Source organism: Vibrio sp. 03_296 (assembly GCF_002265885.1).
On record NZ_NPKW01000070.1, the window covers coordinates 57,672 to 115,342 of the forward strand.

The window sequence follows — 57,671 nt, forward strand, 5'->3', positions numbered from 1 at the left end:
CTTCATTGTCGATGGTATCGATGATTTATTATTGGCCAATCTATTGGAGCGTCTTTCTCGTGCGTCGGTGATTCGTCAAGCGTGGTTGAAGCTGGATAAGCCCATCCTAACGACGCTCAAAAGTCTTGAATATGGGCTGAAGCCGACGGGGTTTCTCTATCGAGCTGACTATAGCCGAACGCGTGCTGAGTGGTTTGGCGACGCGCTTTGCATTCCCATCATTTTAGAAAGTGAATCTGTTGGCAGCATGGTCTTCACCATTGATCACTTCGATATCGATCTCGATTTTATTTCCAACCAGCTCTGCCTGATCGCTGATTTGGTCAGCAATGCTCTCAATCGTCAACTTTGGATGGAGCGAGAAACGGAGCTACGTAAGCGAGCAGAAGAGTCAGAGAAAGCGACCAAAGAGTTTGTCGCGATGATCAATCATGAGCTACGTACCCCGTTAAATGGGGTATTAGGCAGCGCTGAACTGCTGGGTAACACCTACCTCAATGATGAGCAGCAACTCTATCTAAGAAACCTACGTCAGGGGGGAGAGCTGCTGCGAGTCATCATCAATGATCTGCTCGATTTCAGCAAAATGAATGCCGGCATGATGGAAATTGTGCCGAAAGTGTTTCGTTGGCCAGAGGTGGAAGAGTCCATCGTCGGGATATTTGCCGCCAAAGCGAGCGAAAAACAGATTGGCTTTCACATTGAGAAACAGTTTGGCATGCCTCGCTGTGTATGCGGAGATGTTGAGCGAATCAAACAAATTTTGGTGAACTTGATTGGCAACGCGATCAAGTTTACCCAACATGGAGCCGTTACGTTTCGCACTCATTGGCAAGACGATGTGCTGTCAGTGGAAATAGAAGATACCGGTATTGGCATCGCCGAGCAGGCCAAAAGCACCTTATTTGACCCGTTTGTCCAGGCAGACCGCAGTAGCAAGCGCAACTATGAAGGATCGGGGTTGGGGTTGGCCATTTGTCGAAACCTTTGTCGCCTTATGGGAGGAGAGATCGGCTTTCGCAGTGAGTTAGGTAAAGGGTCTTGCTTCCATTTTGCCATCCCACTGCCAGCGAGTGATGAACCGTTACTCGAGCCACACTCTGAACAGGTTGAGCGTCATCAACTGGATTGGGCAGCACTAAAAGTGCTGGTGGTCGATGACATACGCATGAATCAGGTCATCATCAATCAAATGTTGAAAAAGCTACAAGTCACACCGGAGGTGAGAAACAATGGTGTGGAGGCGCTTCAGGCGGTTAGCCAGCAAGACTATGATCTGATATTCATGGATTGTCGCATGCCAGAAATGGATGGCTATGAGGCGACTCACTATTTACGAGAGCAAGGGCTGGCGACGCCCATTGTGGCGCTTACTGCCGGTACGACATTGGAAGAGCGAGAGAAGTGCTTAGTGAGTGGGATGAATGATATTCTCACCAAGCCTTACACCGCTGATGATGTTGAACGAATGATGTTAAAGTGGCTGACAGTGAAAACCTAACCGGTAACAAGAAAAGAGCAATGCGTGAAGTCGGCGTCAAAGGGGGCCCAAAGTGCGTGTTCACTGCGCACTAACAATAGCTTATTCAAAAAGAGAGGAGATCATTGATCTCCTCTCTTTTATCTTTCATTTGACTTACTGCAGGATTGGCAGAATCTTAGACAGTTTATCTAACGTCTCTTGATACTCCGCATCGCATTGACTGTCTGCTACCACGCCGCCCCCAGCCCAAGCGAACAACTTACCTTGTTCCGCTACTAAGGTACGAATTGTAATGCTGGTATCCATGCGACCATGGCGACTGATGTAACCGATACTGCCGCAATAGGCGGAACGTCGATGAGGCTCAAGCTCTTCAATGATTTCCATTGCGCGCACTTTCGGCGCACCGGTAATCGAGCCTCCCGGGAAACACGCTCGCAGTAAGTCAGCGGCAGTATACTGCGCTGCCAACTCAGCGCGAATCGTGCTGACTAAATGATGCACGGCGGGAAAGCTTTCGATGTCAAACAGTTTAGGAACATGCACACTGCCCGGTTTGGCGACACGGCCAATATCGTTGCGCAGTAGATCGACGATCATCAGATTTTCCGCTTGATCTTTGTCGGCATTGGCAAGTTCCAGTGCCGCCTGTTTGTCCTGTTGTTCATCATTATGACGAGGGCGAGTTCCTTTGATCGGCTTGGTTTCAATGACGCGTTTTTTGAGCTCGAGGAAACGCTCGGGCGACACACTCAAAATCGCCGCATCCTCCAAACGAATAAAGGCAGAAAATGGCGCTTGGTTGCTCTGCTCTAGCCGTTGGTAAGCTTGCCATTCGCAGCCTTGGTAGGTGGCATGAAAGCGCTGCGCTAAGTTAATTTGGTAGCAGTCACCACTGAGCAAGTACTCCTGTACGCGATCAAACTTACTTTGGTAATCGTGACGGCTCATGTTGGATTGCCAATCGCTGGTAAGGGTAAACGTTGCTTCAGTTGCTTGTGTTTGCATGCTCAGCCATTGATAAGCTTGTTCTACGTCTTGGCCAACCAGTTGCGCTTTCTGCGTCTGGTGATCGACAATCAACGCCCATGTGTAGATGCCCACCGCCATATCGGGCGCAGCAATATCTTGCGTTGCGATCTCTGGCAGTTTTTCAACGCGACGACCTAAATCGTAGCTAAAGTAGCCCAGAGCACCACCAATAAAAGGAATCTCTTCATCACTGGATAGAGCAGGGGTAAAACGCTGTTGATAATGCGCAAGAAGCGTGAAAGGATCATCTTTACTTTCAATAACTTCGTCATTAGTTTTGATCTCAGTCACCGCACCACGTGTTTCTAACGTCGCAACGGGCTTTGCGACGAGAATGTCAAAACGGCTGTCAACATGTGTTGGTGATGCCGAACGCAACAGCATTGCCCAAGGTTGATGTTGGATGGCGTCAAACCACTGTTGGGCAAGGTCCGTTTGATAAGGCAGTGTTTTTGAAGAAATGGCTGTATTTGTGCTGTTATTCATTTGTTTAATTTGTGACAAAGAGTTCGATTGCTGCATAGCGCGTGATGGAAAGCAAGAGTATCATAAAACGAAACAATTTCGCTTACTTAGTTCAGTCGGGAACTCATAAAAAATCGGATGGATTCTTTCGATCACTAGCTCAACAATCGATACAACTAAGTAAGTTTATGGAAGCATAACTATAACGAGGCATGCAATGACTGTAATTCGCACGCAAGATGTCATCAGCAGCGTAGCTGATGCACTTCAGTACATCTCTTACTACCACCCACTCGATTTTGTTCAAGCCCTAGAGAAAGCCTACCATCGTGAGCAGAGCCAAGCGGCCAAAGATGCCATTGCGCAGATTTTGATTAACTCGCGTATGTCGGCAGAAGGGCATCGCCCAATTTGCCAAGATACCGGTATCGTGACGTGTTTTGTCAATATTGGTATGGGCGTTCAGTGGGACTCAACGGATCTGACCGTACAACAGATGATTGACGAAGGCGTGCGTCAGGCTTACACCAATCCTGATAACCCATTGCGTGCATCGGTACTGATGGACCCTGCAGGTAAACGTATTAACACCAAAGACAATACACCTGCGGTTGTTCACATCAATATGGTGCCGGGCAATAGCGTCGAAATTCAGATCGCGGCAAAAGGCGGCGGCTCTGAAAACAAAACCAAGATGGTGATGCTTAACCCTTCAGACGATATTGCTGAGTGGGTAGAAAAAACGTTGCCTTTGATGGGGGCGGGCTGGTGCCCACCGGGCATGCTTGGTATTGGCATTGGCGGTACAGCAGAAAAAGCGGCGGTGTTGGCGAAAGAGTCGTTGATGGAGCACATCGACATTCATGAACTGATTGAGCGTGGCCCGCAAAATGCAGAAGAAGAGTTGCGTTTGGACATCTTCAATCGTGTCAACCGCTTAGGTATTGGTGCTCAAGGGCTCGGTGGGGTGACAACGGTGGTGGATGTGAAAATCAAAACTGCCCCTACGCACGCAGCGTCCAAGCCAGTGTGTATGATCCCGAACTGTGCGGCGACTCGTCACGTTCACTTTACTCTCGATGGTACTGGCCCAGCGGAGCTGACGCCACCGAAACTAGAAGATTGGCCAAACATCACTTGGGATGCTGGTGCGAGCGCGCGCCGTGTTAACCTCGATACCGTCACCAAAGAAGACGTTCAGCAATGGAAAACCGGTGAGACACTCTTGCTCTCAGGTAAGATTTTGACCGGTCGCGATGCAGCGCATAAACGCATTCAAACCATGTTGCAAAATGGCGAAGGTCTACCTGAAGGTGTTGACCTTAAAGGGAAGTTTATCTACTACGTTGGCCCTGTTGATGCAGTGGGTGACGAAGTGGTTGGCCCAGCAGGCCCAACCACCTCAACACGTATGGATAAGTTCACTGATATGATGCTGGATGAAACGGGCATTATGGGCATGATCGGCAAAGCGGAGCGTGGCCCAGCCACCGTTGAGTCAATCAAGAATCATAAAGCGGTGTATCTGATGGCGGTCGGTGGTGCGGCGTACCTGGTTGCGAAAGCCATCAAGAAAGCACGTGTTGTTGCTTTTGAAGATCTCGGTATGGAAGCGATTTACGAATTTGAAGTCGAAGATATGCCAGTGACGGTCGCGGTGGATTCGACTGGTGCCAACGCGCACCAAATTGGTCCTGATACTTGGAAAGTTAAAATCCAAGAAATGGAATCACAAAAATAAGAATGTGACAAAGTGCTGATTTAGTTAGCAAACATTTGACATAAGTGCAGCGAAAGCTGCACTTTGTTTTTGTATAATACCAACCAGTTCCATATCATCTGGTCGTTTGCTCAACACTCACTACTTAAAGCAAAAAGGAGTGCTCAATGCCTCGCTTTATTCAAATATTACAAATTATTCTCGCTGTGGTTGTCGGTAGTTTTGTCGGTTATGACTTGATTCTGCACGGCATCAGCATTTTTGATGAGAAATACGTCACCATCACTTGCGTATTGTGGCTCATTCTGGAAATCGCTCTGTTTGTTATCTACAAACTGATTGAGGACGATTAATCTCGGCATTCCTCGCGTTCTTATACTAAGCCTCTGATTTATATCAGGGGCTTTTTGTTCATCTGCGATTAATATTAGTCGAGTTATGGTTCGCCCCACGCTAGAGAAGAAAATGAGATACGCCAATAAATCCCTTTGATTGTTGGTACACTTTGGCGCACAGTGAATGGTGTTGTTTGATAGTAAGAGAAGGGCTATGAAGAAGATTACCCGAGAAGTGAATGATTTTATCCACCGCAGTATGGATTCCCACGTTCGTGTGGCGGTAACGGGGCTCTCCCGAGCCGGGAAGACCGCGTTCATCACTTCACTTGTCAATCAACTCCTCCATACCTCAACGCACGACAATATGCCCTTGCTGAGCAGCGCGCGAGATAAACGTCTCGTTGGAGCCAAGCGAGAGCCACAAAGTAACATGATGGTGCCTAGATTCGCTTACGATGAAGCGATGGAGCAGCTTTGCAGTGTGCCGCCAATGTGGCCTGAACCGACGCGAGATGTCAGTGAAATCCGCCTTGCCATTAAGTATCGACCGAAGAAAAGAACCAAGAAATTACTGGGTCAAACCGCGATTTTGCATCTGGATATCATCGACTATCCAGGGGAGTGGCTGCTGGACTTACCATTGTTGGAGCTCGATTTTGCCACTTGGAGCCAGACGCAGTTTGATGCACTGAAAGGCGAACGTTTGAATTTGGCGAGTGAATGGCTCAGTCAACTCGACAGTTTAGATCTCAATGCGGAACTGAATGAAAAACAGCTGCAAAGCATCTCTCAGGCGTACACTGACTATTTGCACCGTTGTAAAGAACATGGTTTACATTGGGTGCAGCCGGGACGATTTGTTCTACCGGGTGAGCTTGCTGGTGCGCCAGTGCTGCAATTTTTCCCTTGCCGCTTTGATGATGCGGACAAAACCGCCAAATACAGCAATTTGGCGATGTTGAAAAAGCGCTATCAGGAATATCAACAAAAAGTGGTGAAAGCGTTTTACAAGCATCACTTTTCAACCTTCGATCGCCAAATTGTGTTGGTCGATTGTTTGCAGCCGCTCAATGCTGGCCGTGAGTCATTTTATGATATGCGTGATGCCTTAGAGCAAATCATGCACAGCTTTCGTTATGGCCGCTCAGGACTGCTTAAGCGTCTGTTTGCACCCAAAATAGACAAAGTACTGTTTGCCGCTACCAAAGCGGATCACGTGACGCCTGAGCAGCATCCTAATTTGGTTGCCTTGCTGCAACAGATGATCCACCCCGCATGGCAAACCGCCGCATACGAAAATATCGAAATGGGTTGTTTATCGATGGCGTCGGTACAAGCGACTCAGGCCGGTTTTATTGCCAATGGTGATAAGAGCACACCGGCCATTCAGGGGATGACGTTAGAAGGGCAAGCGTTAACCCTCTTTCCTGGCGAAGTGCCACGCAAAGTACCCGATGAGCACTATTGGCAAGCGCGAGGGTTTGAATTTACCTCTTTTAGGCCAGTGCAAGGCAAACGTGAAGAGCCTTTACCACACATTCGAGTTGATAAAGCCCTAGAGTTTTTATTGGGAGATAAGTTGCTATGAGCGATCTAAAACCAAAACAAGTGTTTGAAGAGACGATTTTCTCTCAGCAAGACAAACCAGAGCTCACTGCGCAGCAGCAATTTGATCAGCAGCAGACGTTCATTCCAACCACGATTGAAGAGAGTGAACCTGTACTTGAAGATGCTTTGGAGCAGGTGATACGCCCATCAGGCCGTCGCAAGTGGTTAGCGGGAGGGCTGTTTACCGCTTTTGCCGGATTGGTTGGCTGGCAAGCCGTCGATAGCGTGCTGAGTGCATTGCAAAATGGCGATTGGCTGACGCTCGGTTGGTCTGGTTTGATTTCCGTGCTTGCCGGCTTGGGGCTTGGGGCTATTGGAAAAGAACTGTGGAAGCTGCGTCAATTGAGACACCTATTTTCCGTGCAGGAGCAAGGGGAAAAATTGTTGCAAAGTGACAGTGTTGGGCAAGGTAAAGACTTTTGCCAGAAAGTGGCGAAACAAAGTGGTGTTGCAGAAGAGAATCCGGCTTATGACCGCTGGAAAAACAGCGTTAATACGGCACACAGTGACGCAGAAATCCTGCAGATGTACGATGCGATGGTCGTGACTCAGCAAGACAAACAAGCAACCCAAGTGATCTCGCGCTTTGCGACAGAGTCTGCGGCTTTGGTCGCCATTAGCCCACTCGCCATCGCAGACATGCTGCTGGTGGCTTGGCGTAACTTCAAGATGATTGATACGCTCTCAACCATCTATGGTATTGAGCTTGGCTACGCATCGCGCATTCGTTTGCTGCGTTTGGTGTTGGCAAACATGGCGGTGGCGGGCGCCAGTGAGTTGGTGATTGATGCGGGTATGGATTTGATGTCGATGGATCTCGCTGGCAAGCTGTCTGCCAGAGCAGGGCAAGGCGTTGGTGTGGGGATTTTGACTGCGAGACTGGGTTTGAAAGCGATGGCATTGCTAAGGCCGATCCCTTGGCAAACCGAAACACAGGTTAAGTTATCAGCAATTCGCAAAGAAATTGTGTCGAAAGTCGCTTCTATCACGCTAAAACCATAGAGTTTCAGCGGGCGCATCTTGACGCTAACGCGGGCATAGTAGAAACTACTGTCAACTTTTCGTGACAGTGTGAATTAGGATTTTCCGTGCGCCTAGAAGTCTTTTGCGAAGACAGACTCGGCTTAACCCGAGAGCTGCTCGATATATTAGCCTCCAAAAATATCGATTTACGAGGTATCGAAATTGATATCAGTGGCATCATTTATCTCAATTGCCCTGATATAGACTTTGATACCTTCAGTCTACTGATGGCAGAAATTCGTCGAATCTCTGGCGTGAAAGACGTGCGTAAAATCCAATTTATGCCGATGGAACGCCATAACACCGAGCTGATTTCACTCGTCAACAACTTGCCCGATCCCGTCTTGGCGATAGACCTAAAGGGCGCGGTGGACATGGCGAACCGAGCAGCCTTGGCGCTGATTGGTAAAACTGAAAAAGAGGTGATTGGCGCGCCGATAGCCGCGCTCCTGCCCAGTTTGAAGTTTAGCCGTTGGTCAGAAGGTGAACAACACCGCCAGCGAGAAAGCATGGTGATCGATGGCCTCGATTATCTGCTTGAGTTCATGCCCGTCTATATTCAAGATGAATCCAAACAATCCACGTTTGCCAGTACGGTTGTAATGGTGCGCGGCGCCAAAGCGAATTCGGTCGATAGCCATCAACTCTCCCCGCACAGTGAACTGGGTTTTGAGCATTTTGTTGGCGTTTCAAATCGTCATAAAGCCCTTATTGGTCAAGCCAAAAAACTGGCCTTACTCGATCAGCCTTTGCTTATTGAAGGGGAAACAGGAACGGGTAAGGAGATGCTGGCGAAAGCATGTCACAACCGCTCTCATCGTGCGGGTAAGCCCTTTTTGGTGTTGAGTTGTGCATCCATGCCTGATGACGTGGCAGAAACCGAGTTGTTTGGTCATGCCCCAGGTTCTTTCAATCATCAGCAAGGCCATAAAGGTATTTTCGAGCAAGCTAATGGTGGCACCGTTTTCCTCGATGAAATCGGTGAAATGAGCCCCCATTTGCAGATTAAGCTGCTGCGCTTCTTGCAGGATGGCAATTTCCGTCGCGTTGGCGCAGAAGAAGAGATGCACGTCGATGTGAGAATCATCGCATCCACCAAACACAATTTGGCTGCGTTAGCTGAAGCGGGATCGTTTCGTGAAGATCTTTTCTACCGACTCAATGTGTTGACCTTGTCGATCCCATCTTTGCGTTCTCGCTCCAGTGATATTGGCCCTTTGCTCGATCTTTTTGTTGCCAAGCATTGCCAAAAATTGGCAATTAGAAAGCCAGAATATGAAGCGAAACTGATGGACGAGCTCACCGCCTATCAATGGCCGGGTAACATGCGCCAACTGGACAACATGGTGTTGCGTGCGCTTACCGAGATGGATGACGATGTATTGAAAGCAGAGCATTTCCATTTGCCACAACCGGCTGCGGTAGCCACTTCTAATGCCCAAGTGAAGCTGGACGGTTCACTCGATGAGATCATGCGAGATTACGAATCGCAAGTATTGGAACGTTTGTACCAATCTTTCCCATCCAGTCGTAAGTTGGCGAAGCGCTTAAACGTCTCACACACCTCGATTGCCAATAAGCTAAGAGACTACGGAATTAAGAAACACTGATATGGGCGCTGAGCAATATTTCATTTATCAAGTTGACGAAGGCTTGGTGCTAAGAACCGTTACTGTGAGCGATGCCGAGATGGTTGCTCAGTACTTTCAATGCAATCAAACCTTTTTAAAACCGTGGGAGCCGACACGTGAAGCGTCGTTTTTCACTGAAGATGGGTGGGCGCAAAAGCTGATCAAGCTCCATGAGCTACATCGAATGAAATTGGGCTTTTACTGCGTTTTGATTGAAGAGCAAACAAATGAAATGGTCGGGACCATCTCATTTAGCAATTTGTCGAAGTTTCCTTTTTACGCCTGCAATGTGGGGTATTCGTTAGCTGAAGAGGCTCAAGGAAAAGGGTACATGCGCCGCGGATTAAAAATGGCGTGTGGCTACATGTTTGAGCAGCTAAACTTGCACCGTATTCAAGCCGCGTATATGCCGCATAATCACCGCAGTGCTGGCGTGCTAGAGCATCTCGGTTTTTGCAAAGAGGGCTTTGCGCATTCCTATCTTTTGATTGATGGGCAGTGGCAAGACCACGTCTTGACCTCCTTAATCAACCCTAACTGGCGAGTTGAAAAGTAATGGAACGATTGAACAAGCAACTGGCATTGCTGATGGAGCTGGATAAGCTGAAATCGGTACTGCGTCGCACGCGAGTGAAAAGTGCAGATAAACGTTTGGAAAACAGTGCAGAGCACAGTTGGCATGTCGCTTTGATGGCGCTATTGATGGAAGAGCATGCCAATGAGCCTGTCAATATCTGCCGCGTAGTGAAAATGTTGCTGCTGCATGATGTCGTAGAAATTGATGCCGGCGATACCTTTGTGTACGATGCGGTCGCGTCAAAACAGCAAGCGGAGAAAGAGCTTGCTGCCGCTCAGCGTTTATTTGGCATGTTGCCGGCTGACCAAGGAGAAGAATTACTTCAACTCTGGTTAGAGTTTGAAGCCGCCCAAACGGCAGATGCCAAGTTTGGCAAGGCGTTAGATCGAATCATTCCTATGCTGCTTAACTACCATAACCAAGGACAAAGTTGGCAAGAGCATGGCGTGACTCGCCAGCAAGCGTTGACGGTGAATCAGAAAATCGACCTTGGTTCCCATGTGTTATGGGATAAGGCGCAAGAAATTATTGAACAGGCAACCCAAAATGGGTGGCTGAAAGCTTAAGGAATCTGAATGTCTTATTTAACTTTGGACCAATACCAAAGAAAATGGATTTTTACGCATCCGTCGATGCCAGTGCCACAAGAAGATCTCGCGCACATTCGCCCGATGGATCAGGCACGCTCTGCGCAGTTTTGGAAAGAGAACATCAGCGCCCATAGCCCAGATGCAGAACGTCTTGGTAGTGATGATTGGCCAACGAAACAAAGTAATTGGCTAGCTGAAGTTGACTGGATGGCGGCTTGGGAAGCCGATGAACCCGACATGCCAGAGGAAATGCTTCAGCATATTGATTGGCAAGATGATGTGACGGTCTATTTCTGTTACGAAAAATACAACGTGATTGAAACCAAGTGGGTCATTTTCCGCAAACATTGGAAAAACTTCTTGTTCTACGATGACGGCCCGATTTTGCTGGGTAGACGTCGCCAGCAGGCGCTGTGGTTTGCTACCGATGGAACAGTGAAACTGGGGCAAAGAAGCTGATCAACTCAAAGGTCGGTCAATAATTAGCTTAATCATTAGCTTAGTCATGAGAAGCAGCGTGTTTACGCTGCTTTTTTTATCAGCGTTTAGTGAGGTAAGGCACAGTTCAGTAAGTTTTTTCGTGTGACTTCAGTTTCATTGATCTAACGCCAAATTTTGTTTTGAAACACGCGCGCATAATTTCTTGTCTAGCCCCATAGAGCTAAAACTCTAAGGTGTCCATCTCAGGAAGAGAAGTTGTATTATGCGCCCGTATCTGAAGTTTATTATCCCTATTATCATTCCGTTGATTGTGCTGTTGTTGCCATTGTCAGCCTTTCCGTTTGAAGCCATGACCATCGTGCAGCAGCGTGTGATTGCCATTTTCTTATTGGCGGCGTTGTGTTGGGTGTTTGAGCCGATTCCCATCTACGCCACGTCCGTCGTCATTATTGTTTTAGAGCTTTTATTGGTTTCCGACAAAGGTCTGTACCTCTTCCGGCTAAACGAAGGCAGTGAAACATTTGGGCAATTGCTGTCTTACAGTGAAATCATGGCAACCTTTGCCAGCCCAATCATCATGCTTTTCTTAGGTGGATTCTTTCTAGCGATGGCGGCCACCAAATACCGCTTGGATGTGAACTTGGCACGCGTGCTGCTCAAGCCATTTGGCCAAGACCCTAAATTCGTTATGTTGGGGCTGATGCTGATCACGGCGATTTTCTCGATGTTTATGTCCAATACCGCGACGACGGCTATGATGCTTTCCATCTTAACGCCTGTGATTGCGGTGTTTGGCCCCAAAGACCCAGGACGAATTGCCTTTGCACTTTGTATTCCAGTCGCGGCCAACATTGGTGGTATTGGCACCCCAATCGGCACCCCTCCCAACGCCATCGCTCTAAAATATCTGGTGGGTGACAACCTGATTACATTCGGCGAATGGATGATGTTCGGCGTACCTTTTGTTGTGGTGATGATGGCGTTAGCTTGGTTTTTGATCACGGCGATGTACCGAGCAGAAATTCCCAAAATTGAGCTTTCCATCAAAGGCAAGTTTCTCAAAACGCCGAAAGCAATCGTGGTTTACATCACCTTTGGCTTAACCATTCTTCTATGGTTGATGGGTTCAGCGCACGGCATGAACTCGTACACCGTAGCCCTGATTCCTGTCGCGGTGTTTTCCATCACTGGCATTATTAACAAAGAAGATTTGAAGAAAATTTCCTGGGATGTGCTTTGGCTGGTTTCGGGCGGTATCGCTCTTGGTTTGGCTCTGGACAAAACAGGCCTTGCCAAGTTGGTGGTTCACAGCATTCCATTTGATGAGTTCTCGCCTTACATCGTCTTGTTTGGCGCGGCGTTCCTCTGCTTAGTGATGGCGAACTTTATGTCGCATACCGCCACGGCTAACTTGCTGATGCCAATCATGGCTGCCTTGGGGATTTCTATGACGTCATTAACGCCATTAGGCGGAGAAGTGACCTTGATTTTAGTGGTGACGATGGCGGCTTCCTTAGGTATGTCGCTGCCTATCAGCACGCCTCCTAATGCATTGGCGCATGCCACTGGGCATGTCCAAAGTAATCAAATGGCGCGTGTGGGGGTGATTTTGGGCGTAGTGGGCGTGCTGCTCAGCTTTGTTATGGTCTGGATCCTTCATATGGTTGGACACATCGGGTAGCCCCATGTATTTGAGTAAATTAGAAGCACTGATTGAGCGTTACTTCTGTAATCCAGAGCGTCAAATTACGTTGGAAGCGGGATCGGTCGTCATTGTGCAGCAAGGCTACAACGACCGTCTGTTTTTCGTTCTTCAAGGTGATCTGGAAGGTTACTTTTCTGAACATGAGGAGAAACAAGTGCGCGTTTTTTCTGCCTCGCAAGGGGCATTTATTGGCGTGCACAGTTTCTTTTCTGGTACTTGGACAGCATCGTCGACGGTGATGGCCAAAAGCGAAGTCACACTGGCTTGGATTGATCGCAACACACCTGCCGTGGAAGTCGAAGAGTTTGGTCCGCTTACCACACAATTTATGCCGGTGATTGTGAACGAGCTTTCGCGCCGCCAAAGGCGAGCAACGCAAGAAGCGGTGGCCAAAGAGAAGGTCTTGCAGAGGTTACACAACGCAGAGCAAATGACAACGTTAGGTCAACTCGCGGCGGGGTTGGCTCACGAGCTTAATAACGCCATCGGGGTGGTCAGCAGCAAAGCTGAAAGACTCGAAACCATTATTCTTGAACTACTTGAAGAACTGCACCCAGAAGCGAACCAGTTCTTCGATATTGGCCTGCTTGCTGGACAAAATGTGCCAACAAGCACGGCAAGACAAAATGCTAAGTTACTGGAGCAGAAATATGGCTTGGAGAAAAAACAGGCCAAAGCGTTAGCGAAAGCGATACCTGATGGTTTAGTTAGCCCGCACTGGTTGAATAACCCAGATCAAGCCATTCGTTATTGGGGAATGGGGTGTGATTTACATGACTTACGTTTAGCGGCCAAACACACGGTTGGTATTGTGAAATCGGTCAAACAGCTCGGTAGGGCGGATTCGGATCGCATTAGCAAAGTTAATATTGGCGACACCATCAATCAAGCGATCGCACTTTTGCAAAGTGAGTTGCGCCGTGTCGAAGTGCGTCTTCGTCCATCTGCTGTCGAATCGATTTGGGCTTCGGAGACCGAATTGGTGCAAGTTTGGGTCAATATCATCAAGAACGCCTGTGACGCGATGCAAACCACGCTATCGCCACAGTTGGAGATACGTATCCATCAAGAAGGTAAGCGCATTTTGGTCACGATCGCCAACAATGGACCAGCCTTGGATGAGGCAACAAGACGCAAAATTTTTCAGCCTAACTTCACCACCAAAAAAGGCGGGCTGTCATTTGGACTGGGTTTAGGGTTATCGATTGTGAAGCGGATCGTCACAGGGCTAGGAGGCTCGATTGTGGTGAAAAGCGATGACCAAGCCACTATTTTTAGAATTAAATTGCCAACAGAGGGAAATCATGGAGAAACTGAACCTAATATGCGTGGATGATCAGCGCGAAGTGCTTAATGCGGTGGTGCAGGATCTAGACGGTTTAGCTGACTGGCTAAATATTGAAGAGTGCGAATCTGGTCATGAAGCGTTGGAGCTGATCGATGAGCTTGATGCGGATGGCGAGTTTATCGCTGTGGTGATTTCAGACCACGTGATGCCGGGAATGACAGGTGTGGAGCTTTTGCGAACGCTGCATACGGATGCTCGATTCTTCAAAACACGCAAGGTATTGCTCACAGGGCAAGCCACGCATAGCGATACCATCGAAGCAATCAATTCTGCTGGTATTGTGCGCTATTTTGAAAAACCTTGGAAAAAGCAAGAACTCGTACAGTGTATTCGTGAGTTGGTGACGGATTTTATTTTCGATCAGGGACTGGATTACCAGATTTGGCATGATGAACTGGACCAAGCGGGTGTGCTGAAACATCTGCATCCTTGAGTTAAGGATGGCAGTGTTGAAGGCATGAGTGACTGAGATTTGAGCTTGGCGCTAAACGTTGGGGCAAACACGATTTCGCCCGTTGCGCTTAGCGTCATACAGGTGTGAATCGGCTATACGAATGGTCTCGTCGAGCTGTGCCTGTAAAGCAGTAAAGCCAATGGATACCGTGACGTGTGGTGCTTGAGTCATGTTCTCAACATCTTGGCGAATGCGTTCACACACCTGCCGTGCTTCATTAGACGAAGGGGTTTTGACCAGCAAAAGAAATTCCTCACCACCAATGCGAAAGGCGTAATCACTGACGCGGACACGACTTTTCACCACCTTTGCTACACGGCGAATCACCTGATCGCCGATGTCATGCCCATATCGGTCGTTGACACTCTTAAAATGGTCAATATCAAGCATAACGGCATAGTAATGTTCAAGCGGCAGCTGTTGTTTTTCGACTTCAGCAAGAAAGTGTCGATTGTTTAACCCGGATAGTGGATCTAAATAACTGATTTCTTTTAACTTCTTTTGTGCTTTGCTCAGCTTGTATAGGTAATAGCAAGCGCCTACCGTGATGGCAAGCAGCAGTGGAATTAAGTAGAAATACTTTGGGATGAGTTCTTCGTTGGTAATGATTTTGACCAAATAGCTCGTTTTGCCATTGAGTTGCCCCACATTTTGATAAACGAAGGTTTTTCCTTGAAGTTCCAAAACACCGGATGTTTTTTGAGTGCGATTCAGCTCTTGAAGTAAGGTTTGCTCACGATGTTTGAGGTAAGTAAATGCGGTGATATCGGCATACGAGCTGGAATAGACAAAACCATCAAGGTCAACGTGGAGCATATTGTCACGAAACAAAGGGGTAAAATGGATCAGGTCGACTTCTACACTCAGATAGCCCATTAAACGGTTATGTTGATAAATGGGTGAGAACTCGACAAACAGGCCATTTTCGATATCCAAAATAGTCTGTTTCTGGCTACGGTTTAAGTCATTTTGATAAAAGCGATTGAAACTGATAACGCGTTTAGAATAGATCTCTTGCTCAGCTGGTTGTTTATCGATGATCCGAATGCGGCGAATGATTTTTTGATGCTGAACTAAGTTTTTGACCAGATCAATAAAGTCGGCGGAGTCAGAAAAATAACGCTGCGCAATTTGACTGTCTGCTAAAGAGAGATAGCTTTGTATTAACTCCTTTCGTGTATTTAAAGATTCTAATGATGCACTTAGTTGTAATCGTACGGTCTCTATTTTTTCTCTTTTAATAAGGTTTTGTGGCGTATTAAAAACAAAAATAACCACAATCATAATCAGTAAGCTGCGTAATTCTATGGTTGCTGTTGATGGCGACAATTTTGATTGATAGAGGACCATGCTGACTATTTCTTAAACACCGATATGCCCATCCCACGGTTTTGCAAATTGGTTCCAGATAAATTTGTCAGTTACTTTCTGTCTACCTATTGCACCCGCTAGTTTGAGTATCGCGCTGGCGTGGGGTCAAACTTGATGAGTCACCAATATGCCGCACAACCCGTGACACTAAGTGAAGAAAAGGTGAAGATTTTATGACAAAGAAGTAGGTTGCGATCTAGACAGGCATTTTTGCTCGATGCACAGTGTTGCGAGTTACTATTTATCAATGGCTGATAAGGTAAATCGACTCGCAGAGGCGAGACTTAAGGGCTTGGAAAACCAATAGCCTTGTAGGTAACTCACGCCCATATTTCTAAACGTTTGGTACATTTCGGCATCTTCGATCCCTTCGATGACAACATCGATCTGATTGTTGCGGCAAAGCTGGATCAGAAAAGAGAGATAGGCAGTCAAATCTGGGTTTTTGAGGCTGCGCCAAGCCATCGATTTATCGATTTTGATCTGTTTCATGGGCAAATCAAAGAAGGAGTTGAGTGAGCTATAACCCGCACCAAAATCATCCAATGAAAGGTGAAAACCCAATTTAGACAGCTGATTCAGTTGCTCAATCGCTGCGGCGTTATTGTCTAATATAATGGTTTCCGTAAGCTCTAAAACGATAGAGTTGGGTGAGATGCCATATTCACTGGCCATTTCATGAATGCGTTGAGGGAAATTACTATTGAGCAGTTGTAATACCGAGACGTTTACATTGACTCGAATATTTTTATTATTGGCCTGGTTGTATCTTTGAATAAATTCGCATGCCTTGCGGAAAACAAAATAACCAAGGTCAATAATAAGACCCTTATTTTCCGCAACAGTAATAAATTCATCTGGATAGATTTCACCAAACTCTTTGCTACGCCAACGTACTAGTGTTTCAAAGCTTTTTACTTCTAGGTGTTTGGCACAAACAATCGGCTGGAACTTAACATTCAGCGATTGGGATTCAATCGCACTTTGTAATCCTTGCTCAATAAAGAAATAACGGTCTACGATTTGCTGCGTGCGGGCACTGTAGAGCGCAATTTTGTTTGCTTTTTTCTTGCTGGCATATTGCCCAGTGCGAGCCGCTTTTCTTAGCAGCTCTTCGCCTTCGTGGTTATTCTCGATGCGAGGGATCAGACCCATGCTGATCCCCGTGCCCAGTAATTGCCCTTGCTCTACAACCGTATCGTGATAGCGTTGTTTGATGGTCGAGCAGATGTTCAGCAACTGTTGTTCAGTAAAGTTACCTTCTAACAACACGGCAAAATCATCATCTCGGACTCGGTAAAGTCTTGCGACTTGGCCAGGCAGATGACTGACGGCGGTGAGCATGCTTTGCACGACATGGTTGAGAATTTCGCTGCCGTAATGGCTCAAATACGATTTGATGTCTTCAATCTGAATGTAAATCAAGGCGTAGGGCAGGGAAGAGGCTTGAAAAGATTCCTCGATGTCGAGCAAAAGGCGACTGCGATTGGCCATGCCAGATGCATTGTCATGGAAAGCCACTTGATGGATGTAACTCTCCATCAGCTTACGCTCAGAAATATCTTTGTGGCTGCCGATCAAATAAATACCGGAGTCAGTCTTACGTGTGACTGCCGTTCCTTCAATCCAGACGTAGTGACCATTAGGTTTGCGTACGCGGTACTCGCTAGTAACACGTAAATCTTCACACATTAAATGGTCATCAACTCGGGCAGAGAGTTTGGAGCGATCTAACGGGTGCACCAATTCGAACCAAGTATCTAACGCGATGATGCCACTCTCAATACCAAACTGCTGGTAAAACTGTTTGTTATAGAACGACATCACGCCTTGTTCATCCATATGAAATAGCCCCTCGCTAAACACATCGAAGATGTGCATAAAGCGACTTTCCATAAGGTGCTCAAAGTCTGGCAGGATTGATTCTGCAATAGATACGTCGTCTGTCATCTGAATGGTGGTTACTTCTTTTTACTTGATCGCTGTACGATGTCGGTTAAATGTTTCAGAATGTTTCAAATCTTTATATCACCAAAGTCGCCAATAGTACTAGGGGGATATTTATAAAATGAGTGAATAAGCGTTATTTTTATCACAATTACTATGGATGATTATAGTTAGAGTGTTTGCTCTAATCAATAAATAACAGATAAATATGCGATAAATAAGCGATTCCTAGATTTTATTTTGTGCAATATAACGTTTTCTTATTTCGATCTTCATTTTTGTGATGATGAATTCACTTTTTATCATATTAATAAATATATCCATAAAATATTTAAGGAATATTTCAACTCTAAAACGAATGATGAAATAAATTCATCATCACGTTAAAGAGAGAGAAAATCCAAGCAATACAGGTAGGGTTAAGATGCTGAAAAAATTGCCGAATAATACGATTGAGGCCACTTTTTCGGGTTCGATATGAAAACGTTCGGCAAAAAGATAGTTCATCACCGCTGCTGGCAACATGGTGAACAGAACCATCATTTTCATTTGCAGCGGGGGGAGAGGAATAAAGAAGTAAATCACCGCAAATGCTATCGCTCCTGTTGCAATGGATTGGAGCGTTGAGTAGAGCCCAACGCTGAGGCCGGACCATTTTAAATGCGTCATTTGCGCCCCTAGAGAAAGGAGCATCACCGGCACTGCGGCTTGCCCTAGCAAAGAGGTGGCTTCAATCAGTGGTGACCAAACGGCTACATGGTTGAGATTAAAAAACACAGCCGCAGACGCGGCAATAAACACAGGCATCTTGACCATTTGTAAGAGTGATCCGCCGCGGCTTAACAACGCGATACCTAAGCTAATATGAATGCAAGATGACATGACAAAAAGCAGTACGGCGCTTGATTGCGCCGCGTCGCCAAATGCGTAGGCAAAGAGAGGAATGGCAAGATTGCCGCTGTTGCGAAACATATGTGGCGGTGCCCAGGTCTTAAAAGAAAGCCCGGTCAGTTTGCAAATGGGTATCATCAGTATCCCCGGCAGCAACACTGCAACAAGCGATGCCCATATTAAAGGGAGCTGCTGGGTGTCTAACGGCATGGTGGTGAGAGATGAAAAGACCAAAGCAGGGAGGAAAACGTCGATATTGATGCGGTTAATCGGCTTAAAGTCAGGTTTCAAATAATGCCCAACCAAAAAGCCGACGCCTGCCAAGGCAAAAACGGGGAATAAAATGTTAACAACTTTGATGAGCATGTTGACGTTCCTGAAGAGGATTTGTTTTTACGCTATCAGGTGATGTGTTTTTCGTCACCTAAACTGGTTGAAAAACATGAGCTCATCACTGTGCTATGAGCGTTATTGCCTAGTCAATTCATTGATTATCGCCGCTTCAAGATGTTGTAAATTAGAGTTTGCAAATATATTTTAAATTTGTATTCTCTGGGCAAATGGAACGCTTGTAAAAAAATGTGAATTATTCGACTTCCTCGGCAGGTCGTATTAGCGAGATTGCCATATACTTGAGGTAGTCGAGAAAAGTTTGTGTTGGAAATTGTCTTGAATATGCAGTATGACCCTGAAAAATCAATAAAAGTAGATATTTCAAACTTAACGATTGGTATGTTTGTCACCGCGATTGAAAATAGTGAGCGGGTTAATTTGGCTAATGCAGGGCGTGTTCAGTCAGAAAAAGCGATTACCCGCTTATTTGAAAGTGGGGTGAAGTTTGTGTGGGTAGACGCAGGCTTATCGGCTAAAAATTGTGTGATTAAACCAGCGCCAAAGGTTGATAACACTGAATCGCAAGTCGTGACAGAATCCCATTCACCAACGCCACGTAAGCAGCCAAAGAGTCGCGCCTCAAATCAAAAGAAAGCCAAAAAGCTGATTGCAGAAGCCAAAGGCCTCGCTCAAAAGCTTCTTAACCAAACCTTTGAAGGCAAAGTGATTCTGGTTGATGAGATTGAGGACTGGGCTGAAGATATGATTGAATCCGCTTTGGTGGATTCAGATGCCTTGCAGTGTGTTTCTGCCTTGCGCCAAAAAGACACCTATTTGCTGGAACATTCAGTGAATGTCGCCTGTTTGTTAGTGACCTTCGGCAAACATTTAGGCTTGGAGCGCGAAACGCTCAAACAGATGGCGATAGGTGGGATCATTCACGATATCGGCAAGATCAAAGTAAACGATGAAGTGCTGCATAAACCAGCGCGACTAACGCCTGAAGAGTTTGAACACATGAAACTCCATCAGGTGTTTGCCGAAGAGATTATTGTGCACGTTGAGGGGCTAAGCGATGTGAGCCGTGATGTCTGTTTAATGCACCATGAAAAGCTTGATGGAAACGGTTACCCCAAAGGGTTAAAAGGAGAGGAAATACCACTCCATGGCCGTATGAGTTGTATCGTCGATATCTATGATGCGCTCACGGCAGACCGATGCTACAAGCAAGGCATGAGCTCTGCCGAAGCGTTTAAAATCATACTCGGCTTAACCCCATTTCATTTAGATCCTGATCTGGTTTACAAATTCATCAACTGCATTGGCGTGTATCCAGTGGGGTCTATTGTCGAATTGAACGATGGTCGGGTTGGCATCGTCTGGACCTCTAACCCGACTCAGCCTTTGAAGCCGGAAGTAAAGTGTTTCTACTCACGTAAATACAAACGTTTTGTCGATGTGGCGATGGTAGATTTAAAACACAGTTCGCTAAAAATTGAAAAAGCGGTAGCGCCCTCAAGCTTGGAGGTGGACGCCAAACCTTTCTACGATTAAACAATGTAAAGCGAGTTCGAGCAAAAGCGCATCACAGGTGGATGCGCTTTTTAATTTGTGAGCCATAATGCGAAGTAATCTGTATGTTTGAAACAGTTACGCAACAAAATTGAATCTATCTCAAACCATTCACCGCTATTTTGCCTTAAACTCTAAGTCATTAATCTAATAATCATTAAAATCAATGTCTCGATTTCGTTTGTTGCACTTAACATTACGCAGCCGCACTGCGCTCTATTTTGGCTTAGGATTGACTGGCGTCATCTTGAGCACGCTTTTTATTACCCGAACGTTTTTCCTTTACAGTCTCGACGAGCTGGAAAATCTTGAAGTCAGCCGCGCCAATAAACAAGCTCAAGCCGTCATCGAAATGATGATCAGCCTGCAAGAAGATCGCTCCTACGATTGGGCGTATTGGGATGAAACGCATCAACTGTTCACGGAAGGGGATATTGCTGGTTACCGTGATCGCAACCTATATCAAGAAAGTTTAGACACGCTTAGCCTCGATATGATGGCGTTTGTTTCTTTAAAAGGTGAGGTGGTTGAATCGCTCGTGCGCGCCCAAGGTGACAGTACTTATAACCCGCTCGTGAGCCAAATAGTGGCGAATGACAGCGTTAAGTCACACTTTACGAGAATGAACAGCATGCTTGATCTGTATCGTGAAAGTGAAGCGGGTTTGCTGTTGATTGACGAGCAATTGTGGGTGATTAGTTTAACGCCAGTACGTGACAGTGAAGGTGTGTCTGCCGCCAGTGGCTGGTTGATTTGGGGGCAAAATCTGAGCGAACGTTTTCCTGGTAACTTCGATGCAATCCTAACTGCAGACAACAAGTTGTTGGGCTTGAACCAGTTACAACTGCCGAGCGAGAGCGTACAGCTGTCTGAAAACACATGGGTTCATCGTGATAAAGAGACGGTGGTTGAGTGGTCTACGGTCTATGGCATGTCAGGTGAGCAGGTGGCTTATTTGCAAACCACGGAGCTGCGTGTTCACTATTTGAAAGGGCATCGGCTCTTTTTGTACCTTATTGGCATTGTGGTGTTGGTCGCGGGCTTGATCGCCTTAGCGACATTTATGCTGTTTAAAAAACGTGTCTCCACTCGATTTGCCGATTTTGAACAAAGCGTCATGCAGTTGTTCTCGAAATATCAGTTGGATGATCTCTCTAATCGGCGCACGGATGAGCTTGAACGCATTACTCAATTAGTCGAAGTGCTGGCCGAGAATACCTCCTTAACGCAAGATAAGTTGCAGGACACACTGCAAAAATTTGACGCACTCTATCAACATCGTTCAATGGGCATGTTGTTAGTGGTGGACAAAGAAATCATCGATATCAATCAGGCGGCCTTAGAATTACTGGGTTATCAGAAAGGTGATTTGGTACACCAAGAGCTCAACGTGTTGTGTAAAGTGGACGAGAATCAACCTGAGTGCAAGGTCGATCAAATGTACCAAGCGTTGTCAAATGGGGTCACACAGTTTGAAGCCACGATGATTACTCGACAAGGGCGAGAAATTGAATGTTTGATTGATGTGAATCTCATTCATCATGAAAACCAACAAGCCCTCATGCTTTCTGTTAGCGACATGAGTGAACAGAAGAAACAAGCGCGAATGATCAAAGATTTGGTTGGTCGAGACCCAGTGTCAGGTTTGTATAATCGCCCGGCTATCCTTGCGCGTTTAGATGATCTTATCCAACATCAGCCTAACCAGTTCTCCTTCCTCTATATTTCTATCGACAGATTGAAACAGGTGTCAGAAGTGTATGGTCACCTCATTTTTGACGACACGATTAACTATATTGCCGCGGTGTTTGGGGCGGAGTTAAGGCCGTTTGAGGTGGGCCGGGTTAGTGAATTTGAATTTATCGCCATTATTGAAGACGTTGAGCAATGTGACGATGCGATTCAGTGTGCAACGCATTTTATGGATGTACTTTCACGTAAAACACACATCTTAGGCATCGAGTTGGACTTGAGTTGTCAGATTGCCATCGCTGATCCTGAAATTACCCACCATTCGCTCGGCTATTTGTTGCAATCGGGCTCTTTTGCGGTGCAGAGATTCCAGCATAAAGTGGTAACAGAGGTGATACAAATTGGCGAGGATGTAGCGAAGCGGGCGCAAAGTGCTCTGGTGATCAGCCGAGATATTTCTCAGGCAATTCGAGACAAAGCGATCATTGCTCACTATCAACCGATAGTGGATACAGAAAGTGGCAAGGTCAATGGCTTTGAAGCCTTGGCGCGCTGGATTCACCCAGAGCTGGGGTTTGTTCCGCCAGATGTGTTTATTGATCTCGCAGAGCAGCACCAATTGATCGTGGAGCTTGGCGAGTCCATTCTTCGTCAGGCGTGCCAATTTATATCCAAGTTGAATCGCACTCGTGCGGACAACGGACTGAACCCTTTAACGGTGCATGTCAATTTGAGTGCGATGCACTTTTACCACGCGCGTTTGCCAGATGCACTACGTCATGTCATGGATGAGTTTGATATTGCACCGGGTCAACTGGTGATTGAGATTACAGAAAGCACGTTACTTGGCATTGAATCAGAGACGTTGGAGCGAACCAAAGAGATCAAGTCACTCGGCATCCAACTGGCATTGGATGATTTCGGCACGGGCTATTCCTCTTTTAGTACGCTTTGTTCCTTCCCACTCGACATCGTGAAACTGGATAAATCGTACATCGATCAGTTGGAGAACAATGACAGAGCGAGAACACTCATTCGCAGTATCGCTTCCATGGCAAAAGAGCTCGGTTTAACCACTGTGGCTGAAGGGGTGGAAACCGCCAGCCAATTACGCAAACTCAAAATTTGGCACGTAGATGAAATCCAAGGCTACTATTTTTATAAGCCCATGCCGGAATCGGAGGCGATGAATGCGTTCGAACGACAGTAAGTGTTCTGCTATGGGGTTTATGCAATGGGTGTCTATGCAATGGGCATCCAACTGAGGCGTAGGGTTTCCAAAACGGAAAAGACTCTTTCTTGGTTTTTCAATAGTGGAAATTATCAATTAGGGCTAGACTGCTGAAAACTCTTCAGGATTTCTCTTTTATGAGCAACAGTTTAGCCCTCAATACCGATCGTTTTCGCCAAATTATCAATGACCCGAAACTGACGGTTAAGCAGAAAAACCAATTTCTCGCATTAGAAGCGGAAGCTTTACTTGATTACATGCCTGTTTCCGAGGGTGTGCAGTCTGCGATGAAGCAGGGAATTATCTGCGATATGTTTGAGGGCAATGCGCCATTTAAACCGCGCTACGTGTTGCCAGACTATGCTCGTTACCTCTCCCAAGGCAGTGCTTTTCTCGAATTAGACGCCGCGAACGATTTTGATGATGCCCTCAATATGTTGACGGTGCTTTATCATCACGTTCCTTCCGTCACCAATATTCCGGTGTATCTTGGTCAACTCGATGAGTTGCTCATGCCTTATGTTGGTCAACTGAGCGATGCGCAGATTTATCAGAAGCTCAGACGTTTTTGGATCATGCTGGATCGCACGCTGCCTGATGCATTTATGCACGCTAACATTGGCCCGAGTGATAACCTCATCTGCCGCACGATTTTGCGTATTGATGCTGAACTCAAGCAAATTGCACCGAACTTAACCTTTATGTACGACCCTAATGTTACGCCAGATGATCTGCTCAGAGTGGCTTGCACCAACATTTGTGAGTGCAGTAAACCGCATATCGCCAATTACCCTATGCATGCGCAAACTTACGGCGATAAGCAGTTTGGTATCGTCAGTTGTTACAACTCGTTGCCATTGGCCGGTGGTGCGAACACCTTAGTGCGTTTAAACCTTAAAGAAGTGGCCCTGCGCGCTGAGTCGGTAAGCGATTTTATGCAGGCCGTGTTGCCACGTTATGTGGATCTCGCCATTGAACTTATTGATGCGCGAACCACGTATTTGCATGAACAGTCAGGATTTTTTACCAGCTTCTTGGTTGAAGAAAAACTGATTGATGAACAGCGTTTTGCGCCTATGTTTGGCATCTATGGTATGGCGGAAGCGGTTGACACGTTACAAACGAAATCGTCGTTATCAGGTCAATATGGGCTCGATTCACAAGCCAATCAGTTGGGTGTGCAGATTTCGCAGAAACTGGCTCAATTGCTTGAAGAGCGGCCAGTCAAATACGGTTGGCAACAACGCGCACTGCTGCACGCTCAGGGGGGCATTAGCTTAGATATTGATGTGACGCCAGGAGTGAGAATCGCCTATGGGCATGAGCCCGATCCGGTGAGCTATGTGTTAGCAAACGCGCCGCATCATGCTTTCTATCCATCGGGTATCAGCGATATTTTGACTATCGATGAAACGGTCAAAGACAACCCGGAGGCAATGTATAACCTTTGTAAAGGCGCCTTAGCCGCCGGTTACCGAGAGTTTACTGCCAATGTTGCAAGTAACGATTTGGTGCGCGTAACGGGTTACATGGTCAAGCTGTCAGACATTGAGAAGTTCGCTCAATTGGGCTCGCGCAGCAACACCACCTTCCTAGGTGCTGAAGCAGCAAAAAATACCGCAATACTCGCGCGACGTCCGCGTATCGTGAGTATGGAAACAACGCCTGTGTATCAAGAGCAGGCAGAATGTAACTGAACATCAAAATGTCAGCTGTTCAGTTCAACAAGAAAGGGAAAGTGAGTCGGGTACTGCCTTTCTCTTGCGTTGATGGGCCGGGGAATCGCCTGGTGATTTTTTTGCAGGGATGTAATTTCAACTGCTTAAACTGTCACAATCCTCACACAATTAATCACTGCAACCATTGTGGTGACTGTGTGACAACGTGTCCTTCAGGCGCCCTAATAAAGAAAAACAATAACGTTGTTTGGCTAGAAGAGGTTTGCACCCACTGCGATCGTTGTCTTGAAACTTGTTCGTATCACTCGAATCCAAAAATAAAAGAGTGGACGGTTTTGGACATGATCGATTTGATCCGTAAACACCACCTGTTTATCGATGGTGTCACCGTGTCCGGTGGGGAAGCAACCCTACAACTTGGCTTTATTGTCGAGTTATTCAAAGCGATAAAACAAGACGTTGAATTGGCGCATTTAAGCTGTTTCATCGACAGTAATGGTTCACTAACAACTCATGGCTGGGTAAAAATTGCCCCCTATCTCGACGGTGCGATGATTGACCTGAAAGCATGGCAATCCGAAACGCATCGTTGGTTAGTGGGTCGAGATAATCATAGAGTCATATTGTCGATAAAATATCTTGTTGAACTGGGCAAGCTGCATGAAGTTCGCCTGCTGCACATCCCCGAAAAAAGCGATCTTGCGTGTGAAGTGGACGCGTTGGCTCAATTTCTTAATACGTTGCCTGACCGGGTCACGATTCGCCTCAATGGCTTTGCTCACCACGGTGTAATAGGTGAGACCTTGAACTGGCCTGCTTGTGATAGAGAGTCGATGAACGGTTTCTATCAGGCGTTGAAACGCCGAATCCCACATCGAATCGCCTTACCGAAAACGCCGCTCTATCGAGACATTGCTTAGTCGTTGAAACGGCTACTTCTCATTGAGTTGATGAAGCTGGCTTTTTAACCAAGTCAGCGCCGGATCATTCAAGCTCTGTTTGTTATACACCAAGCTATACGCGACTTGCCCATAGTCAAACGGCAAGCTCTTCTGAATTAGCCCTTTGGCTTGTAAAGCCGTCTCTGCCCACAGTTTCGAGCAAGTAAAAAGCAATGGGGTACGATGACACATCACGGCCGCCGCGCCAAAATCTGCGACCGAAAGGGCGATCTCTCGCGCTTTATGGCTCTGAATCAAGGTTTGCTCGAAGTAGGGTATCGCCAACTCTTTGTCGTGAATGCCAATGTGTTGGAATGACAGGTAGTCCTCGATGGTAAAGTCGGTTTGCTGCGCCGGATGTGCCTTATTCATTAAGCAGATCATCTCGTCGCGTTTGATCGTATGCCAAATCAACTCACGGTTCATGGTTGGTGGTTGGCTAATGTCGTGGGGCAACAAGATAAAATCAACTTGGCCGCGTAGCAGAGCCTCAAAGCCATGCTGCTCCTTAGCGTATATATGAAGATGCGCTTTGGGGGTCTGTTGGAGGATCTGGCTGAACGTGTCAGCAAACACTTCAAAGGTACTTTCACGCATGGAGAGTGAGAAGGTCCCATTGTAGGAGTTTGCGTCAAATGTACCTTGGTGAATTACCCCATTCATACTGGAAAGAATGCCGTGAATGGCCGGACCGATGCTCAGTGCATAAGAGGTAGGGATCAGTTGGGTTCCGTCGCGATAAAAGAGTTCATCGTTTAGCACACTGCGTAATTGAGACAAAATCTTGCTTACACAAGAGGGGGTGACGCACAGTTGCTCCGCCGCGCTTGTCACGCTGTGAGTGGTTAATAAAACATGCAAAACGGTTAAATGTTTAAGGCTAATTCGAGAAAGAGAAATGTAATCCATAAAATGTGTTTCAACTCGGCGTTTCATGGATTACACCACATTTTCATGGGGAAACAAGCGTTGTTGGTGGAAGATGTTGCCAATAAAAAGAAAAACCGTGACTTATTCGCACTAAGTCACGGTTAATTCAGCGATGATCCGGTTTATAGGACTGATACGAAGTCAATTGTGCCATTTTCACCTGCTGCTAGCGCGGTGGTGCCGACTTGCCCAGTGGGTAATGGAATTGCGGTACCATCGTATTGAATGGGGTTGTCATCCCCGGCGTTACAACTGAATGCAACGGTATAAGTACCCGCATTTAAGAAACCAAATGCGTAGTTATTGTTTTCATCCAAACCTGCCGATGCAATGGGTTTTACCGCGTTTTCTGGGACGGGATTCTGACCGTCAAATTCTGGGTCATCTTCATCGACCAAATCGATGAGATTGGTGCTGTCGTGTCCTTCTCCTTCATAGAGGTAAACAAACGCTTGGCTGTCAGTCGTGCAGCTTTCGTCCCCTGTTAGAAGGTTATCGTCGACATTCCCTGAGATACTCACTGCGGAAGCATTAGAAACAATAGAGACACCATGAGGCTTAAGAATATAGCGATTGTTACTGCCTAAATTGCCGCGCATCACCAAAGACTGGCGAAGGTCAAACTCAATAGTGTAGAGCTGGACGGCCTCGGAAGTGACATCGAAACTGCCTAACTTTAACTTGTTGCTCGGTTGCTTCAAAGGTTGTTGGCCGCTGTCATCGACCACGTAATTGACCCCATTTTCATTCGTCACATGCAGTATCAGCTCTTTATAGCTGCCTACAGGGACGGGTTGCGTACTGACCATCAATACGGAGTCCGTACCTTGGTAGACAAGCAAGTCAATTTTTTGGTAATCCACGCCAGTAGAAGGTACCACGTCAAGGAAAACAGAGTTGCCTTCGTTATCCACTAACTCAACCTGAGTGAAGCCCACGGAGACGGACTGAGCACTGTCAACGGGTGCATCAGAGACATAAAAAGAGACATTGGCGGTTTTGCCTCCGTCACTACCACCGCAGCCGGCTAAGAGTAGCGCTGCCGCGACAGAAGAAATTGCAGATTTGGTGAGTCCATTCATTACACATATCTCATTACAACTGATGATACTATCAATTATAGTCGTTATTTTTGAATGAGAATGTTCAGCGCGTTAGGCGTGTGCAAGTATTTTGTCAACTTGTACCTTCGAAAATTATTAATTCATTTAATCAACACGATAAAGATATTTGTCTGTCTTCTTGCGTGGTTCACCGTTATAACCCCGAGCGCAAAAATGCGTTTTGAATTGTGCGGAATGAGCTGAATGGAAAAGTTGATAGATGCGCTAATTACCCATGGTTATTACATTTGGGATGATTTTTTAGACTCGCAGTCCGTCGCGGATTTACGAGAAGCGATACCAGCAAACTGGAAACAGGCGAGAATTGGCCGCAATGACGACTTGGTGAAAGCGACGAAGATTCGCAGCGACAAAATTCAGTGGCTTCAACGAGAGAATGCGAGAGCGGTGGGTCACTACCTTGACTTGATGGAAGAGATTAGATTGAGTGCCAATCGCTATCTTTACCTAGGGTTGTTTGAATATGAAGCGCATTTTGCTAAGTATGAACCGGGCGATTTCTATCAAAAGCACTTAGACAGTTTTCAAGGGCAAGAAAACCGAAAACTTACGACCGTGTTTTACATGAATGAGGATTGGCAGCCGGGAGATGGTGGTGAATTACATCTGTACGATCTTCAGGACAATTTGCTAGAAGTCATCGCGCCAAAGAGCGGAAGACTGGTTGTTTTTCTCTCGGAGCTGTTCCCCCATGAAGTGCTGACCAGCCATATTAATCGCTACAGCATTGCAGGGTGGTTCCGCATCAATGGCGTGCGGGACAATCTATTGGATATCTCCAAATAAGGCATCGGTTACTCTCTTGCACTGTTATGTGATGCCGTATGCAACCTAGCCTATTTGAAATGAAAACCGCCTTTTGGCGGTTTTTTGTCAAACGGTTTTACTGACGAGAGCCGAGAAAGCTACTTACTGTCTTGAATGGACATTTGATAGCAGTCATCTAAGTGGCGCTTTAGCGCACCAAAAACAGTTGGACAAAGTTTGCCATCGTCCACCAAGGCCGTCATCAAGGCTTCAATTTCATGTTGTGGCATTCTTGGACGATAGGGGCGATCTTGGGACAATGCTTGAAAGACGTCGGCGACGGCAATAATTCTCGACGGCAGATCCAGATTGGTGGCCGTTTTGTGGTATGGGTAACCAGAACCATCTAACCTTTCGTGGTGGTTGGATGCCCACTCAGCAATTTTTGAGTTGGGGAAGACTTTATGCAGAGCAAGTTCGGTATCGATGGTATGCCGTTTGATTCTTGTGTACTCCTGATCATTGAGCTTTCCTTGTTTATGAAGAATGTCATCAGGGGTTTTTAACTTGCCGATGTCGTGCACTAAGCCGGCAATAAAAATCATCTCTTGGTCATGCTCGCAGAGCGACATTTTTCCAGCGAGGAAGCGTGAGATTTCGGCGACTTTCTGTGAGTGTTGATAAGTAAATGGGCTTTTGGCATCGACAATTCGAGCGAGAAAAAGACCCAAGCTCATTAAGTCACCGATAGTGAGCTGTTTTTGCAGCCAATCGATATGTGAGAAGCCAAGCCCAATGGTTTCGATGTTTTCCGATTCCATTGCAAACCAGAAGCCGTCAGTCATGATGAGTCTTACCATCACATCACACATTCCAGGATGGAAGAGGCTACCCGCATTGGTCATGATGGTGTCGGCGATGGCGTGTTCATGCAGCGTCACCATATCGCTATGACACTCATCGGTGAATTGAGCCCTGAGAAAATCTAGGCGATCAGAAAGATACAAAAGCGCTGCGATGTCTTTGTTAAACGGAGAGACTTCTAAGGTTTCAAGCTCATCCCAACGAGTGTGGTGATACAAAATTGACTCAGCAAACTGAGCCAAAATATTACACTGTTGCAAAGATTGGTAACCGCGAATGCAGTGGGCTTGGGCGTCTTGTGGCATCAGCGTCTCTAGCAGCATTAAATGCTCTTTCGTTTCCGAGACGCCACAATCGTGCACCATTCCAGCAAAATAGCTGAACTCCGCTTTTTTTAAATCCCAACCCAGAGCAAGCGCGCATTGGTAAGCGATATAGGCGACACGGTGGTTATGGTGAGTGTCATCGACTCCGACATAATCTAAAGCACGTGCCACCCAAATCAGAGCCTGTTTGAGGTCCACTTCAAAATGAAGCGAGCTTGACTCACATGTATTATTCATTGATGTTCCGACATTACGTTATCCCATTCCTACTTGAAGCTGCAGCGCTGTTGGCTCGGCTCATTATCTGAAACGCCAGTCCGACCCAATCACGTATTCTGTCTATGTTCATGGGGAAGACTTCACTTGCCGCCTACCTACAACTCCAAGTGGTTTGGGTATCTTGTTATTAAGTGTTGTTGACTTATTTGTAATAGTTTTCATTTATGATACTTGCTTTATATGCAAATTATCATCTTTGAAACAAGCTATTGTTGAGTAATTTGAAGTCGGTGACACTTTTGTTACGTGGTCGGATCTCGTTGCGCGGAAAGTGTCCGCTTTAAATGCAAAAAGGGCAGTTTTCGCGTGTCAGTCCATCTGTGCCGTTCAACCTTGCTAAATGCTGTTTTCCCTGCGTAATACCCATTTGATAGCCTTGATGAAGTTTGCGTTGATTCATCGTTAACCGTTTCACCTTAAAACCTTCTTCTGGTGCAATCACTCGGATAGTGGCATTGGGCGGTGGGAAGCGAATAAACGCCAATGCTGCATTGTAATTTTTGGCTCGTTGACGCAGCGCTTTAGCGATAGTGGGTTGACGTGACAACAAGGTGTTGGTGAGCCAAGTGTGGCGACTTTCTGGCATCTCGTAGCTCAATGGGTGCGACAACACCACCGTTATGTCACGAGCGCCTTGGCGATACGCTTCTTTCACTGGAATGGAATCCGAGACCCCGCCATCGGTAAAACAACTGCCTGCAAAGCAAGGTGGTTGGCGATAAGCAATAGGTAGGGCACAGCTCGCTTCCAATAATTGATTTACATTCTGCTTGGTTAGCTGTTGATAGCGTGGTAACCCTGTTGCTATGTCAGTGGTGGTGGCCAGCAAACGCGTGTTTGTAAAAAGACGTTCTGCCTCAATGGGGTAGCGACGCATGGATTCGTCAACCAACCATTTTACGTCCACCAAATCGCCCCCTTTGATAAAACGTTTTGGGTTATAAAAACGCTGAGATGTGGCCAATTTAGTGATGACATTAAAACTACGCCCTTGAGCGTTCGCCAAATAGCCAACCAAATTGGATGCGCCTGCCGACACCCCAATGGCCAGATCAAAAGGTTGATAATTTTGCTGCAAAAATGCGTCCAATACGCCGCTGGCAAATACGCCGCGCATTGCGCCCCCTTCCACGACCAGTGCTTTCATCTCTCTTTACCGTTTAGATTCACTCTAGTCTGCAAGGCTAAAACAACCGGGCGGGATGTCGTAGTCGGTTGTGTTTATCGTTGAAATAGGAGGCGTCTATTAATGGCTGAGTGAATGGTGGGGCTTGGGCTTAGAGGCTGCGATTTGAGCGCTACGGACAATCTTGGTCATCGAGCATTTTCTCATAGCAACCATTGGCAATGAGCTTTTTCATACCGTCTTCATAGGCATCGAGCAGCGCTTTGCCACGCGGTGTTTTTTGAAACAACAGGAACATAGGCTCACTGAGAAGCGGCTTGGGATCCGTCATGATCACGCGTTCATCATACCCCGTCACTTGGTTGATGAGTAAGCGTCCGACGCGCTTTTCAGCGGGTACCGCGTCAATTCTTCCCCGATGCAGTTTGTGGAAATTCTCCTTTTGATTGGAACTGATGAGAGGAAATACTTTGTGTTGTCGCAACAGCAACGTCGAGGAAAATCCTTCTACACCGCCAATACGGTAGTTAGCCAAATCAGAAATGGCACTCCAGCGAATGGGCATCGACTCACGGTAAAAAATAACCGTTTCTGCAAACATGATTGGCGTAGGGGATTGATAAAAAATCTGTTGGCGTGCGTCATTGCTATACCAAGGGAAAGTGGCGTCTGCTTTTTCATGCTCGACAAGTTTAGTGCTACGAACCCAAGGATGGTATGAGTAGCGCACTTCGTAACCCTGGCTGGTGTAGATCTGGCGGATGATTTTCTCCAGTGTACCTTGACGCTCACTGGTATAAGGTGCCCATTCGCCAATCGCAAAATGGACGACGTCCGGCTGAGTAGGCGGCGCTGCGGCGACCACGCTGTTAGCGATCATAACGAACAGACAAAGTGACAAGATCGGTTTATGTATCAATGTTCTCTACTCGGTTTTATGTCGAACGAGGTGACCGTCGTTAAGCGTCGCTTTGACGAACGGGTTATTAGAGTGTAGCAAAGCGAACTGACTTGTCGTGACATTCGCCTCTGGTTGAAAGGCTAGGTTCTCATGCTGCTAAGTGGGTTGAACTCGCAGAAATGACATTGCTTGGAGCAAAACGCCGTGGTTGATCACAACAAATTAACAATTGATTTTTCCCCCACGAGTGACAAGTTAAAATAGCGCCATAAATCATTGAAGTTAATCGGTATGACCTGGAATTTTATTCTCAACCCGCAAGCTGGCGGAGGAAAAGCACTTCGCTTTTGGCAACAACTCAAGCCTTTACTTTCTCAACACAATATCAAGCACCATTTCCATCAAACTCAATACCAAGGGCATGCCAAAGTTCTCAGTCGAGCGTTGGCAGAGCAAGGCGAACGTGCGTTTGTGGCAATCGGAGGAGATGGAAGCGTTAACGAACTGCTTCAAGGGATCTTTGAATCTGGTTGCGATTTACAAGAATTTGTTCTTACCGTCGCGCCGCAAGGGACGGGCAATGATTGGGCGCGCTATCACCACATTCCCAAAAGTCCAAACGCGTGGCTTGAGTTTCTTCAAACCGCTAATGTGGTCGAACATGATGTTGGCGTGGTGGAGTATGGTGACGATTTTTTACAGCAGCATGCGTTCATCAATATGGCAGGCAGTGGGCTTGATTGCCACATATTGCAGCAAATGGGATGCGCGGGTGGTAAGTCACTGCGTTACTACTCTACGCTGCTGAGTTCTCTTTACGGTTATCAAGGTCGCACGTTGCACTTCAAATGTTTTGATGATTCCTCTTCGCAAGATGTGGCCAGAACGGTCCTACTCAGCATGTTTTGCATCGGCCGTTATGGCGGTGCCGGGATGGATTTTTCCCCCAAAGCGCACCATCAATCGGGTGTGCTACACGCCGTTTTTGTAGAAGATATGCCGTTTTTGCAGCGTCTTTTCAGTTTGCCGTATTTACTCAATGGAAAAATCGAACAGCACCGCCGAGTGCAAGCGGAAACAATGCGCGCACTGTTAGTGGCAGGAGAAGACAATGCCTTGTTCCAATGCGATGGCGAACTGATTGGAGCGTTGCCAGCTCGACTGACGCTTCGCCCTTGCGCTATACGAGTACTAACAAGGTGTTAGAATGGAGTGTATTCCAAAGTTTACACTTTTGGATAAAATGCATTACATTTTGCTTGATCTAAAAATGAAGATGCTACAAAATCGCCATCAACCTAGTTAATTTGGTGGTGATGATTCTCTTTTCTACCATTTGTCTCTAGGCCTATATTCTGTTCCGTAAATATAAGAATACACTATGAGCCGTTCAAAGATTTTTGGTAGTACTTTGATTATTGCAGGCACCACAATTGGTGCTGGAATGCTTGCATTGCCCCTTGCTTCGGCAGGGATTGGTTTTTCCACTTCCGTCATGATTATGATCGGCTTTTGGGTTTTGATGTCGTATACCGCGCTGTTGATGGTGGAGCTCCATCAAGAGGCAGATAGAAGTGCGACGCTGCACACGCTGGCGAAACAAATTCTAGGCACGAAAGGAAAATGGGTTGCCAGTTTTGCCATGCTGTTTCTGTTTTATGCGCTTTGCGCAGCTTACATTGCTGGTGGTGGTGCACAGTTTGGTGAGCGCCTTGCCGCTTGGTTTTCCATCGAAATGGATGCCTCTGTGGCAACGGTCATCTTTACCGTGATTGTGGCCGCGGTGGTAACCAGTGGTACGGCGACCGTCGATAGAGTAAACCGCGTTTTATTTGGTTTAAAAATGGTTGCCATGGTCGCGGTGCTGTTCTTTCTCGCTCCTAATGTGACGGAGTCTTACTTACTCAGCATGCCGATCCAACAAGGGTTGATTGTCGCGGCTCTGCCAGTCATTTTTACGTCGTTTGGTTTCCACAGCAGCATTCCTGCTATTGTGAATTACCTTGATGGCGATACCAAATCGCTGCGCAAAGCGATTGTCATTGGATCGTCCATTCCTCTGATTATTTATGTGTTCTGGCAACTGGTCACGCTCGGCGTGGTGAATCAAGAGGTACTGCTTAATAACTCAGGGTTGACGGCGTTGATTGCCCAGCTGGCCGCGAAAGTTCAGCAATCTTACTTAAGCCAATTGGTAGGCGTGTTTGCGGACTTGGCTCTGTTAACCTCATTTTTAGGGGTGAGCCTAGGTTTGTTTGAGTTTCTTGGCGATGTCATCAAAAAGAGTGGCCAGAAACAAAATCGCGTCATTCCTGCAGTGGTGACATTTACACCGCCGCTGATGTTTGCGCTTTTCTACCCACAGGGCTTCATTATGGCGCTTGGTTATGCCGCAATTGCATTGGCTGTTTTGGCGATTTTCTTGCCGGTGGTGATGGTAAACAAAGTACGTAAATCACCAGAGAAGCAGGGGAGTTACCAAGTGGCTGGTGGCCAACTAGCGTTAACGCTCACAGGTGTAACCGGGGTTGTGATTGTTGCGGCCCAGATCCTGATAACCGTTGGGGTTCTGCCTGCGTTAGGGTAACAATAGTGATGATGTTGGGCTGGTTAACACAACCAGCCCTTTTCGTATCAACGATTCAGAGGTGCACATGATAGCGATGACTCAGCTCGATCACCTAGTTTTGACCGTTAAAGATATTCCGACCTCTGTGGCGTTTTACACCCATTGCTTGGGGATGGAGAAGCAGGAATTTGCTGGTGGACGTATTGCACTCAACTTTGGGCAACAGAAGATCAACCTTCATCAGTGGCAGCACGAATTTGAACCTAAGGCGGGTCATGTGCAACCTGGCAGTGCCGATCTCTGTTTTATCACCAATACGCCTATCCAAGAGGTCGCTACGTGGTTTATACAATGTGGTATTGAGATTGAAGAGGGGCCGGTTCAAAGAACGGGTGCTACTGGGCCGATTATCTCGGTTTACATTCGCGATCCTGACATGAATTTGATTGAAGTTGCCAACCGCTTTTAGTTTTATAACAGTGATAAGACCAGTCAGAAAAATGTCGTCCGTTTTGATTAATTCATCAAAATAAATGGCTTATTTTTAGTCAAAAAAATGGATATTAATGTAGATCAAACAATCTGCATTTTGCCGCTCTTCTATCAGGCAAGCGCTCTTTTTTGCTCCTACAATTAGGAGTGTTGGGAGACAAAATAGACGGAGCAATAGGCAAGCATGAAGGCTGGCCCTCTTTTGCTACGTGTAAAGGAGCTGGGAATGGAACTGCTAGAAGTCAACAATTGTGCTTATTTTCATCACACGAATTCATTGAATGAGCAATTGGAAAGCATTCGTGATCGCATGCGTATCCATGAGCCTAGTATCGATCGGATTTCGTTTGCACTGTTTGATGAAGATGACAACCAATTGAAAACCTATGCTGACAGCAGTGGCTTGTATCCTCAACTCGCACACTTTAGTGCCTATTTGGATGAGCTTCCAATGTTGCAGCGTTGTGTCGAAGAGCAGAGCCACCGTATTGTTGCGGATTTAAACAGCTTGGCGTCCAGTAAGCATGTGATGTCGCTTCTTCATGCAGGTTATCGTTCATCGGTTGCCATTCCATGTTTTGAAAAAGACAAATTTGTGGGTTTTCTCTTCCTGAACTCTCGAGAAGTGGACGCGTTTGATGAAGGGCTGATTGAGAAACTTCAGCCTTATATTGATATGGTGAAATTCACCATTGTCTCTGAATATCAGATCGTGCACGCCATTGCGGATTGTGCTGAACGAACTCAAGTTCTGTTTCCTGTTTACCATAAAGATTCGTGTGCGCACAAAGAGCGCATGAGCCATTACACCCGAATTATTGCCCACGACATGGCGGAGGAGTGGTCGCTAGACGACGAAACCATAGAGCATCTCTCTCTTTTCGCCCGCTTCCACGATTTGGGTAAAGTGAGACTCGACATCGAACTGGTGTGCAAAACCGATACGCTGGATGCGCAAGAACGCAATACAATGCGTAATCATGTGGAAAATGGCATTGAAATCATGGACCGTATTCTTGAATCTCTGGGCAATCCTAATCACCCAAGTATCACATTGTTGCAGCAAATTATGGCCTATCACCATGAGTTTTTAGATGGCTCAGGTTATCCATTTGGTTTGAAAGGGGAGGAAATACCACCTGCGGCAAGAATTGTCTCGGTGGCGAATGTGTTTGATGCGCTCACCACGCACAGGCCTTATCGCCAAGCTTGGTCGGTGACGCATGCCTTGCTAGAGCTTGAAAAAATGGTGATTGTAGGAAAACTGGATCGCAGATGCGTGAATGCGCTGCGCGAACACCAAGAAGAGCTGCGTGATGTTGTGGCGCGTTTTCCTGAACACGACCCCAAAGATGGTTTCTACTAAAGTCCTTACTTTTAATAGGTAAAGACAATTAAATCTATAGATTCAATCGTTTTTACCTCTAATCTCCGCTCGCATAGACTACACCCATTGAGAGAAGAAAGGCTTCTCTAGCAAAAATAAATAAGGGTGATGCTATGTCTAATACAAATTATATCGGTCTCGATCAGCAGCTAGCTCAAGCGTTGGCAGAACAACTCAATCAACTTCTTGCAAACTATCAAGTGCTTTACATGAACACTCGTGGTTACCACTGGAATATCAAAGGTCAGCAGTTTTTCGAACTGCACGTAAAATTTGAAGAAATTTATACCGATCTGCAGGTGAAGGTGGATGAATTGGCAGAGCGTATTTTAACGCTTGGTTTTACGCCAAAACACAGCTTTAGCACCTACTTACTAAACAGTGAGATTGCTGAACATCAAGATGTGTTCAGTGGCGAGGAGTCTGTTTCTGGTTTGGTGGATGGCTTTAGCAAGTTGTTGGTTAAGCAACGTGCGATTCTTAAGCAGGCAGGTGAAGCAGAAGATGAAGGTACCGCTGCGCTGATGGGAGATTACATCCGCGAGCAAGAAAAACTGTTGTGGATGCTTAACGCTTACCTCCAATAAAGCGCCCTTGGCAAACAGTCAATGACAAGTCGCGCTACGCGACTTGTCATTGACTGTATAAATAAACAGTATTTTGTTGACCAATGGAGTAAATTGACTATACTGAGTATACATACAGTTTCTTTGCGGAGGTGCAGTTATGTTTTGGGATACTCTAGAACGTGTTAACCGACTCAGGCAGGAAGCCATGGCGAATCCTGAGTTTATTCAGTCAGCCAAAGAACACGAAAAAGCGCTTAGTGAGCAGGAAGTTGTCTATTGTCCACGAACAAAGCGCAGAGTGAAAAAGCCAAAATCTTTGGCCGACATTTATCAGCAATCTGAATTTGGGACAAGACCCGATGTCCACCAACATTAAAAATCAATAAAGCCGCTATCGAAAGATAGCGGCTTCTTTGTATGGGGTCTATTGCGGCACGAATCACATCGTATCAAGTTAAAAATCGGCTTTTTTAACAAAGTAAGGATTTTTGTATTTCTTATCTGGACCAAATTCCTTGAACACCAATCGATTCCACAATTGCTTGTCGAAATTTTCTTTGGGAATCGCAGGATAAAGCGTTTCTAACTCTTCCCAAGCGTAGTTCATAAACTCTTTTTTCTTAATTTGGTTGTATTGGCGCGCAATTTTGTTGTGTTTAGTGATCCACTCTTTCTTAAATAAAGCGAGCGCTTTCTCGGCTTCGTCCTGTGGCATACGAGAGAGGAAGACACGCTTATAGGAAACTTTTCGGTCCACCATGGTACGCATTGCGGTTTGAATATATTTCCCATGATGTGTGATGGAGCTTTCGCTCTCATCGACCAATGGAATACACCAACCTTTAGGAAAAAAGTCGTGCTTTTGGTACTGTTTATTACGTACCGTGAGGGCTTGATGCAGAACAAGATCAGACGTGCCGCGAAAGGTTTGTTGCCATTTGGCAATACGAATCTGCAGTGATCCTGGTAAACGATATATATTCGTAAATTTGTCTTCGTTCATGGACATATTACACAGTAGTTAAAGGTGATAGATATGACGAATAACAACCAGTCTTTCTGTTGGAATAGTTATTTAAAGATGAAAGACACTGACAGTCTCACTCAAGTATAGGTATTTAACGGCTTCACAAGCAGTCAAAATCGTGAGACGACAAAATTGTACAATAAATATCTCATGAAATGCGAGTGGTTTATCGCTTCTACCCTAGGGGTAAATTGTAAATTTATTAAGAAATCACGTGGAATTAACGTAAGGATAAGCCGTGCCTTAGATTCTGGCACGGCTTGTGTGTGCATCAAGTGCGAAAAAGCGGGGTTAGCTGGCTTGTTCCAGTTCCTCCTGCTGTTCAATTTCCTTGATATGCTGGCCTGCTTGTTGCAACTGGTACATCTGTGCGTATCGCCCTTGCTGTGCAAGCAGCTGTTTGTGGCTGCCCATTTCAACCAAATCTCCGTGGTGTAAAACCACAATTTTGTCGGCCTCCATGATGGTGGAAAGGCGGTGTGCAATCACCACTAGCGTCATATCATGGCGTAGTGCATTCAAACTGCGCTGTATCAGCGCCTCAGTGCCTGAATCGATGTTTGCCGTTGCTTCGTCGAGGATTAAAATTTTCGGCTTAGCGATAAGCACTCGGGCCATGGCCAACAACTGTTTTTGTCCAGCAGAGAGGTTGGTTTCTCCTTGGCCCAGTTGGGTGTCCAGCAATTGAGGGTAGCGTTTGATCTGCTCAGCCAAACCAACTTGTTCTAAAGATTGCCAAATGATGTCGTCTGAGACTTCTCGTCCCAAGGCAATATTTTCTCTGACCGAGGTTGGCAGAATATGTGGATCTTGTTGAACCATCGCCACGTCTTTTCGCAGCACCGATTTTGCCAATGACGCAATAGGGCGCCCATCCAGTTTCAGTTTGCCTTGGCTTACTGGGTAGAAGCCCATCAATAGCGAAGCGAGCGTACTTTTTCCGCTACCCGTGTGACCGACCAAAGCGACGAATTGCTGGTGTTCCACGTTAATGTCGATCTGTTTCAATACCTGCTGCTTACCATCGTAGCTAAAGCTCAGTTGCTCTATGGCGATGGAACCACTTTTAAGTGGCTGCTGATCATTACCATAGCTTTGTTCCGGTGCATCCATCATTTCAAAAATGCGTTCGCTGGCCACTAAAGCTTGTTGCAGTAGCGCTAGTTGTTGCGTCATTTCTATTAAGGGTTCAGTAATACGGCCAAGGTAGCTGATAAACGCGTACAGTACGCCAACACCAATGAGCTCGGTACCACTGAAACCGAAAATGGCAACGAGGGTGAGCAAAGCGATGCCCGCCAATAAATCCATCAAGGGTCGAAGTAAAATGCCATTTAGCTTGATGACTTTACGACCCGCATTGAAATGTTGCTCGGTCAGTTGATTAAACTGTTGGTTAAAGCGTTTTTCTTGGCGCATCAGTTGGATCACGCTCATCCCTTGGATCGATTCGCTCATGTTGCCATTGATGTCGGTAAGCAAGTCACGCATCACTCGGTATGCATGGGTGCTGAGCTTTTGAAATAGCACCATAAAACCAACCACAACGGGCAGCAAAACCAAGACCACCAACGTTAGCTGCCAGCTCAAAATCAGCATAACGCCCAGCATCACTAAGATCATCACGAGGTTCTTCACCACGGAGGCGATCAACAGCTCGTAGAACTGCTGCAGAGATTCCGTGTCGTTGGTGAGTCTTGAGACCAACTTGCCAGTAGGGGTGTAATCAAAAGCCGACAAAGGTTGCTTGATCACACGATGAAAGGCTTGCTTGCGAATGGTTTTAATGATGCCTGTCGCGACAATGTTAAATTGCAAACCTTGAAGATATTGAAACAAAGCTGAGCAAAGCAGCAGGCCAATATAGCCACTAGCCAGCAAGACAAGTGTCTGTTGAGTGTAATTGTCTTTGGTAATGTGCTCATCAATAAAGTGTTGGATAAGCCAAGGGCCCCCCGCATTGCTGATGGCCGCAATCAACAAAAAGACTAAACCCGTCATCATGGGTTTGGGTTGCGCCAATGGATAAGCAAATAAGCGTTTCAACGCGGTCTTTTTCATGAGTTTGCCTCCTCCATTGCTTGTTCGAGTTGTTGATATTGATACATTTCTGCATACCAACCTTGTGCGCAAATCAAACTGGCATGATCACCTCGCTCGGCAATGTGTCCGTGATTTAACACCACAATTTCATTGGCTTGTTCTAACGCTGTCAGTCGGTGGGCAATCACAATCAATGATTGGTGACGATAGAACTGTTCAAGGTTACGTAAAATTTCGTGCTCGGTTCGTCCATCTACTGCTGAAAGTGCATCGTCGAGAATAAGAATTTCAGCGTTGAGCAGCATAGCTCGGGCTATAGCAATTCGCTGTTTTTGCCCGCCGGACAACGTAATCCCTTTCTCTCCAACTTCAGTGTCGTAGCCGTCTGGGAACTTCAAAATGTCATCGTGAATACAGGCGAATTTGGCCGCTTGATGCACTTCTTGTTGGCTTGCGTCTGGCTTTCCTAACGCGATGTTGTCATAGATAGAGCACGAAAACAGAAAGGGTGTTTGACTCACAACGGCAAATTTCTCGCGCCACTGCTCAAGGTTTGCTTGTTTGAGCGAGATATCACCGTAGCGAATATCGCCCTGTTTCAGCTCTTGTTGACGAAGCAGCAAGGCAATCAAGGTTGATTTACCGCTGCCAACGGGCCCCGCGATACCAAGCATTGCGCCAGGCTGCAAGGTAATGTGGCACTGAGAAAGCGCGGCGGGCAAGTCTGCATTCCAGTGATAGTTGTCAATCTCGATCGCAAGTGACTGAGCATTTTTTGTTAATGGCAAATCCCCACTTTTAATTTCTGGCTCTTGTTGGAAAATTTCCTCGAGGCGATTCCACGCAGCGGAGCCACGTTCAAGAATGTTGAATAGGAAAGCAAACGCCAGCATTGGCCAAATCATCAAGCCTAAATACATAGTAAAGGCAGTGAGATCGCCTAACGTGATCGCTTTCTGGTGAACGAGATAGGCTCCAACGCTGATGCTTAAGAAAAAAGAAAGGCCGATAGAGAGTTGAATGGCTGGGTCAAAACGCGCATCAACACGTGCAACCGCAATGTTCTTGTTGCCTGTGTCATCAACCATCTGCTCGAATCGTTTTTGCTCTTGCTCTTCTAAACCAAAGGCTCTGAGCATTCTCACACCATTGAGAGACTCTTGAGTCAGATCGGAAAGCTCAGAGAATGCCTCTTGAGCGATGCGAAAACGCTGATGCAAAATGCGCACAATGTAAAAGATGGTGATCGCCAAAAACGGCATTGGTAGCAACGCCATCACCGTCAACTTCCAACTGATTTGCGTCACCATGATGATCAACACCGCAATTCCAGTGATCAGCGAATCCGCTGCAGTTAACACGCCTTCACCCGCGGTCACGACGACATTTTTTACGTCGTTGGTGCCACGAGCCATGAGATCGCCAGTTTTGTAGCGTTCAAAGAATCGGGGGGGCTGTTTCGATAAATGATGGTAGAGACGATTTCGCAAAATGCTGCCAAGCTCAATGCTGGCGCCAAATAGCCACACTCGCCACAACACTCGGCAGCCATAGATGGCGAACATAATCAGAGTTAAACCAGCAAACCACTGCAGTATTTCAGTGGTGGACATGGTATTAGCGACGATACCGTCAACGATGTGACCCACTGCTTTGGGCGTTACCAGTTGCATCGCAGAGATGAGCATAAAAAGCAGAATAGAACCACAGTAGTGCTTCCACCTGAGTTTGAAAAACCACCTTAAATTCCAGAATATTTTCACTTAAGCCTCCTGCACTGATTGTGACGTCTCTTGAACTAACGACGGAGAAACATGTTGCGAAGAGCGCGCTTCACGTTATGCCGAGGCGTGAGCCTCATGTTACCGCAAACGTTGTAAAGAGAGTTTGTTGCTCGTTGGATGAGAGTGATACTACTTTCTCATCGCGGAGTTTTGTTATGTTGAATAGTAAAGACCCGATGAGATGCGATTTGAGATCGTGTGTGGTATTGACACCGAGGTGACAAATACGAGTTACCGGACGACATAAGCACGCAAGTGAGCGCTCAACGTCTGGTATGAGAGAGAAAAAGCCTATCGGGAATGTTCAATTATTCGTCGTCTGAATAGAATTACAAGATGATTTTTTGAACTCTTGAAAAAACGGCACAAAGTAGTGCCGCGAGCGTTATCTTGTGATGAAGTTCATCATTATTAACCATCGAAGGAGAGGATGTTGGTGGATCGTCATATTTTGATTCATGGATAAAAACAGCAACCGAAGTTGCTGTTTTTTAAAGAGAGTATCCAACAGTTACGCTTGTGTCGGTTCTTCGATATTTTGCTGCTGTACTTTGTAGACTTTGCCTGCTTGTAGGCGCGCTAGATAATCTTTCATATCGCGTTTAACTTCAGGTACAAGAATGTACAGGCCAACAATGTTCACCAATGCCATGGCAAAGATCATCGCGTCAGAGAAATCAATCACTGGGCCTAGGTTCATCGCAGAGCCAATCACCACAAACATGCAGAATTTAATTTTGAAAATCAGCTCTGCAGTCTTGCTTTCACCGAATAGGTAAGTCCATGCTTTCAAGCCGTAGTATGACCATGAAATCATCGTTGAAAACGCGAACAACACTACTGCGATCGCCAGGATGTATGGGAACCAACTAATGGCGCTACCAAAAGCGGCAGACGTCAGTTCAACACCCGCGAGACCAGAGCCGTTATCCAAGTAACCAGTAATGATGATCACCAAGGCGGTCATAGTACAAATCACGACGGTATCGATGAAAGGTTCAAGGAGCGAAACAAAACCTTCAGACATCGGCTCTTTGGTTTTTACCGCTGCGTGTGCGATGGCCGCTGAACCCACACCTGCTTCATTCGAGAATGCCGCACGTTTAAAGCCTTGAATCAATACACCAATCACACCGCCAGTGATGCCTTCGCCAGTAAAGGCGCCATTGAAAATCGCCGCGAATGCGTCGTCGATGCGATCGAAGTTCATGCCGATGATGATCAGAGCAGTACCGACATAGATACCCGCCATAAATGGCACCACTTTCTCGGTCACTTTTGCGATCGATTTGATACCACCGATGATCACGACGCCGACGATGGCGGCGAGGATCAAACCAAATAGCCAGCCTTTGTCAGCAAGGAATGAAGATGCTCCGCCCGTCACTTCAACCACTTGCTTAAACGCTTGGTTGGCTTGGAACATGTTACCGCCACCCAAAGCACCCCCAATGGCAAAAACGGAGAAGAGCACTGCAAGAGTTCGACCAAACGCCGCGTTACCGCGATCGGCGAGACCTTTGCTGAGGTAGTACATAGGACCACCCGACACTGAACCGTCTGGGTTGGTATTGCGGTATTTCACGCCCAGTGCACATTCAACAAACTTACTGGACATGCCCAGTAGGCCTGCCAGTATCATCCAGAATGTGGCACCAGCACCCCCGATAGAGACCGCGACGGCAACACCGGCAATGTTACCAAGGCCAACCGTACCGGAAAGGGCAGTGGTCAAGGCTTGAAAGTGAGAAACTTCACCTTGGTCTTTGGCTTTAGGATCAGAGTATTTGCCTGAAACCAGATCAATCGCGTGTTTAAAACCGCGTACGTTAATGAAGCCGAGATAAAAAGTGAAAAACGTCGCAGCAACGACGAGCCACAATACAATCCAAGGAACCTGTACGTCAGAAAAAGGGAATGGAATGGTCGAGAAGATCATTCCAACAAAGGGGTTGACGATAGGTGCCACGACCTCGTTGATTTTTTCATCCAAGCCGGCTGCTGAAGCGTTGAACGCCACAGTACTGCCTAACATGGCCAGCATTACATTTTTTACCATTGTGTATCCTGTCTGTTCTTTAATAGAAACGAATAATTATTATCTGATGTTGTGTTGTTACTTTTTTGTAACATTGTGCATTATTCTGAGTGATAACAATTTTGCAACACGTATTGATAGTTTTATGATCTACCCGTCACTACGTGATGTTCGTCGAAAAAATGCTTGATCCAAAGTGATTAGTTTGTATTTAGACAGGCAATCAAAGTCAAAGACGCAATTGTCCAACGCCTCGCTATTATGGGGTGGCGTGCTGCGATTTCTCTGAATCGCCTTTTTATTCGGTGTTTTTGTTACCAACCATAAGATCTAAAAATCTGATGTATTCAACGATTTACATCATCTCTCCTCGCATTCTTCGCTCGTGCTCGGTAATATGCCTCTGAGTTTGCAATGTCTCATTAGTGTGACGAATGCTTTGGTGTTGTTACTTATTTGGGTGATCAATGTCGACTATTTGAAAATTCGTTTTGACAACTTCTTGACAGTGTTGGTGTCAAATTTATGTACATTGCGACCGGTTTTTCTCATCCAAACAATCATTCGTATCAATATCGACTTGTGTTTTTTAACAAGGTCTATGTGTTTCAAGGTTGTAGATAGGTTCTCGTAATGACTTCAAATAAAGCACTAAAGTTTGCCGATGATGGATACGCTACTTTATTGAAAATAGCCGACTTCCTTCTCATCAACTTTTCACTCTTCATCTTCATTGCTTTGCTCGGGGAAGAGGAAACCGCCATTGATGTCACCGCAGGATTTATCTTTTCGATTATCTTTCTGCTTGGTGGTGAATATCTGGGCCTCTACTCGCGTTCTCGTATACGCCGAGTGCGTGCTTCGCTGGCCAGACTGTGCGTTGTGATACTCCTGTCTGCTTTTATGATGGTGTTCGTGCGATTTGGTTTTTGGGGGCTAAAAGGCGTTTCCATCACAAACCTGAATCCAACATTGTTGAACTACTGGTATGTACTGGTGTTGGCGTTCTTGAGCCTTTTCCGAATTTCAATCATTTCCGTTGTGCGAGCGGTGATCAAGCTGGCTAATCGTAAAAAACGCATTGCGATCATTGGCCTTACGCCTGCGGGATTGGCGATTTCCAGCTCATTAGTGCGAGACTACAACGAAAATGATATTGAGCTGGCGTTTTATGATGACAGAGAGGAAGAACGCTTTGGTTATTTAACGCAGGCGCCGTATAAGGGCAAAGTTGACGTTGCGTTAGAGCTTGCCCGAGAACGCAAGCTGGACGAAGTGTACATAGCGTTGCCCATGGTGGCCAAAGATCGCATCCGCAATTATCTCAATGCATTGTCTGACAGCACCGTGGATACGTATCTGGTGCCAGATCTTTATACCTATAACTTGTCGGTTTCCAAGGTGAAATCGGTAGGTGGTGTGCAAACCTTCAGCGTCTTTGGATCGCCTTTTGATGGGGTGGGGGCGTTTTTCAAACGTGTCGAAGACCTCGTCATTGGTTCGCTGATCACCCTTTTGATTTTGCCTGTACTGGTTGCTGTTGCCATTGGTGTGAAGCTAAGCTCTCCAGGCCCGGTACTGTTTAAGCAAGACCGCTATGGCCTTGGTGGTAAAAAAATCAAAGTGTGGAAGTTTCGTTCAATGCGCGTGATGGAAAATGATGCGGTAGTGACGCAAGCCACCAAGAATGATCCTCGCGTGACCAAATTTGGCGCTTTTATCCGCCGAACCTCACTAGACGAACTGCCGCAGTTTATTAACGTACTGCAAGGCTCGATGTCGATTGTGGGGCCGCGACCACACGCGGTTGCTCACAATGAAGAATATCGAGTGTTGGTCGATAATTACATGATCAGACACAAAATTAAGCCTGGCATCACGGGGTGGGCACAAATCAATGGATACCGTGGCGAAACCGAAACGGTCGATAAAATGGAAAAGCGAATCCAATACGATATTCAGTACATGCAAAACTGGAGTCTGTGGTTGGATATCAAAATTATTTTCATGACGGTATTCAAAGGCTTTGTTAGTGAGACAGCTTACTAGTGCCATCTTCGGGTTGCTCGTTTGTTTGCCAGTCAATGCAGAGTTAACACCGAAATCGCATATTGGCATTGCAGGCATCGATTTTCAGTCACAGCTCGCTGCGAGCTACGGCTCAAATGACAATGTGACGTATCAAACAGATGATCAGCAGGCGCAGCAATCTGACTATGTTCAATTAGCGCCTTATCTTCAGGCGATTGGTGTGCGAGGGGAAGACCGTTATTTGTTGGCCTACAGCGGAGAATACCGCCAATACGGCGATTCGCCGGCTGACGATTATGCACGGCATTTTCTGCAGTTTGAAGGAGCATGGCGTTTTGGCCAAAAACACGGGCTAACATGGAATATCGCACAAACCTACGATCAAGAAGAGCGGGGTGATGAACTCACGCAAGGGTTTAGCGAAAGTCAGTTTGAACAATACGGATTTTCTCAGCACGGCCTGAGAAATAGCATGTTTGATACCAGTTTGCGCTACAGCTACGGCGCATTGCAAGGTCGCGGCAAGTTGGAAGTGATGTTGCAGAGCAAGCAGCTTAGCTTTCGTGATACCAACGATATTGCAAAAGCCAATGCGAATTTTCTCCGTTACGTTGAAGAGCAGCAGTGGCGTGAAGACAGCTTAGTGGTGGATTTGTTTGACCAAATGAGCAGTCATAGCCGCTTTCGGTATAGCTTCATCACCAATCAACGACATTATGAAGAAAACGAGAGAAAAAACAGCAATGAGTACTACTTGCTGTTTGGCGTAAAAACCGAGCTGACTGGCAAAACGACCTTGGAAGCGGAGACAGCATTGCTGCAAAAAAGCTTCCCGAATAACGGTGAAGCAGAGACGTTTCGAGGGGTTAACTGGGATGTGGAAGCCAATTGGCGACCAGTGAAACATTCAATGTTTACTTTGTATACGTGGCAACGCGTCAAAGATCCGAGTGAGGAAGGGGGCTACATCCTCAATAGTCACTACGGCGTTGCTTGGCAGCATCAATGGTGGGTGAAACGCCTGTCATCGCGAATTGAATATGGCTATGAAACCGAAGATTATCGCATGGCTAACAATGACCGCCGAGATGAAACGCAGATGGTCAAAGTGTCGTTAGGTTACGACTTTAGACCATCGGTTCGTTTGGAGATGAATTATCAGTGGAATGGAATGGACTCGAACGAAGACGTTGACCGTTTCAACATTGGCGGCAACGGATCAAGTGAATGGGTCGAGCGCCAATTAGGATACGACCAGTCGTTCATCGAATTGCAGTTGAAGTTGCAGATATAAAAAGGTTTGGAAAGATGCAAAGAGTACTTCTTTTAATATTCAGTCTGTTATGGCTTGGGCAAGGGATGGCGGAAACGTTAGACGCTCCCTCGTCTCCTCAAATGACTCAGAAAGAACAGCGCGATGCATCGTTGGATGATTACCACTTAGGCACTGGCGATAAAATCGAGATCATCGTTTATGGTGAAGACGATTTATCGATGAAACTGAAAATTGGCAAAGCTGGCCTAGTGAACTTCCCATACATTGGTGAAGTGAAGCTAACTGGCAGAACGCCGAGCGAGATTGAAACCGAGATCGAAAACCGTCTGCGCGGAGATTACCTTCTTAATCCGATGGTAACGGTCAATCTTGAGTCATTTCGCTTGTTCTATATCTCTGGCGAGGTTGAACAGCCAAATGGCTATGAATACCAGCCTCGTTTAACCGTTGAACAGGCCATCGCCATGGCGGGTGGCTTTACCGATCGCGCCGACAAAGGCGATATCAATATCCGTTCAGGCTCGACTTTGGAGCTGATTGAAGATGTTGAACTCACGCACCCTGTGAACCCGGGTGACACTGTAATTGTAGAACAGAGCTTTTTCTAATATGGCAGCAGGAATGGTCGCGCGCGGCAAGAAAGTTGAAAACAGTATCGATTTCACGCCGTTTCTTAAAGCGTTGAAAAAGAATGGATTAAAAATAGTGCTTTTTACGGCGCTGGTCACCGGAGCCTGCGTGCCTTTGATCATGTCGATGGAGTCAAAGTACATCTCGACCGCGGCGGTATTGCTCAAAGCACAAGCTGACAACGCCACGCCGATTGAGCAGGTTGATGGCTATGATTCAACTCGTGCTCAGTATTACGAAACGCAACTGAACCTGATGCAGTCTCGCGTGGTGCTTGAGCGTGTGGTAAAGCAGCTTAATCTCGACGAAAACAGTCAATACAATCGCGACAAGATAATCTCAGAGTCGCCCTTGACCTGGCAGTTGCCAGAGCAGCAGCGTATGGACAACGCGATCAAAACATTGCGTAAAGGGCTTACGTTCACGCCGGTGCGTTTGACGCAATTGGTTTATGTCTCTTATGAATCGCCAGACGCCGCAGAAGCGGCGCGCATTGCAAACGCTGTTGCGCAGGGTTTCATTGACTACAGCGTTGAGCAAAAAATGGCAAAAACGCAAAGTGCTCAACAGTGGAATGAAAGCCAAATGGCGGAGTTGCGTGAACAAGTTTCAGCAAAAAAGAAAGAGATGGAGCGCTTCCTCGACAAAGAGGGCTTGCTCACTTTTCGTGGCATTGATGGCTTTGAAACGGAAGAGTTGGGCATCACTACCAACAAACTGGCTGATGCGAAAGAGCGTCGTTTGGCAGCTCAAGCGCAGTATGAAATCGTGCTCAACAATATCGATGCACCGCTGGATGACATTGCCGCGATTCCGGAAATCTCAAGTCACCCACAGTTGCAAGATTTGCGTATCGCTATGATTCAAGCGAAACGTAAACTCTACGATTTGCAAAATAAATACGGTCCTAAGCATAACAAGGTGCTGGAAGCCAAAGCGCAAATTCAAGCGATCGAAGGCCAAACTAAGAACCTGCTGAATGAGTTAAAAGATGGCTTGTACAAACAGTACCAAGCGGCGCTCACCAAAGAGAATCGCTACAAAGCTCTGCTCAACGAGCAGAAAAAACGGTTCCGCACCTTGGTGGCCAAACGTGACCAGTACGAGAGCATGAAGCTGGATTTGCAAAAGACAGAAGATCTTTATAAGAGCCTGTTTTTACGCAGCAAAGAGCAGTCGCTCACTGCGCAGTATCGTGAACCCGATGCGCTGATTTACGACCCTGCGGTTGCAGCGGAGCGTCCACAAAAGCCAAACAAAAAACTGTTGCTGGTGATGGTGTTTGTACTCTCACTGATGATCGCTTTGTTGTTTGTAATTGTGCGCACCGCCATGAACCAAACGGTCAGCACACTGGCCCAGTTGCCTAGTAAACTTGGCCTTGTGCCATTAGCGGATTTACCGGAGTTTGCTGAGGGGGTTGAACGCTCGGCTTTGGCAAAACTGATTGCCAGCAATCAGCAAGCGATGGAAACCATTCACGGCATTAACAGCGCGGTGTTACTGAAAGCACCGAATGCTCGAACCTTAGGTGTGGTTGCCAGTTGTGAGGGCGAAGGGGCGAGCTTGGTGGCTCAGTTAATGGCGCAAAGCCTTGCGGCAAACCATCGAACCTTGCTGGTGGACCTCGATTATCGCACCCAAACGGGGCTCTCGTTGCCGTTTGAATCTCAATCAGAGCAGGAATCCGTTGTGGCAACAGGTTTTGCGCAATGGTTGGACGCAGAGCAACAAACAACAACGCTGACCTTGTCTGACTTTGTTCAGCCAATGGAGCAGGGCGGCGATTGGTTACCACGAGGGGTGCTGACTCAATCTCCGTTGCTATTGCTTGGCCGGGAAGGAGCCAAGCACGCTTTTGAGCAGCTCGCACTCCATTACGACCGTGTGGTGGTGAACTTACCCAGCCTGCATGAAAACAAAGATGCACAGTTGATCACTAAATGGCTAGACCAAGTGTTGGTGGTGATTCAAGCCGATACGCGTCAGGCGACGGCCATTCGTCATGATCTTGCCAAGCTTGAGCAAGAGGGAGTCGGTTTGTTAGGTGGGGTGCTTAATCGCGTGAATGCCGATGAACTGATCAGCGAAGAGTCGCTCGCCTTTGTGACGCATGGGGCATTGTCGGCACTCGATAACCTAGGTCAATAGCATGAGTTTGTTGAAAAGCATCACCACGGTCGCAGGCTCATCCATTATTTCGCAAGTCATTGGTGCGTTTTCCATTTGGTTGATTTCGCACCGCTACGACATGGCGGAAGTAGGGCAATACGCACTGACCTATAGTATTGTGCTGATTGGCGCGCAGATTGCGACCTTTGCTTCGCAATTGCTGCTGCCAAAGCAGTCATCCGAGCAATTAGGGCAAAATGTGGTGTTTTGCTTTATGCAAACCAGCGTGTTGGCATTGCCCTATGCGGTGGTTGTGGTCGCGCTTTTCGAGCAATCTTTGCTTTGGGTCTATGGTTTAACCTTGGCCCATGCGTGGATTTTGATTTCTGAAAACCTGCTGATGCGCGATGAGAAGATCACGCTGCTCGCGACACAAAGACTGATGGTTTCGGTATTGGTCGCCTTGTGTGTTTACTTTTCTCGTGAGCCAGCAGAGATCTACTTGGCGTGGACAGCGGCGTTATTGGTGCTGATTGCGCTGTGGCTTCTCTATTCCATTCCATTTAAACGCATCCAACTTCGCCATTTCTCTTGGGCGTCTAATTGGCGCTTTTTGTGCGAGCATCGTCAGCATATTGCTGGCATTGGCAGTGCGGAAGTCATGGTGATGGTCAACGGTAATCTTCCCATCGTATTGATTACTTATTGGTTTTCTCCGCTGATCGCGGGTTACTTTGCGGTAGTGAGTCGCTTCTGTTTGTCTCCGGTGGTGATTATTGGCAACGCCGTACGCAACTCGATTTTTTCAAAGTGGTCGGTGGATTTTCGTCACCAACGCTTTAATTACCCAGAGTTTCTCAAGGTAAGACAACTGCTGCTTATGATGGGGATTGCGGCAACCGCTGGGGTTTACCTGTTTTATCCGTTGGTGATGCAGTTTGCCACCGCACAGCAATGGGTCAGCCAAGAATGGCTGGACTCCGTTCCTACCTCACAATACATGTTGCCGTATCTGTTCACTGCTCTGGCGATTTGTCCGTTGACCGTAGTGGAGCTGGTGTTTGGTTCTCCGAGGTATTTTTTCCGAATTCAGTGTGAGCAGTTTGCCGTGGTGATGGTGGCGTTCGTCCTCATGCCGTATTGGTCGGCCAGCTATGAAGCGTCGATTATCGCCTTTGCCGCTTTATCTGCCTTGCGTTACGGCTTTATTTATCTCACGGTGAACAAGCGAGCGCGTAGTATGAGTGATAGCGAGGTGCTGCGTGACGCTCAATAATGGCTTTTACTTACAAGGGCTCGCCTGGATAACCCTAGTGGTGTGCGGTTTAGTACAGTACTTCACGGGCATCGGTTCGGTGCTGTGGCTGCCATTTATTTTGGCCTGTGTGATGGTCATTTTATTGATGATGCAAACACGTTTCAGCCAGTTTTCGCTTGATACACAAGAGCAGCTCATCTTGTTCGGTCTGGTGGCTCTGTTTGTCTTGGCACTGCTTTCGACCGTGTTGCAAAACGGCGTGACCGTCACCATTGTGGGCTTTAAAAATGAGTTGTCGCTGGCGCTGATAACACTGTGCTTATTACTTGGCTTTTGCCGCGAATCACAGATCTACCGTGTGACTCAAACGCTGTACTGGATTTTCTATCTGCAGTTTCCGGTGATTGCTTATCAGGTTTTGGTCATGGTGCCAAAACGTGTTGCGGTGATGGGAGAGTACGAAAAGTGGGACTCTGTGGTGGGCACGTTTGGTGGTGATCCACTAGGGGGCGGAAACACCGCCGCTCTGGGGCTGTTTTGTCTGCTCATCATGTTGCTCAAATTGTCTGAATATAAACATGGCGTGGCGACGAAGCGCAGCACGCTGTTACACATCATTGCTGCGTTTGCAGTTTGCGTATTGGGCGAAATTAAGTTTGTCATTCTTATTTCGCCTCTGCTTTTGGCTTTTACGTGGTTTGCTCCCAGCTATTTGAAAGGCATGCGCCGATACGGGCTAAAAATGGTGTTGATTATCCTCTTCGGGATGTTGGCTCTGATCACGATTGCGGTATTGGTGTTGGCTGCCTCTTATGCGTCGGCATTTGGTGGTGACCCAAGCAAAGGGGCATTGATGGTGTTCATCGACTCTCTCTCCTACGCGTTTGATCCTCATTACATCATGCCTTCTGGTGAGTTGGGGCGAATGACCACCTTGTTCTTTTGGCAAGAAAACAGCGATTTGTATGGCTGGCCAAGCCAATGGTTTGGCTACGGCCTCAATGCCACCAACCACGGCAGCTCAGTTGCGCCGGGTTTTTTGAATCAGGTGTTCAATGTTCTGCTGGATTCCACCTCGCTAAGCATGATGCTTTGGGAGCTCGGGCTAGCTGGTTTACTGCTGTTTGTTGCGGTTGTGGGCACCATCGTATGGGTTGCCTTGCCAACACCGCAACTCGATATCGAATCAATCAACGATGAAGACCGACGATTGCTGGCGTCGCAACCGGCGTTTATCGCGTTCATTATCGCTGTGCTGCTCAGCCTGCCTTATAGCCAAATCTTAATGTTAGTCCCTATGTTGCAGTTTCTATTTTACTTCGCGCTAGGCGCGGTGGTGGTGATTCGCCAATCGGTCAGGCAGCAAGTAACCCATTGTGAGTTTGCGATGGGTCGTGAAGCGTAATACGCAGCTAGATAACACAGAATGATCAATAAAAAGAGTGAGATATGACCATTAAGCCATTAATCAGTGTCATTATTAAAACCTATAATGAACAGCAAGGTATCGCGAACACGATCGACAGTATTCGCCAAAACCTTGCTGCTTTTCCTCACGAGATTCTGGTGGCGGACAGCCTTTCTACCGATGAAACACCCTCTATCGCGTTAGCCAATGGCGCAACCGTTGTCAGCCTAGTGAATGAAAATGAGCGTTGTTGTGGTGTGGGCCATCAACTGGGTTATCTCCATGCCAAAGGTCAATTTCTGCTCTTGATGGATGGTGATATGGAGCTGGCTCCGGGCTTTATTGAAGCGGGTGTTGGTTTTTTACGCTCTCATCCTAGTTATGCTGGTGTGGCTGGTATGGTTGAGATGGATGATGCCGTTAGCTACGAATTCAAATCACGCAAGCAGCGCCTACACAAAATCTACCCTCTGGGGGATTGTACGCATCTTGGTGGAGGTGGCCTTTATCGTAAAAGTGCCATTGATGAGATCGGTTATCTCACTAACCGTAACTTACACGCGTATGAAGAAGCCGAGTTGGGCATGCGTTTGAAGCACGCAGGCTATAAGCTGCATCGCTTAGCGCAGCCTTATTTTCACCACACTTCTTATGATCTCTCCACTTGGCAATTGCTCAAATATCGCTGGCGTAGCCAGTATTTGTTTGCGCCGGGTGAGCTGTTGAGAAGCGCTTGGAGGAAAGCGCATTTCCGTGATGCCCTGCATACCGTTAAAAACGAAGCGATATTCACTCTCTATCTCGGCTTACTGCTGGCATCACTGTGTTCGTTGAAGCCTGTGGTCATTGTGGCGGCGCTCATGCCGCTTGGCGCTTTTTTCCTGCTTAAAGCGGTCAAAAATCGTTCTTTGCGCGATGCGGCGCAAAGCGTGATCAACCTAACTGTCTTTTCGGCGGGGTTGGTTCGAGGGTTGTTTTCCTCTCACAACGATCCACATCAAGCACCGCAAAATACCGTAACGAAAGGAGAGCAGGCATGAAAATATTGTTGGTTAACAAGTTCTTCTTTTTGAAAGGCGGTGCTGAGACGGTGTTTTTTCAAGAGCGTGAGCTGCTTCATTCGGCGGGTTTCGAGATCATCGATTTCGCCATGAAGCATGAGAAAAACCTCACTTCCTCATACAGTGACTTTTTTGTCGACAACGTCGACTACCACCAAGGGCATGGGATCAGCAGTAGTTTGAAGACCGCTTGGGCGTTTATTCACAACAGTGATGCGTGTGCCAAGCTAAAAACACTGATTGAGCAAGAAAAACCACAAATCGTACATTTTCATAATATTTACCATCAGTTGACACCCTCGCTGATTAAAGTGGCAAAATCTGCGGGTTGCAAAACGGTACTCACGGCGCACGATACGAAAATTGCTTGCCCGAGTTACACCATGTATCGCCAAGGTAAAACTTGCGAAGCGTGCCTAGATGGCAGTGTTTGGAACGCGACACGTTACCGTTGCCAACAAGGATCCTTATTTAAAAGTGTGTTGCTCTCACTCGAAGCAACCTATCAATCTTTAGCGGGAAATTATCGTGCGCTTGACGTGATTATTTCTCCGAGCGAATTTCTTGCGAGCATCTTGCGCCGCAAGTTACCAGAAAACCACATTGAAGTGATTGTCAATGGCATCGATGAAAACGTCGATTGCAGCGACGTCAGTGATGACGGTTATTTTCTCTATCTAGGACGATTAAGTCAGGAAAAAGGCATAGCAACGCTGGCGGCTGCTTATCAACAGTCACAACGCTTGCTGCCGCTCAAAGTGGTGGGGGATGGCCCACTGCATGAGACGTTAAAACAGCAATACAGCATGATCGAATTTCTGGGCTTTCAATCTGGCGATGCATTGCATCAACTGATTAAAAAAGCCAGTGCGATCGTGGTGCCGTCAGAGTGCTACGAGAACTGTTCAATGTCCGTTCTTGAGGCGATGGCGTATGGAAAACCCGTGATTGGAGCCAATATTGGAGGGATTCCAGAGCAGGTAAGAGAGGGAACCGAAGGGCATCTATTTGTTGCAGGGAACTCTACTTCTTTGGCTGAGGTAATGGACACTTTTGCCCAACATCCAGAGAAGGCGGCTCAATTAGGCCACAATGCGCGTCGACGATTAGAACAGCGTTACTCGTTGACCCGTCATCAACAAAGCTTAATGAGTCTTTACCGAAATCTAATCAATAAGTGAGAAGCATGACATTAAAAATTACCGTATTGGGTACGCGTGGTATTCCCAATGTTTTAGGTGGTGTCGAAACACATTGTCAGCATTTATATCCTCAAGTTGTCGAACAATCCGATTCTCAAGTCTGCGTACTGGCGCGCTCTCCTTATGTCGATTATCGACATTCCCAGTATCAAGGGGTGGAGACGAAATCGGTGTGGGCGCCAAAGAAAAAATCGTTGGAAGCCGTCATCCATTCTACCTTAGCGGCACTATCGACCTGGGTGGACCGCTCGCAAGTGGTACATGTTCACGCCATTGGTCCGGGTTTAGTGGTGCCACTGCTGCGTTTACTGGGTAAGAAAGTCGTTTTTACTCACCATGGGCCTGACTATGATCGCCAAAAATGGGGTGGTTTTGCGAAGAAAATTCTGATGCTTGGCGAAAAGCTCGCGGTGCGTTGGTCAAATGAAGTGATCGTGATCTCGGATGTGATTAACGACTTAATTCAGCAGAAATACCATCGTTACGATGCCCACCTGATTTATAACGGTGTGGAAGCGTCTGAACAACTTGATGAGCAGCAAGTACAAGACGTGATGACCAAGCATGGCTTACTGGTGAAAGAGTATTTTGTTGCGGTAGGGCGCTTTGTTGAAGAAAAAGGGTTCCATGATCTGATTGATGCCTATGCGCAGTCTGGTTCCGCTCTGCCTTTGGTATTGGTGGGAGATACCGATCATGAAACGAAGTACAGCGCCGAACTAAAAGAAAAAGCACGCAACACACCAAACGTCTATATGACGGGTTTTTTAAATGGTGATGAGCTAAAAGCCGTCTTTTCTCAGGCGCGCGCCTTTGTAATGCCGTCTTATCATGAAGGGTTGCCTATCGCCTTACTTGAAGCCATGTCTTACTCGCTGCCAGCCGTTGTGAGTGATATCCCCGCCAATGCTGAAGTTGCGTTGCCGCAAGAAAACTATTTTCCAGTGGGGGATGTGGTGGCGCTGGGGGAAAAATTAAAACAAGCAGAGCAAGCTGAAAGCGTGGATTACCATGATTATTTGGCCAAATACGACTGGCATAAAATCGCGGATCAAACCATTGCGGTTTATCAGAAGGCGTTGGAGAAATAAACGTGGATGCGAAAAAAGCCAACAAGGCAGTGGCACAATTTTACCATGCGCTGGACAAGCAAACGGCAGAGAGCTTAACTGAGCAACAGAAGCGCGACATTGAACAAGCGGTGCAATCCATGGGCCTAGTGGCTCGGCATTCGATTGATGTTCGTAAGAGTTTGCCCTGGTTTGGCAAGCGCTACTATTTGGTTCTCCTCTGTGGTCGTGACCGCCGTGGACAAGTTCGAGCGGAAGAGTCGAAATTGGTCAACTTTTTTACGGTGACGTTTGTTGTCATCGCATTGTTGACCTTGCTTGGCTTATCCGCCTTGGCTTTATACCTGCTTAAGTCAGCGTTAGGGATTGATATCTTCAAAGACTACTCGCTAGGAATATGGGACTGGTTTAAAGGTCTGATTCACTAGTGTTGTCAGCGAGTTCATACTCAACACGAAAAGGTACGGAATGAAACGTCGATTTTACCAACAGCTCTTATTGGCTTCGCTTATTAGCATGCCCGTCACCGCTTGCTATGCCAAAAAAGGCCAAGCGGAAAACGGAGCAAACAAACCAGAGAACTCCGTTGTTGAGAGTGCGGATCCCGTTGACGAGGGGAGTGTGACGGTTTATCCAACGGAATTATCAGGGCCAATCAGCAATCCCGGAATGGGGGTCGAAACGTTTCATAACAATTGGGGCGCGACTCTGAGCACGGCACAATATCCAGAAGCGGGTATTGATTACTATCGTTTTTATTGGAATGAGTTAGAGCCAGTTGAAGGGCAATATGCTTTTGATAAGCTCGATCGAATTTTGGCGGAAAATCGCCAGGAATCGCCTGCGAAGATGATTGCGATACGCTTTATGACCGCCGATGAGCCTTATACTGGCAGTAAAATCCCAAGCTGGTTGATCAATAAAGGGATCGCGGGCGATTGGAGTGAAGATGGTTCCACTTTCGTTCCGAGCCTAGAAGACAGCGTATACATGAGTTACATGGCGAAGCTGTTGAACGCGTTTGGTCAGCGTTACGATGGCAATCCTAACCTCAGCCATGTTGATATTGGTATGGTTGGCTCTTGGGGTGAGTGGCACAACAGCAATTTTGCTAACCTAGCACCACTGCATCAGCGTTACAGTGATGCAACGCTCAATCATATTGTGGATTTGCACTTTCAAGCATTTCCCAAAACCCCCAAAGTCATGCTCATCAGCGGCGAGAACAGCCTAAATTATGCGGTGAGTAAAGGGGCTGGGTGGCGCGCCGATTGTTGGGGAGATTGGCATCATTTCTCGACGACTTGGAGTCATATGAAAGATGACTATCCATATCGTTTGCAGC

General features: G+C 46.8%; 47 protein-coding genes (2 of these 47 cut by a window edge). 34 read left to right on the forward strand and 13 right to left on the reverse strand.

The window, feature by feature from the left end:
• On the forward strand, positions 1–1,501 hold the 3' portion of the coding sequence (locus CIK04_RS08870) for an ATP-binding protein (protein ID WP_097352773.1). 218 nt of this gene lie to the left of the window's left edge; 1,501 of the gene's 1,719 nt are visible here — the last part of the coding sequence; its start codon lies off the left edge, out of view; it ends in the stop codon at positions 1,499–1,501.
• A gap of 135 nt (positions 1,502–1,636) precedes the next feature.
• Here the strand turns inward: CIK04_RS08870 and pabB are convergent, their stop codons facing one another.
• Positions 1,637–3,037: an aminodeoxychorismate synthase component 1 gene (pabB, locus tag CIK04_RS08875; RefSeq protein ID WP_097352772.1), complete on the reverse strand. Its 1,401-nt coding sequence runs from the start codon at positions 3,035–3,037 to the stop codon at positions 1,637–1,639.
• A gap of 160 nt (positions 3,038–3,197) precedes the next feature.
• Between pabB and CIK04_RS08880 the strand changes: the two genes are divergently transcribed.
• The 11 genes from CIK04_RS08880 (at position 3,198) to CIK04_RS08930 (ending at position 14,394) form a co-directional block, all read left to right on the forward strand.
• The gene (locus tag CIK04_RS08880; protein WP_095429955.1) at positions 3,198–4,721 is read left to right on the forward strand and encodes a fumarate hydratase; all 1,524 of its coding nucleotides are present in this window, start codon (positions 3,198–3,200) and stop codon (positions 4,719–4,721) included.
• A 146-nt stretch (positions 4,722–4,867) separates the two neighbouring features.
• Positions 4,868–5,053, forward strand: a complete 186-nt coding sequence (locus tag CIK04_RS08885) for a hypothetical protein (RefSeq protein WP_011080137.1) — start codon at positions 4,868–4,870, stop codon at positions 5,051–5,053.
• Positions 5,054–5,249: 196 nt separating this feature from the next.
• A complete protein-coding gene (locus tag CIK04_RS08890) occupies positions 5,250–6,626 on the forward strand; it encodes a YcjX family protein (RefSeq protein WP_039468384.1) in 1,377 nt (458 codons plus the stop codon).
• A complete protein-coding gene (locus CIK04_RS08895; protein WP_038964184.1) occupies positions 6,623–7,648 on the forward strand; it encodes a YcjF family protein in 1,026 nt (341 codons plus the stop codon). Before CIK04_RS08890 ends, CIK04_RS08895 begins: the two co-directional genes overlap by 4 nt.
• Before the next feature lie 86 nt (positions 7,649–7,734).
• Complete coding sequence (gene tyrR / locus CIK04_RS08900) at positions 7,735–9,279, forward strand: transcriptional regulator TyrR (protein WP_011080140.1); 1,545 nt, start codon at positions 7,735–7,737, stop codon at positions 9,277–9,279.
• A 1-nt stretch (position 9,280) separates the two neighbouring features.
• Entirely contained in the window at positions 9,281–9,856 is a 576-nt protein-coding gene (rimJ, locus tag CIK04_RS08905) for a ribosomal protein S5-alanine N-acetyltransferase (RefSeq protein WP_094867091.1), read from the forward strand.
• On the forward strand, positions 9,856–10,443 hold the full coding sequence (locus CIK04_RS08910) for an HD domain-containing protein (RefSeq protein ID WP_045613451.1): 588 nt from the start codon (positions 9,856–9,858) through the stop codon (positions 10,441–10,443). The genes rimJ and CIK04_RS08910 overlap by 1 nt, the downstream gene beginning before the upstream one ends.
• A gap of 9 nt (positions 10,444–10,452) precedes the next feature.
• Complete coding sequence (locus CIK04_RS08915; RefSeq protein WP_017790279.1) at positions 10,453–10,926, forward strand: DUF2947 domain-containing protein; 474 nt, start codon at positions 10,453–10,455, stop codon at positions 10,924–10,926.
• Positions 10,927–11,170: 244 nt separating this feature from the next.
• On the forward strand, positions 11,171–12,589 hold the full coding sequence (locus CIK04_RS08920) for a DASS family sodium-coupled anion symporter (protein ID WP_011080144.1): 1,419 nt from the start codon (positions 11,171–11,173) through the stop codon (positions 12,587–12,589).
• Between the two features lie 4 nt (positions 12,590–12,593).
• Complete coding sequence (locus CIK04_RS08925) at positions 12,594–13,949, forward strand: ATP-binding protein (protein ID WP_039539754.1); 1,356 nt, start codon at positions 12,594–12,596, stop codon at positions 13,947–13,949.
• Complete coding sequence (locus CIK04_RS08930) at positions 13,918–14,394, forward strand: response regulator (RefSeq protein ID WP_011080146.1); 477 nt, start codon at positions 13,918–13,920, stop codon at positions 14,392–14,394. Before CIK04_RS08925 ends, CIK04_RS08930 begins: the two co-directional genes overlap by 32 nt.
• 51 nt (positions 14,395–14,445) lie before the next feature.
• Here CIK04_RS08930 and CIK04_RS08935 read toward each other — a convergent pair whose 3' ends face one another.
• The 3 genes from CIK04_RS08935 to CIK04_RS08945 form a co-directional block, all read right to left on the reverse strand.
• Positions 14,446–15,765: a sensor domain-containing diguanylate cyclase gene (locus CIK04_RS08935; protein ID WP_097352771.1), complete on the reverse strand. Its 1,320-nt coding sequence runs from the start codon at positions 15,763–15,765 to the stop codon at positions 14,446–14,448.
• Positions 15,766–16,023: 258 nt separating this feature from the next.
• Positions 16,024–17,736, reverse strand: coding sequence for an EAL domain-containing protein (locus CIK04_RS08940; protein WP_017421160.1), 1,713 nt, complete (start codon positions 17,734–17,736; stop codon positions 16,024–16,026).
• A 375-nt stretch (positions 17,737–18,111) separates the two neighbouring features.
• Complete coding sequence (locus CIK04_RS08945; protein WP_039539750.1) at positions 18,112–18,990, reverse strand: AEC family transporter; 879 nt, start codon at positions 18,988–18,990, stop codon at positions 18,112–18,114.
• A gap of 309 nt (positions 18,991–19,299) precedes the next feature.
• On the opposite strand from CIK04_RS08945, the gene CIK04_RS08950 reads away from it, so the two are divergent.
• From CIK04_RS08950 to CIK04_RS08965, 4 genes are all read left to right on the forward strand, one after another.
• Positions 19,300–20,511, forward strand: coding sequence for an HD-GYP domain-containing protein (locus tag CIK04_RS08950; protein ID WP_097352770.1), 1,212 nt, complete (start codon positions 19,300–19,302; stop codon positions 20,509–20,511).
• A gap of 184 nt (positions 20,512–20,695) precedes the next feature.
• Positions 20,696–23,431: an EAL domain-containing protein gene (locus CIK04_RS08955; RefSeq protein WP_097352769.1), complete on the forward strand. Its 2,736-nt coding sequence runs from the start codon at positions 20,696–20,698 to the stop codon at positions 23,429–23,431.
• Positions 23,432–23,589: 158 nt separating this feature from the next.
• Positions 23,590–25,149, forward strand: a complete 1,560-nt coding sequence (locus CIK04_RS08960; RefSeq protein WP_097352768.1) for a YjjI family glycine radical enzyme — start codon at positions 23,590–23,592, stop codon at positions 25,147–25,149.
• Between the two features lie 8 nt (positions 25,150–25,157).
• The gene (locus CIK04_RS08965; RefSeq protein ID WP_097352767.1) at positions 25,158–26,051 is read left to right on the forward strand and encodes a YjjW family glycine radical enzyme activase; all 894 of its coding nucleotides are present in this window, start codon (positions 25,158–25,160) and stop codon (positions 26,049–26,051) included.
• A gap of 12 nt (positions 26,052–26,063) precedes the next feature.
• Here CIK04_RS08965 and CIK04_RS08970 read toward each other — a convergent pair whose 3' ends face one another.
• Positions 26,064–26,981, reverse strand: coding sequence for a LysR family transcriptional regulator (locus CIK04_RS08970; RefSeq protein ID WP_038969249.1), 918 nt, complete (start codon positions 26,979–26,981; stop codon positions 26,064–26,066).
• A gap of 143 nt (positions 26,982–27,124) precedes the next feature.
• Complete coding sequence (locus CIK04_RS08975) at positions 27,125–28,084, reverse strand: DUF4382 domain-containing protein (RefSeq protein WP_097352766.1); 960 nt, start codon at positions 28,082–28,084, stop codon at positions 27,125–27,127.
• A gap of 225 nt (positions 28,085–28,309) precedes the next feature.
• Between CIK04_RS08975 and CIK04_RS08980 the strand changes: the two genes are divergently transcribed.
• On the forward strand, positions 28,310–28,912 hold the full coding sequence (locus CIK04_RS08980; protein ID WP_097352765.1) for a 2OG-Fe(II) oxygenase: 603 nt from the start codon (positions 28,310–28,312) through the stop codon (positions 28,910–28,912).
• Between the two features lie 119 nt (positions 28,913–29,031).
• Here the strand turns inward: CIK04_RS08980 and CIK04_RS08985 are convergent, their stop codons facing one another.
• The 3 genes from CIK04_RS08985 to CIK04_RS08995 all read right to left on the reverse strand — a co-directional run bounded on the left by CIK04_RS08985 (position 29,032) and on the right by CIK04_RS08995 (position 32,348).
• Positions 29,032–30,300: an HD-GYP domain-containing protein gene (locus CIK04_RS08985; protein ID WP_039468410.1), complete on the reverse strand. Its 1,269-nt coding sequence runs from the start codon at positions 30,298–30,300 to the stop codon at positions 29,032–29,034.
• Positions 30,301–30,622: 322 nt separating this feature from the next.
• The gene (locus tag CIK04_RS08990) at positions 30,623–31,489 is read right to left on the reverse strand and encodes a patatin family protein (protein WP_097352764.1); all 867 of its coding nucleotides are present in this window, start codon (positions 31,487–31,489) and stop codon (positions 30,623–30,625) included.
• Positions 31,490–31,640: 151 nt separating this feature from the next.
• On the reverse strand, positions 31,641–32,348 hold the full coding sequence (locus tag CIK04_RS08995; RefSeq protein WP_094867098.1) for an ABC transporter substrate-binding protein: 708 nt from the start codon (positions 32,346–32,348) through the stop codon (positions 31,641–31,643).
• A 312-nt stretch (positions 32,349–32,660) separates the two neighbouring features.
• Between CIK04_RS08995 and CIK04_RS09000 the strand changes: the two genes are divergently transcribed.
• From CIK04_RS09000 to CIK04_RS09025, 6 genes are all read left to right on the forward strand, one after another.
• Positions 32,661–33,575, forward strand: coding sequence for a diacylglycerol kinase family protein (locus CIK04_RS09000; RefSeq protein WP_097352763.1), 915 nt, complete (start codon positions 32,661–32,663; stop codon positions 33,573–33,575).
• A gap of 175 nt (positions 33,576–33,750) precedes the next feature.
• A complete protein-coding gene (locus CIK04_RS09005; protein ID WP_017421146.1) occupies positions 33,751–34,956 on the forward strand; it encodes an aromatic amino acid transport family protein in 1,206 nt (401 codons plus the stop codon).
• Between the two features lie 70 nt (positions 34,957–35,026).
• Positions 35,027–35,407 (forward strand): VOC family protein, encoded by a 381-nt coding sequence (locus CIK04_RS09010; RefSeq protein ID WP_197697243.1) that lies wholly within the window; start codon positions 35,027–35,029, stop codon positions 35,405–35,407.
• Positions 35,408–35,656: 249 nt separating this feature from the next.
• Entirely contained in the window at positions 35,657–36,796 is a 1,140-nt protein-coding gene (locus tag CIK04_RS09015) for an HD domain-containing phosphohydrolase (RefSeq protein ID WP_097352762.1), read from the forward strand.
• Between the two features lie 134 nt (positions 36,797–36,930).
• Complete coding sequence (locus tag CIK04_RS09020; protein ID WP_011080164.1) at positions 36,931–37,404, forward strand: Dps family protein; 474 nt, start codon at positions 36,931–36,933, stop codon at positions 37,402–37,404.
• 139 nt (positions 37,405–37,543) lie between these two features.
• Positions 37,544–37,762: a hypothetical protein gene (locus tag CIK04_RS09025; RefSeq protein ID WP_011080165.1), complete on the forward strand. Its 219-nt coding sequence runs from the start codon at positions 37,544–37,546 to the stop codon at positions 37,760–37,762.
• 78 nt (positions 37,763–37,840) lie between these two features.
• Here the strand turns inward: CIK04_RS09025 and CIK04_RS09030 are convergent, their stop codons facing one another.
• The 4 genes from CIK04_RS09030 to CIK04_RS09045 all read right to left on the reverse strand — a co-directional run bounded on the left by CIK04_RS09030 (position 37,841) and on the right by CIK04_RS09045 (position 44,299).
• On the reverse strand, positions 37,841–38,389 hold the full coding sequence (locus CIK04_RS09030) for a hypothetical protein (RefSeq protein ID WP_026050543.1): 549 nt from the start codon (positions 38,387–38,389) through the stop codon (positions 37,841–37,843).
• 315 nt (positions 38,390–38,704) lie between these two features.
• Positions 38,705–40,474 carry an ABC transporter transmembrane domain-containing protein gene (locus CIK04_RS09035; protein ID WP_097352761.1) on the reverse strand — a complete coding sequence of 590 codons (1,770 nt, stop codon included), beginning with the start codon at positions 40,472–40,474 and terminating at the stop codon, positions 38,705–38,707.
• Positions 40,471–42,219, reverse strand: a complete 1,749-nt coding sequence (locus CIK04_RS09040) for an ABC transporter transmembrane domain-containing protein (protein ID WP_097352760.1) — start codon at positions 42,217–42,219, stop codon at positions 40,471–40,473. Before CIK04_RS09040 ends, CIK04_RS09035 begins: the two co-directional genes overlap by 4 nt.
• 532 nt (positions 42,220–42,751) lie before the next feature.
• Entirely contained in the window at positions 42,752–44,299 is a 1,548-nt protein-coding gene (locus CIK04_RS09045) for a sodium:alanine symporter family protein (protein ID WP_039450898.1), read from the reverse strand.
• Positions 44,300–44,911: 612 nt separating this feature from the next.
• On the opposite strand from CIK04_RS09045, the gene CIK04_RS09050 reads away from it, so the two are divergent.
• The 11 genes in view from CIK04_RS09050 to CIK04_RS09100 are tightly spaced (at most 44 nt apart) and all read left to right on the forward strand, a layout consistent with a single transcriptional unit that may run on beyond the window.
• Entirely contained in the window at positions 44,912–46,327 is a 1,416-nt protein-coding gene (locus tag CIK04_RS09050; protein WP_097352759.1) for an undecaprenyl-phosphate glucose phosphotransferase, read from the forward strand.
• On the forward strand, positions 46,305–47,603 hold the full coding sequence (locus CIK04_RS09055) for a capsular biosynthesis protein (RefSeq protein WP_097352758.1): 1,299 nt from the start codon (positions 46,305–46,307) through the stop codon (positions 47,601–47,603). The genes CIK04_RS09050 and CIK04_RS09055 overlap by 23 nt, the downstream gene beginning before the upstream one ends.
• 14 nt (positions 47,604–47,617) lie before the next feature.
• Positions 47,618–48,193 (forward strand): polysaccharide biosynthesis/export family protein, encoded by a 576-nt coding sequence (locus CIK04_RS09060; RefSeq protein WP_038940713.1) that lies wholly within the window; start codon positions 47,618–47,620, stop codon positions 48,191–48,193.
• Between the two features lies 1 nt (position 48,194).
• Positions 48,195–50,366, forward strand: a complete 2,172-nt coding sequence (locus tag CIK04_RS09065) for a polysaccharide biosynthesis tyrosine autokinase (RefSeq protein ID WP_097352757.1) — start codon at positions 48,195–48,197, stop codon at positions 50,364–50,366.
• Between the two features lies 1 nt (position 50,367).
• Positions 50,368–51,603: a lipopolysaccharide biosynthesis protein gene (locus CIK04_RS09070; RefSeq protein WP_097352756.1), complete on the forward strand. Its 1,236-nt coding sequence runs from the start codon at positions 50,368–50,370 to the stop codon at positions 51,601–51,603.
• The gene (locus CIK04_RS09075) at positions 51,590–52,990 is read left to right on the forward strand and encodes a capsular biosynthesis protein (RefSeq protein ID WP_097352755.1); all 1,401 of its coding nucleotides are present in this window, start codon (positions 51,590–51,592) and stop codon (positions 52,988–52,990) included. Before CIK04_RS09070 ends, CIK04_RS09075 begins: the two co-directional genes overlap by 14 nt.
• 44 nt (positions 52,991–53,034) lie before the next feature.
• A complete protein-coding gene (locus tag CIK04_RS09080) occupies positions 53,035–54,033 on the forward strand; it encodes a glycosyltransferase (protein WP_097352754.1) in 999 nt (332 codons plus the stop codon).
• Positions 54,030–55,235 carry a glycosyltransferase family 4 protein gene (locus CIK04_RS09085; RefSeq protein WP_097352753.1) on the forward strand — a complete coding sequence of 402 codons (1,206 nt, stop codon included), beginning with the start codon at positions 54,030–54,032 and terminating at the stop codon, positions 55,233–55,235. The genes CIK04_RS09080 and CIK04_RS09085 overlap by 4 nt, the downstream gene beginning before the upstream one ends.
• Before the next feature lie 5 nt (positions 55,236–55,240).
• A complete protein-coding gene (locus CIK04_RS09090) occupies positions 55,241–56,347 on the forward strand; it encodes a glycosyltransferase family 4 protein (protein WP_038940706.1) in 1,107 nt (368 codons plus the stop codon).
• Positions 56,348–56,349: 2 nt separating this feature from the next.
• The gene (locus tag CIK04_RS09095; RefSeq protein WP_017421131.1) at positions 56,350–56,754 is read left to right on the forward strand and encodes a hypothetical protein; all 405 of its coding nucleotides are present in this window, start codon (positions 56,350–56,352) and stop codon (positions 56,752–56,754) included.
• 40 nt (positions 56,755–56,794) lie between these two features.
• Positions 56,795–57,671, forward strand: the 5' portion of a protein-coding gene (locus CIK04_RS09100) for a DUF4832 domain-containing protein (RefSeq protein ID WP_097352752.1). It continues 602 nt past the right edge of the window; 877 of the gene's 1,479 nt are visible here — the first part of the coding sequence; the start codon lies at positions 56,795–56,797; the stop codon falls past the right edge of the window.

Coding starts and splice junctions, on each gene's coding strand:
- CIK04_RS08960 (WP_097352768.1), top strand. CDS start 23,590: ATGAGCAACAGTTTAGCCCTCAATACCGATCGTTTTCGCCAAATTATC.
- CIK04_RS08945 (WP_039539750.1), bottom strand. CDS start 18,990: ATGCTCATCAAAGTTGTTAACATTTTATTCCCCGTTTTTGCCTTGGCA.
- CIK04_RS08880 (WP_095429955.1), top strand. CDS start 3,198: ATGACTGTAATTCGCACGCAAGATGTCATCAGCAGCGTAGCTGATGCA.
- CIK04_RS09090 (WP_038940706.1), top strand. CDS start 55,241: ATGACATTAAAAATTACCGTATTGGGTACGCGTGGTATTCCCAATGTT.
- CIK04_RS09035 (WP_097352761.1), bottom strand. CDS start 40,474: ATGAAAAAGACCGCGTTGAAACGCTTATTTGCTTATCCATTGGCGCAA.
- CIK04_RS08910 (WP_045613451.1), top strand. CDS start 9,856: ATGGAACGATTGAACAAGCAACTGGCATTGCTGATGGAGCTGGATAAG.
- CIK04_RS08965 (WP_097352767.1), top strand. CDS start 25,158: ATGTCAGCTGTTCAGTTCAACAAGAAAGGGAAAGTGAGTCGGGTACTG.
- CIK04_RS08995 (WP_094867098.1), bottom strand. CDS start 32,348: ATGATCGCTAACAGCGTGGTCGCCGCAGCGCCGCCTACTCAGCCGGAC.
- CIK04_RS08990 (WP_097352764.1), bottom strand. CDS start 31,489: ATGAAAGCACTGGTCGTGGAAGGGGGCGCAATGCGCGGCGTATTTGCC.
- CIK04_RS09045 (WP_039450898.1), bottom strand. CDS start 44,299: ATGGTAAAAAATGTAATGCTGGCCATGTTAGGCAGTACTGTGGCGTTC.
- CIK04_RS08920 (WP_011080144.1), top strand. CDS start 11,171: ATGCGCCCGTATCTGAAGTTTATTATCCCTATTATCATTCCGTTGATT.
- CIK04_RS09060 (WP_038940713.1), top strand. CDS start 47,618: ATGCAAAGAGTACTTCTTTTAATATTCAGTCTGTTATGGCTTGGGCAA.
- CIK04_RS09005 (WP_017421146.1), top strand. CDS start 33,751: ATGAGCCGTTCAAAGATTTTTGGTAGTACTTTGATTATTGCAGGCACC.
- CIK04_RS08915 (WP_017790279.1), top strand. CDS start 10,453: ATGTCTTATTTAACTTTGGACCAATACCAAAGAAAATGGATTTTTACG.
- CIK04_RS08935 (WP_097352771.1), bottom strand. CDS start 15,765: ATGGTCCTCTATCAATCAAAATTGTCGCCATCAACAGCAACCATAGAA.
- CIK04_RS09080 (WP_097352754.1), top strand. CDS start 53,035: ATGACCATTAAGCCATTAATCAGTGTCATTATTAAAACCTATAATGAA.
- CIK04_RS08985 (WP_039468410.1), bottom strand. CDS start 30,300: ATGAATAATACATGTGAGTCAAGCTCGCTTCATTTTGAAGTGGACCTC.
- pabB (WP_097352772.1), bottom strand. CDS start 3,037: ATGCAGCAATCGAACTCTTTGTCACAAATTAAACAAATGAATAACAGC.
- CIK04_RS08930 (WP_011080146.1), top strand. CDS start 13,918: ATGGAGAAACTGAACCTAATATGCGTGGATGATCAGCGCGAAGTGCTT.
- CIK04_RS08950 (WP_097352770.1), top strand. CDS start 19,300: ATGCAGTATGACCCTGAAAAATCAATAAAAGTAGATATTTCAAACTTA.
- CIK04_RS08890 (WP_039468384.1), top strand. CDS start 5,250: ATGAAGAAGATTACCCGAGAAGTGAATGATTTTATCCACCGCAGTATG.
- CIK04_RS09050 (WP_097352759.1), top strand. CDS start 44,912: ATGACTTCAAATAAAGCACTAAAGTTTGCCGATGATGGATACGCTACT.
- CIK04_RS08895 (WP_038964184.1), top strand. CDS start 6,623: ATGAGCGATCTAAAACCAAAACAAGTGTTTGAAGAGACGATTTTCTCT.
- CIK04_RS08925 (WP_039539754.1), top strand. CDS start 12,594: ATGTATTTGAGTAAATTAGAAGCACTGATTGAGCGTTACTTCTGTAAT.
- CIK04_RS08970 (WP_038969249.1), bottom strand. CDS start 26,981: ATGGATTACATTTCTCTTTCTCGAATTAGCCTTAAACATTTAACCGTT.
- CIK04_RS09030 (WP_026050543.1), bottom strand. CDS start 38,389: ATGAACGAAGACAAATTTACGAATATATATCGTTTACCAGGATCACTG.
- CIK04_RS09000 (WP_097352763.1), top strand. CDS start 32,661: ATGACCTGGAATTTTATTCTCAACCCGCAAGCTGGCGGAGGAAAAGCA.
- CIK04_RS08980 (WP_097352765.1), top strand. CDS start 28,310: ATGGAAAAGTTGATAGATGCGCTAATTACCCATGGTTATTACATTTGG.
- CIK04_RS09020 (WP_011080164.1), top strand. CDS start 36,931: ATGTCTAATACAAATTATATCGGTCTCGATCAGCAGCTAGCTCAAGCG.
- CIK04_RS08940 (WP_017421160.1), bottom strand. CDS start 17,736: ATGACAGACGACGTATCTATTGCAGAATCAATCCTGCCAGACTTTGAG.
- CIK04_RS09085 (WP_097352753.1), top strand. CDS start 54,030: ATGAAAATATTGTTGGTTAACAAGTTCTTCTTTTTGAAAGGCGGTGCT.
- CIK04_RS08955 (WP_097352769.1), top strand. CDS start 20,696: ATGTCTCGATTTCGTTTGTTGCACTTAACATTACGCAGCCGCACTGCG.
- CIK04_RS09015 (WP_097352762.1), top strand. CDS start 35,657: ATGGAACTGCTAGAAGTCAACAATTGTGCTTATTTTCATCACACGAAT.
- CIK04_RS08975 (WP_097352766.1), bottom strand. CDS start 28,084: ATGAATGGACTCACCAAATCTGCAATTTCTTCTGTCGCGGCAGCGCTA.
- rimJ (WP_094867091.1), top strand. CDS start 9,281: ATGGGCGCTGAGCAATATTTCATTTATCAAGTTGACGAAGGCTTGGTG.
- CIK04_RS09065 (WP_097352757.1), top strand. CDS start 48,195: ATGGCAGCAGGAATGGTCGCGCGCGGCAAGAAAGTTGAAAACAGTATC.
- CIK04_RS09025 (WP_011080165.1), top strand. CDS start 37,544: ATGTTTTGGGATACTCTAGAACGTGTTAACCGACTCAGGCAGGAAGCC.
- CIK04_RS09070 (WP_097352756.1), top strand. CDS start 50,368: ATGAGTTTGTTGAAAAGCATCACCACGGTCGCAGGCTCATCCATTATT.
- CIK04_RS08885 (WP_011080137.1), top strand. CDS start 4,868: ATGCCTCGCTTTATTCAAATATTACAAATTATTCTCGCTGTGGTTGTC.